The organism is Deltaproteobacteria bacterium (assembly GCA_019308905.1).
GTDB lineage: Bacteria > Desulfobacterota > BSN033 > WVXP01 > WVXP01 > JAFDHF01.
On the sequence record JAFDHF010000002.1, the window covers coordinates 57672 to 115342 of the forward strand.

The 57671-nt window shown below is 57.7% G+C and carries 44 protein-coding genes and 2 riboswitches (1 of these 46 only partly in view); of the genes, 15 read left to right on the top strand and 29 right to left on the bottom strand.

Going from position 1 to position 57671, the window contains the following annotated elements; translation table 11 throughout:
• The 12 genes from murB to mraZ all read right to left on the bottom strand — a co-directional run.
• Window positions 1-522, bottom strand: the 5' portion of a protein-coding gene (gene murB / locus JRJ26_01305) for a UDP-N-acetylmuramate dehydrogenase (GenBank protein MBW2056111.1). It extends 390 nt beyond the left edge of the window; only the first 522 of its 912 coding nucleotides appear in the window; the start codon lies at window positions 520-522; its stop codon lies beyond the left edge, outside the window.
• Window positions 519-1922: a UDP-N-acetylmuramate--L-alanine ligase gene (locus tag JRJ26_01310; protein MBW2056112.1), complete on the bottom strand. Its 1404-nt coding sequence runs from the start codon at window positions 1920-1922 to the stop codon at window positions 519-521. Before JRJ26_01310 ends, murB begins: the two co-directional genes overlap by 4 nt.
• 10 nt (window positions 1923-1932) lie before the next feature.
• On the bottom strand, window positions 1933-3012 hold the full coding sequence (murG, locus tag JRJ26_01315; protein ID MBW2056113.1) for an undecaprenyldiphospho-muramoylpentapeptide beta-N-acetylglucosaminyltransferase: 1080 nt from the start codon (window positions 3010-3012) through the stop codon (window positions 1933-1935).
• Between the two features lie 28 nt (window positions 3013-3040).
• Window positions 3041-4132: a putative lipid II flippase FtsW gene (ftsW, locus tag JRJ26_01320; GenBank protein MBW2056114.1), complete on the bottom strand. Its 1092-nt coding sequence runs from the start codon at window positions 4130-4132 to the stop codon at window positions 3041-3043.
• On the bottom strand, window positions 4129-5547 hold the full coding sequence (murD, locus tag JRJ26_01325; GenBank protein MBW2056115.1) for a UDP-N-acetylmuramoyl-L-alanine--D-glutamate ligase: 1419 nt from the start codon (window positions 5545-5547) through the stop codon (window positions 4129-4131). The genes ftsW and murD overlap by 4 nt, the downstream gene beginning before the upstream one ends.
• 113 nt (window positions 5548-5660) lie before the next feature.
• Complete coding sequence (locus JRJ26_01330) at window positions 5661-6737, bottom strand: phospho-N-acetylmuramoyl-pentapeptide-transferase (protein MBW2056116.1); 1077 nt, start codon at window positions 6735-6737, stop codon at window positions 5661-5663.
• The gene (locus JRJ26_01335) at window positions 6737-8158 is read right to left on the bottom strand and encodes a UDP-N-acetylmuramoyl-tripeptide--D-alanyl-D-alanine ligase (protein ID MBW2056117.1); all 1422 of its coding nucleotides are present in this window, start codon (window positions 8156-8158) and stop codon (window positions 6737-6739) included. Before JRJ26_01335 ends, JRJ26_01330 begins: the two co-directional genes overlap by 1 nt.
• Window positions 8151-9683 (bottom strand): UDP-N-acetylmuramoyl-L-alanyl-D-glutamate--2,6-diaminopimelate ligase, encoded by a 1533-nt coding sequence (locus JRJ26_01340; protein ID MBW2056118.1) that lies wholly within the window; start codon window positions 9681-9683, stop codon window positions 8151-8153. The genes JRJ26_01335 and JRJ26_01340 overlap by 8 nt, the downstream gene beginning before the upstream one ends.
• 92 nt (window positions 9684-9775) lie before the next feature.
• The gene (locus JRJ26_01345) at window positions 9776-11743 is read right to left on the bottom strand and encodes a transpeptidase family protein (GenBank protein MBW2056119.1); all 1968 of its coding nucleotides are present in this window, start codon (window positions 11741-11743) and stop codon (window positions 9776-9778) included.
• Window positions 11740-12087: a cell division protein FtsL gene (gene ftsL / locus JRJ26_01350; protein ID MBW2056120.1), complete on the bottom strand. Its 348-nt coding sequence runs from the start codon at window positions 12085-12087 to the stop codon at window positions 11740-11742. The genes JRJ26_01345 and ftsL overlap by 4 nt, the downstream gene beginning before the upstream one ends.
• Window positions 12088-12118: 31 nt before the next feature.
• On the bottom strand, window positions 12119-13051 hold the full coding sequence (gene rsmH, locus JRJ26_01355) for a 16S rRNA (cytosine(1402)-N(4))-methyltransferase RsmH (GenBank protein MBW2056121.1): 933 nt from the start codon (window positions 13049-13051) through the stop codon (window positions 12119-12121).
• Window positions 13052-13124: 73 nt separating this feature from the next.
• On the bottom strand, window positions 13125-13613 hold the full coding sequence (mraZ, locus tag JRJ26_01360; protein ID MBW2056122.1) for a division/cell wall cluster transcriptional repressor MraZ: 489 nt from the start codon (window positions 13611-13613) through the stop codon (window positions 13125-13127).
• A gap of 316 nt (window positions 13614-13929) precedes the next feature.
• On the opposite strand from mraZ, the gene ligA reads away from it, so the two are divergent.
• Window positions 13930-15969: an NAD-dependent DNA ligase LigA gene (ligA, locus tag JRJ26_01365; GenBank protein ID MBW2056123.1), complete on the top strand. Its 2040-nt coding sequence runs from the start codon at window positions 13930-13932 to the stop codon at window positions 15967-15969.
• A 202-nt stretch (window positions 15970-16171) separates the two neighbouring features.
• Here the strand turns inward: ligA and hcp are convergent, their stop codons facing one another.
• A complete protein-coding gene (gene hcp, locus JRJ26_01370) occupies window positions 16172-17818 on the bottom strand; it encodes a hydroxylamine reductase (protein ID MBW2056124.1) in 1647 nt (548 codons plus the stop codon).
• 609 nt (window positions 17819-18427) lie between these two features.
• Here hcp and JRJ26_01375 point away from each other — a divergent pair.
• From JRJ26_01375 to JRJ26_01430, 12 genes are all read left to right on the top strand, one after another.
• Window positions 18428-19132 carry a GntR family transcriptional regulator gene (locus tag JRJ26_01375; GenBank protein ID MBW2056125.1) on the top strand — a complete coding sequence of 235 codons (705 nt, stop codon included), beginning with the start codon at window positions 18428-18430 and terminating at the stop codon, window positions 19130-19132.
• Window positions 19133-19333: 201 nt separating this feature from the next.
• Window positions 19334-20857, top strand: a complete 1524-nt coding sequence (locus JRJ26_01380; protein MBW2056126.1) for a peptide ABC transporter substrate-binding protein — start codon at window positions 19334-19336, stop codon at window positions 20855-20857.
• Window positions 20858-21026: 169 nt separating this feature from the next.
• Window positions 21027-21971: an ABC transporter permease gene (locus JRJ26_01385; GenBank protein ID MBW2056127.1), complete on the top strand. Its 945-nt coding sequence runs from the start codon at window positions 21027-21029 to the stop codon at window positions 21969-21971.
• A gap of 8 nt (window positions 21972-21979) precedes the next feature.
• A complete protein-coding gene (locus tag JRJ26_01390; GenBank protein MBW2056128.1) occupies window positions 21980-22861 on the top strand; it encodes an ABC transporter permease in 882 nt (293 codons plus the stop codon).
• A 15-nt stretch (window positions 22862-22876) separates the two neighbouring features.
• A complete protein-coding gene (locus tag JRJ26_01395) occupies window positions 22877-23779 on the top strand; it encodes a xanthine dehydrogenase family protein subunit M (GenBank protein ID MBW2056129.1) in 903 nt (300 codons plus the stop codon).
• A complete protein-coding gene (locus tag JRJ26_01400; protein ID MBW2056130.1) occupies window positions 23776-24249 on the top strand; it encodes a (2Fe-2S)-binding protein in 474 nt (157 codons plus the stop codon). Before JRJ26_01395 ends, JRJ26_01400 begins: the two co-directional genes overlap by 4 nt.
• The gene (locus JRJ26_01405) at window positions 24246-26573 is read left to right on the top strand and encodes a molybdopterin-dependent oxidoreductase (protein ID MBW2056131.1); all 2328 of its coding nucleotides are present in this window, start codon (window positions 24246-24248) and stop codon (window positions 26571-26573) included. The genes JRJ26_01400 and JRJ26_01405 overlap by 4 nt, the downstream gene beginning before the upstream one ends.
• A 6-nt stretch (window positions 26574-26579) precedes the next feature.
• Window positions 26580-27311, top strand: a complete 732-nt coding sequence (locus JRJ26_01410) for a DUF169 domain-containing protein (protein MBW2056132.1) — start codon at window positions 26580-26582, stop codon at window positions 27309-27311.
• A gap of 149 nt (window positions 27312-27460) precedes the next feature.
• Complete coding sequence (locus JRJ26_01415) at window positions 27461-28441, top strand: ABC transporter ATP-binding protein (protein MBW2056133.1); 981 nt, start codon at window positions 27461-27463, stop codon at window positions 28439-28441.
• Window positions 28438-29418, top strand: coding sequence for a dipeptide ABC transporter ATP-binding protein (locus JRJ26_01420; protein MBW2056134.1), 981 nt, complete (start codon window positions 28438-28440; stop codon window positions 29416-29418). Before JRJ26_01415 ends, JRJ26_01420 begins: the two co-directional genes overlap by 4 nt.
• A 55-nt stretch (window positions 29419-29473) precedes the next feature.
• Window positions 29474-29676, top strand: a riboswitch (cobalamin riboswitch).
• A gap of 232 nt (window positions 29677-29908) precedes the next feature.
• Window positions 29909-32020, top strand: coding sequence for a TonB-dependent receptor (locus JRJ26_01425; GenBank protein ID MBW2056135.1), 2112 nt, complete (start codon window positions 29909-29911; stop codon window positions 32018-32020).
• A gap of 28 nt (window positions 32021-32048) precedes the next feature.
• On the top strand, window positions 32049-32372 hold the full coding sequence (locus tag JRJ26_01430; GenBank protein MBW2056136.1) for a hypothetical protein: 324 nt from the start codon (window positions 32049-32051) through the stop codon (window positions 32370-32372).
• An 8-nt stretch (window positions 32373-32380) separates the two neighbouring features.
• On the opposite strand, the gene cobS is transcribed toward JRJ26_01430, so the two are convergent.
• From cobS to JRJ26_01485, 11 genes are all read right to left on the bottom strand, one after another.
• On the bottom strand, window positions 32381-33121 hold the full coding sequence (cobS, locus tag JRJ26_01435) for an adenosylcobinamide-GDP ribazoletransferase (protein ID MBW2056137.1): 741 nt from the start codon (window positions 33119-33121) through the stop codon (window positions 32381-32383).
• The gene (gene cobU, locus JRJ26_01440) at window positions 33118-33657 is read right to left on the bottom strand and encodes a bifunctional adenosylcobinamide kinase/adenosylcobinamide-phosphate guanylyltransferase (GenBank protein MBW2056138.1); all 540 of its coding nucleotides are present in this window, start codon (window positions 33655-33657) and stop codon (window positions 33118-33120) included. The genes cobS and cobU overlap by 4 nt, the downstream gene beginning before the upstream one ends.
• Window positions 33658-33695: 38 nt before the next feature.
• The gene (locus JRJ26_01445; GenBank protein ID MBW2056139.1) at window positions 33696-34400 is read right to left on the bottom strand and encodes an adenosylcobinamide amidohydrolase; all 705 of its coding nucleotides are present in this window, start codon (window positions 34398-34400) and stop codon (window positions 33696-33698) included.
• 84 nt (window positions 34401-34484) lie between these two features.
• Complete coding sequence (gene cobD / locus JRJ26_01450; protein MBW2056140.1) at window positions 34485-35441, bottom strand: cobalamin biosynthesis protein CobD; 957 nt, start codon at window positions 35439-35441, stop codon at window positions 34485-34487.
• Window positions 35438-36487, bottom strand: coding sequence for a nicotinate-nucleotide--dimethylbenzimidazole phosphoribosyltransferase (gene cobT, locus JRJ26_01455; GenBank protein ID MBW2056141.1), 1050 nt, complete (start codon window positions 36485-36487; stop codon window positions 35438-35440). Before cobT ends, cobD begins: the two co-directional genes overlap by 4 nt.
• Window positions 36488-36623: 136 nt before the next feature.
• A riboswitch (cobalamin riboswitch) is annotated at window positions 36624-36815 on the bottom strand.
• Window positions 36816-36841: 26 nt separating this feature from the next.
• Window positions 36842-38335, bottom strand: a complete 1494-nt coding sequence (locus JRJ26_01460; GenBank protein ID MBW2056142.1) for an aldehyde dehydrogenase — start codon at window positions 38333-38335, stop codon at window positions 36842-36844.
• Window positions 38336-38346: 11 nt separating this feature from the next.
• Window positions 38347-40344 carry a choice-of-anchor D domain-containing protein gene (locus tag JRJ26_01465; protein MBW2056143.1) on the bottom strand — a complete coding sequence of 666 codons (1998 nt, stop codon included), beginning with the start codon at window positions 40342-40344 and terminating at the stop codon, window positions 38347-38349.
• A gap of 156 nt (window positions 40345-40500) precedes the next feature.
• Window positions 40501-41754 carry a hypothetical protein gene (locus JRJ26_01470; protein ID MBW2056144.1) on the bottom strand — a complete coding sequence of 418 codons (1254 nt, stop codon included), beginning with the start codon at window positions 41752-41754 and terminating at the stop codon, window positions 40501-40503.
• Between the two features lie 347 nt (window positions 41755-42101).
• Window positions 42102-43658 (bottom strand): long-chain-fatty-acid--CoA ligase, encoded by a 1557-nt coding sequence (locus JRJ26_01475; protein MBW2056145.1) that lies wholly within the window; start codon window positions 43656-43658, stop codon window positions 42102-42104.
• A 92-nt stretch (window positions 43659-43750) separates the two neighbouring features.
• Window positions 43751-45049, bottom strand: a complete 1299-nt coding sequence (gabT, locus tag JRJ26_01480; GenBank protein MBW2056146.1) for a 4-aminobutyrate--2-oxoglutarate transaminase — start codon at window positions 45047-45049, stop codon at window positions 43751-43753.
• Between the two features lie 80 nt (window positions 45050-45129).
• A complete protein-coding gene (locus tag JRJ26_01485; protein MBW2056147.1) occupies window positions 45130-46878 on the bottom strand; it encodes an aldehyde ferredoxin oxidoreductase family protein in 1749 nt (582 codons plus the stop codon).
• A gap of 658 nt (window positions 46879-47536) precedes the next feature.
• On the opposite strand from JRJ26_01485, the gene JRJ26_01490 reads away from it, so the two are divergent.
• The gene (locus tag JRJ26_01490; GenBank protein ID MBW2056148.1) at window positions 47537-48067 is read left to right on the top strand and encodes an Lrp/AsnC family transcriptional regulator; all 531 of its coding nucleotides are present in this window, start codon (window positions 47537-47539) and stop codon (window positions 48065-48067) included.
• Window positions 48068-48080: 13 nt separating this feature from the next.
• On the opposite strand, the gene JRJ26_01495 is transcribed toward JRJ26_01490, so the two are convergent.
• The 5 genes from JRJ26_01495 to JRJ26_01515 all read right to left on the bottom strand — a co-directional run bounded on the left by JRJ26_01495 (window position 48081) and on the right by JRJ26_01515 (window position 55707).
• Window positions 48081-50156: a hydantoinase/oxoprolinase family protein gene (locus tag JRJ26_01495; GenBank protein MBW2056149.1), complete on the bottom strand. Its 2076-nt coding sequence runs from the start codon at window positions 50154-50156 to the stop codon at window positions 48081-48083.
• 3 nt (window positions 50157-50159) lie between these two features.
• Window positions 50160-52043, bottom strand: coding sequence for a hydantoinase B/oxoprolinase family protein (locus JRJ26_01500; protein ID MBW2056150.1), 1884 nt, complete (start codon window positions 52041-52043; stop codon window positions 50160-50162).
• Between the two features lie 180 nt (window positions 52044-52223).
• Window positions 52224-53411 (bottom strand): saccharopine dehydrogenase NADP-binding domain-containing protein, encoded by a 1188-nt coding sequence (locus JRJ26_01505; protein ID MBW2056151.1) that lies wholly within the window; start codon window positions 53409-53411, stop codon window positions 52224-52226.
• Window positions 53412-53494: 83 nt separating this feature from the next.
• Window positions 53495-55363: an aldehyde ferredoxin oxidoreductase family protein gene (locus JRJ26_01510; protein MBW2056152.1), complete on the bottom strand. Its 1869-nt coding sequence runs from the start codon at window positions 55361-55363 to the stop codon at window positions 53495-53497.
• A gap of 20 nt (window positions 55364-55383) precedes the next feature.
• The gene (locus JRJ26_01515) at window positions 55384-55707 is read right to left on the bottom strand and encodes a hypothetical protein (GenBank protein ID MBW2056153.1); all 324 of its coding nucleotides are present in this window, start codon (window positions 55705-55707) and stop codon (window positions 55384-55386) included.
• A gap of 565 nt (window positions 55708-56272) precedes the next feature.
• Here JRJ26_01515 and JRJ26_01520 point away from each other — a divergent pair.
• Window positions 56273-57496 (top strand): ABC transporter substrate-binding protein, encoded by a 1224-nt coding sequence (locus JRJ26_01520; protein ID MBW2056154.1) that lies wholly within the window; start codon window positions 56273-56275, stop codon window positions 57494-57496.
• Window positions 57497-57671 lie beyond the last annotated feature (175 nt).

A 57671-nucleotide genomic window follows, 5' to 3' on the forward strand; every position in this document is an offset into this window, starting at 1 on the left:
GCTCAGATCCTTGTGCCGAACCACCCTGAAGCCGGCCTGCCCGTCCATGAGGGTGATCGACTCGATTCTCTTGCCGACCTCCACTCCCCAGGCTCCGGCGTTCATGGCAATCCCTCCCCCTACCGTACCAGGAATCCCGTAGAGAGGAGACAGGCCGGAGAGTTCTCTCTCCATGGCGAACCCGATCATCCGGCTCAGGGGTATCCCCGCCTCGACCCTGAGCCTTTCTCCTCTGGCCGAGATCCCCTGGAAGCCCGTAGAGAGATTGATGACCATCTGCCTCACCCCACGGTCCCGGACCAAGAGGTTCGTTCCTTTTCCCATTACCAGATAGGAGATTCCCCACTGGCGGGCCTTACCCACCAGTGTTTCAAGGTCCGCCTTGTCGAGGGGGAAGACAAGAGCATCCGCAGGCCCCCCGATACGGAGCGAGGTATGGCGGTTCATGGGCTCGTCGAAAAGGACCCTGCCCCGTACGGCTCGTCCCAACTCCTTCTTGAGAGATTCGCCCAACACGTTCATTCCTTTTGGCTCGCCGCCCTATCGCCCGATTCCTTGAGTTTCTGCACAAAGGCATCGCCGATCTGCCAGATGTTTCCAGCACCAAGGGTGAGCACCAGATCGTTGGCCTGAACGATCCTCAGGAGATGATCGACGATGGCCTCCTTGGGAGTTATATAGGTCACATCCCTGTGGCCGTGATCCCGGATTCCCTCGTAGAGCCTGGAGGCTTCCACTCCTTCGATTCTCTCCTCCCCGGCCCCGTAGATATCGGTGATGATCAGGACGTCTGCCTGGTAGAAGGCAGTCAGAAATTCGTCGAACAGACCCTGGGTCCGCGTGTACCGGTGCGGCTGGAAGATCGCAACGACACGCCTGTTCCAGCCCTTCTTGGCCGTCTCCAAGGTGGCTTTGATCTCAGCCGGGTGATGGGCGTAGTCGTCGACCACCAGGATTCCCGACACCTCTGCCTTGATCTGGAACCTTCGCTGGATGCCGGAGAATTCCGAAAGGGCCTCCTGGACCACGGGAAACCCTATGTCGAGCTCAAAGGCCGTCGCTATTGCAGCCATGGCGTTGTAAACGTTGTGGAGACCGGGGACGCGCATCCGCAGTCTGCCCAGGGGGCGGCCCTCGTGGATCAGATCAAAAGACGTATAGAGGCCCTCGCAGGTGATCCTGTCCGCACGGAAATCCGCTTGAGGCGTCCTCCCGTAGGTGACGAAACGTTTTCTCACCTCCGGGAGAATCATCTGGACGTTTTTCTGGTCCAGGCAGAGCACGGCCAGACCGTAGAAAGGTACCTTGTTGACGAACTCCAGGAAGGCCTCCCTCACGGCACCGACGTCGTGATAGTGGTCCACGTGCTCGAGGTCGATGGTCGTAATCACGGCTATGGTGGGAGAGAGCTTGAGAAAGGAACCGTCGCTCTCATCCGCCTCGGCCACCAGGAACTCTCCCTGGCCCAGCTTGGCGTTGCTGCCTATGCTGTTGAGCCTCCCGCCGATAACGACCGTCGGGTCGAGGCGCCCGTGGGCCAGGACCGTGGCGATCAGGGAAGTGGTGGTCGTCTTCCCGTGGGTACCGGCCACGGCGATTCCATACTTCATCCGCATCAGCTCGGCGAGCATCTCGGCCCTGGGAATGACCGGAATCAACCGTTCCTTTGCTTCCTGGATCTCCGGGTTCTCACCGTGGATGGCGGAGGAGACAACCACCACATGCGCGTCCCTGACATTTTCGCGTCGGTGTCCGTAGGCGACCGCGGCTCCCAGATCCCGGAGCCGACGGGTGGTCTCGGTCTCCCTAAGATCGGACCCGCTCACCCGGTAACCGAGATTGAGCAGCACCTCGGCGATGCCGCTCATCCCGATACCGCCGATCCCTACAAAGTGGATGTGCTGGATTCTCTTCCCGTACATGGATGCCTGCCTAGCTCCTCCCCTCCACAATCCGGTAGCACTCATCAACGATCCTCTTGGCAGCATCCGGTCTCCCGAGACTGGCCGAGGCTCTCTCCATGGCCTCGATCTGTTGTGGTGCCCGGAAAAGCGAACGGATCGCCTCTGCCATGGTCTCTCCTGAAAGGTCCCTGTCGAGGATCATCATAGCCGCTCCCCGCCTCACCAGATTCCTGGCATTGATCTCCTGGTGGTTGTTGGCTGCAAACGGGTAAGGGACGAGAATGGACGCCCTGCCGCAGGCCGCAAGCTCGGCTATGGTCGTGGCCCCGGCCCGGCAGACAACCAGACGGGACTGCCTGTAAGCTGCAGCCATGTCTTCTATAAAGGGTTCGACCCGAGCGGTAATACCCCTTCTTCTGTACGCCTCTGCTACTGCCCGTGCGTCCTCGGCTCCGGTCTGGTGGACCACTCTGAGGTTGGGTCTGAGGTCCTCAAGAGAGCCCAGGCTCTCCACCATGGCCTGATTGATCCGGTGGGCCCCTCTGCTTCCCCCGAACACCAACAGGCCGAACCCCTCTCTCTCGGTCTGTCCGCTACACAGGGCAAATTCCCTGCGGATAGGGTTCCCTGCCAGCACCGCCTTCTCAGGGGAAAAGTAACCCAGAGTCTCCTCGAAGGAGACAAAGACGCGGTGGGCCAAGGGGGCGGAAATCCTGTTGGTAGTCCCTGGTATCACGTTCTGCTCCTGGACGGCCCGTCTCGTTCCGGCCAGGAAGGCCGCCACGAGCATCGGTCCTGCCACATAAGCTCCAAGGCCGAGAACCAGGTCCGGACGGAACTCCCTGATTATGCCGAGGGCCTCCACAACCGCCCTGGGAATCCCCAGGACCGCCCCTGCCTTGCGGGAAATGGATTTCCCCTTGATTCCCCTGACCGTTATGGTGCGCAACGGGATTCCCCTTCCAGGGAGGACCCTGGCTTCCAGACCCGCCGATGTTCCCACAAAGAGAACCCTGTTGTTCCTGTCTCTCTCCATCAGCTCCTCGGCAACGGCAATCCCCGGAAAGAGATGCCCTCCGGTTCCGCCACCCGCGATAATAACCCTCATCCCGCCTGTGACTCCCTCCTCCTCTCCCTCAGTAACGGGTCTGGGACGAGATGTTGAGCAGGATTCCCACCGACACGAGACTCGTCACCAGGGATGTCCCCCCGTAACTTATGAGGGGAAGGGTCAATCCCTTTGTGGGAAGCAGGCCGAGAACAACGGCCATGTTGATAAGGGCCTGGAGCGAAATCAGCGAAGTGATCCCCAGTCCGAGAAAGGTCCCGAACTCGTCCGGTGCTGCCAGGGAGACCCTGACCCCCCTCACGGTAAGGACCAGATAGAGTCCGAGAACAATGAAAGCCCCGACAAGCCCCATCTCCTCCCCGATCACGGAAAAGATGAAATCCGTGTGCGGTGCCGGGAGAAAGAAGAGTTTCTGTTTCCCCTGGCCCAAACCGGCTCCGAAGAACCCGCCCGCCCCGAAGGCGACAAATGACTGAACGATCTGGAAACTGATACCCCTCGGATCGTTCCACGGGTTCAGGTAGCTCATGATTCGTTGAACCCGGTAAGGAACCTTCGCAATGAGGTAGTAGAGGGCCGGTATGGCCAGGAGTCCCAGAGAGAAGATATAGGAAAGCCTCGTTCCCGCCACAAAGAGCATGAGGATTACCATGATCCCCAGGAAGAGGGCAACCCCGAAATCCGGCTGGCTTATGATCAGGAGAATGGCCGTCCCGGATATAAGAACAGCGGGGAGGAAGCCGAATTGAAAGGACTTGATCTTCTCCCCCTTCTTAGCGAGAAAATGGGATAAAAAGACGACCAAACCCAACTTACACGGCTCCGAAGGCTGAAAGGAGAGAGATCCCAGGTAGAGCCACCGGGTCGATCCCCCTGCCCTTGTACCGACCACCAGGACCAACACGAGAAGGAGAAAACACGCGCCCAGAATCGGGTAGGCAAGTCTCTCCCAGAAGTGATAGTCTAGATGCATCACCACGACCATGAGGAAGAACCCCACCGTGGCAAACAGGGCCTGTTTCTTGAGAAAGTAGAAGCTGTCCCTGAATCGGTCGGCCGCCAGAATCGCGCTGGAACTGTACACCATGACGACACCCAGTCCCAGAAGGACCATGGTTACGAGCAGTATGGGAAAATCGAATGTGGTCCGATCTGTCATGTCGGAGATGTCTCTGCTCTTCTGTTCTTTTCCCGGGCAGCTCCGGAGCCTCCGGTCTTGGCTGGACCGCCCAGCCTTTTCACCAGGGCTTTGAAGACTTCTCCCCGCTCCTCGTAGTCCCGGAACATGTCATAGCTCGAACAGGCAGGTGAGAGCAGTACCGTATCTCCAGGCCGAGCCAGAAGATGCGCCTCTCCCACTGCCTCCTCCAGAGATTCAGCCCGGATGATCTTGGCCACGGCCCCGAGCTCCCGCTCCATCCTGTCGGCGGCCTCACCGATGAGGATCAGATGTTCGACCCTTTCCAGGATGGGACCTTTCAGGGGGGCATAGTCACCTCCCTTGTCCCTCCCCCCGGCGATGAGAATCACCGGACCGGAAAAAGCCTGCAGGGATTTGACTGCGGCTCCCACATTGGTTGCCTTGGAATCGTTGAAGTATCTGACCCCTCCTGTTTCCCTGACGAACTCAAGGCGGTGTGGCAGCCCCTCAAACTCCTCGAGAGCGGTTTGGACCGCATCTCTCGGACACCCATACAACCTGGCGCTCAGGATTGCCGCCATCATGTTCTCCCTGTTGTGGCCCCCCACCAGCCCGCTCCTGCCGGGATAGTAGACCTCTTCCCCTTCGATCCCTCTCACTACTATCCGTTCTCCGTCGAAGAAGGCCCCTTCCGACTCTCCGCCGGGAAGGTTGAAGAAGAGTTTCCTGGCTCTGCACGCCGATGCAGCCCTCTTTACCAGACGGTCCTCCCAATTGAGGATGGAGACATCTGTCTCCTCCTGATTGATGAAGAGTCTCGACTTGGCCTCCAGGTAGGAATCAAAGCTCGTATAGCGGTCGAGATGATCCTCCGTAATGTTTAGCAGAACGGCAAGGGCCGGCCTGAATCTACCGATCGTCTCCAACTGGAAGCTGCTCAGTTCCACCACGGCGATCTCTCTGTCCCCCTCGTCGCCGGCGAGATTGATCAGGGGATTTCCCACGTTGCCCCCCACGAAGATCCGCCGTCCGGCCCTCTTCAGCATCTCTCCTATCAGCAGTGTGGTGGTCGTCTTTCCGTTCGTCCCCGTGACGGCGACAATGGGTATCGTTATGAACCAGGAGGCCAGTTCGATTTCACCCACAACCGGTATTCCCCTCCGTCTTGCCTCGACAATAGGCCTGATAGAAGGGGGAACACCCGGGCTTAGGACGATCAGTTCAGCCCTTAGGAAACTCTCCTCTGCCTGTGACTCGCCCACCCGGAGTTCCACATCGAGATCCTTCAGCTCCGGGGACTCTCTTTCCAGATCCCCCCTGTTCCGGACGTCGGTCCCCACAACCCTGGCACCGCGCCTGGAGAGAAACCGGGCCGCGGCAGTACCCGTCCGAGCCAGACCGACTACCAGCACCTCCATGCCCTCCAGATTCATGACCTTGTCCGCCCTGCCCGGCCTATCCAGCACCTCGGACCCAGCCATCTCCAAAACCCATCCTCTGACCAGAATCTACCGAAATCCTATCAAACACCGAGATCATCCTCCCCCTATCTGAGCTTCAACGTGCTGATCGCGATCAGACCCAGGATGATGGCAATGATCCAGAACCGCACGATCACCTTGGGCTCGGGCCACCCCTTCAATTCGAAGTGATGATGAATCGGCGCCATGTTGAAGACCCTTTTCCTCCTTACCCTGAAAGAGGCGACCTGTAGGATGACCGAGACCGCCTCAAGCACGAAGATCCCTCCTACGATCACGAGCAAGAGCTCCTGCTTCGCGATCACGGCCACCAACCCGAGCGCCGCGCCCAGGGCAAGGGAACCTATATCCCCCATGAATACCTGTGCGGGATAGGTGTTGAACCAGAGAAAACCGAGACTCGCCCCTACCATTGCCCCGCAGAAAACGGTCAGTTCCCCGCTTCCCGCCACATAGGCGATCTGGAGATACTCGGCGAATCTGGAGTGACCTGCCAGGTAGCAGAAGAGGAGGAATGTTCCGCTCGACACCAGGATGGGGCCGATAGCGAGCCCATCCAGGCCGTCTGTAAGATTGACCGCGTTGGATGTACCCAGGATCACCAGGACCACGAAGGGGACGTAGAACCAGCCGAGATCAGGGGTGAAGCCCTTGAGAAAGGGGAAGTAGAGTCGCGTATCAAACCCCAGGGGACCCACAAGGATCCCGCTGACCGCCAGAGCGACCAGCCCCTGGAGCACGATCTTGTAACGGCCCTTCAGGCCTCTCCCCCTCCCCTGTTTCAGTTTGAGCAGATCGTCGGCGAATCCGATGAGGCCGAAAAGCAGGGTCGCGGCGAGGACCAACCAGATGAACGTGTTGGTCAGATCCGCCCACAACAGGGTAGGGATAACGAGGGCTATTAGAATCAGGATACCGCCCATGGTGGGAATCCCGGCTTTTGTGGAATGGGTGGTGGGGACATCCTCCCTGACCGAGGTGATCACCCCGGTGGAGTTGAGCTTTCTGATAATCCACGGTCCCAGGATGAAACTGATAAGGAGAGCGGTGATAGCCGCGTAGATGGTTCTGAAGGTGATGTAGCGGAACACATTCAGAACCGAGAAAACCGTATGGAGCGGATATAGAAGATGGTATAGCATTATGCCTCTTCGCCCAAGATCTCGATGACCCTTTCCATTCGCATTCCTCTGGATCCTTTTACCAGGACCCAATCTCCCGGCCTGGTCTCGCCCTTCAGGAGTCTCGCAATCTCAGCGTGGCTCTCCAGGATGCACACCCTTCGGCGATCCGTCCCAGCCTCGATCGCCCCCTCGGCGACCTCGGGGGCATACTCTCCCAGGAGGAAGACCCCTGCCAGATCAAGGCCCCCCAGGACTCGTCCCACTGCCCGATGGGCCTCCCTCGATATCTCCCCGAGCTCCAGCATATCCCCCAGGACCACGAAAGCCCTCGCCCCTCCGGAAACGTGGCAAAGAGCTCTCAGGGCCATCTCCACCGACGGGGGGTTCGCATTATAGGTGTCGTTGATGAAATTTACACCCTCGAGGCAGAGAGGCTCCATTCTCATGGGCAGAGGGCTGAATCGCTCCAGTCTCCTTCCTATCGCCTCAGGTTCTATCCCCAACAGGAAGGCCACGGCAGCGGCAGCGGCGGCGTTGTGGACGAACTGCTCCCCCAGGAGAGGAAAATCGACCGACACCCGTTTCCCTCCAACGGTCAATCGGAAACGGACCCCTCTGGTACCCCGCCATTGGAGACGGTCGACCACGACATCGGCTCGCCCTTCCACGGCGAACCCGATCTTTCTTGCCCGGCACTCTCCGGCGAGAGAGGAGACATGGGGATCGTTCCGGTTGACTATGACAACTCCCTCCTCCGGTATGCTGCGAAAGAGATCTCCTTTCTCACGGATGAGAGCCTCCAGAGATCCCATCCCCTCGAGATGGGCCTGGCCGATATTGGTGATGAGGCCGGTGGTGGGCCTGGCGATCTCCGCAAGCCTCCTTATCTCCCCAGGCACGTTTGTGCCTATCTCCACCACCGCCACCTGGTGCCGGGGCTGGAGCTCCAGGAGCGTGAGGGGAACACCCACGAGGTTGTTGAAGTTCCCCGGGTTCTTCAACACCGTGAAACTCTCTTCCAGAACAGAGGCGATCATCTCCTTGGTGCTCGTCTTGCCGTTGCTCCCGGTCAGGCAGACGACGGGCAGGGTAAACCGGTCTCTCCAAAACCTTGCAATGTCTCCCAGGGCCCTGAGGGTATCGGATACACCGATGACGGGGCTGGCCCCAACCCGTCCGAACACACCGCTCGGGAGGTCTCCCTCCTCCACGATGACCCCTGAGGCCCCCCTGCTCAGTGCCTCCTCGACAAAGGCGTGCCCGTCAAAGCGCTCTCCCTTCAGGGCAAGGAATACCTCGCCTCCCTTCAGGGTCCGCGAGTCGGTGGACAAGCCGGCAAAGGAGGCTTCCCGGTCACCCTGGACCAGGCGGCCTCCGGTTGCTTCCAGCACGGCCGAACAGGTCAGCCGAGGCCCTTTCCCGGTGCTCTGTTCAACCATTCGATGCTCTCTTGAGGAGAGCCGCCCTCGCCTCGACTCGGTCATCAAAAGGTAGTCTCCGGTCCCCGACAATCTGGTAGTTTTCGTGTCCCTTTCCGGCGATGAAAACGATATCGCCGGGACGGGCAGCCCTGACGGCAAGACCTATGGCAGCCCTTCGATCCTCCACCTTGAGGTATCCTCCGGTTTCCGCTGCCCCACCCAAAAGTTTGTCTCCATCGAACTCCCGTCGATTCTCCGAGACAAAGCCTCTCTCGATATCCCTGATGATCTCCTCTGGCCGCTCGCTCCTGGGATTGTCCGAGGTGATCACGGAAAAATCACTCAACCTGGCCACTACCCTCCCCATCAGGGGACGCTTGGAGCGATCCCTGTCCCCCCCACACCCGAAAACCACGATCAACCGCCCTCCTCTACGAAGCGGTCTGAGCACGGTGAGGGCCCTCTCAAGGGCGTCCGGAGTGTGAGCATAGTCCACGAAAACCTCCAACCGCCTGTCGTTCTCGATCCTTTCCATTCTTCCGGGTATGGAGGAAAGGGCGGAGATACCCTTCTGGATGGCCTCTTGCCCGACACCGAGAGCCGTGGCAGCCCCCATGGCGGCCATGATGTTGTAGATGTTGAACTCCCCCACGAGGGGAGACCGAATCCCCATGTCTCCCCCCGGTGTGTGGACCGTTGCCTCAATGCCTCTGAGAGTGCTGGTCACACCTTCGGCCCAGAAGGAGGCCTTCCTGCCAACGGCATAGCCCATTCTGGCATAATCGAGCTTCTTCCAAAGATCCTCTCCTGCGGGATCGTCCAGGTTGAGCACGGCTGTCCGGTCGGGCTTATCGCTCTCAGGTATGATCCCGGTAAACAGGTGCTCCTTGCAGCGGCGGTACTGATCGAGACTGGGGTGATAGTCGAGATGGTCCTGGGTGAGGTTGGTAAATACTCCCACATCGAAATGGCAGCCCTCCACACGCCGGAGGTCGAGAGCATGGGAAGAAACCTCCATGACCACATGGGTGATCCCGGAGTCCAGCATCTCTTTGAGCATTCTCTGGATATCAGGGGATTCCGGCGTCGTCATCGGGGCCGGGATGGTATTACCTCCATAACGGTAGTTGATGGTACCCAGAACACCGCAGGCCAGAGAGTCGCTTGCGAGCATGGACTCGATCAGAAAGGAAGTGGTGGTCTTCCCGTTCGTTCCCGTCACGCCCACCACCCGCATGTTCCTGGAAGGATGACCAAAGAAGGCGGCTGAGATACGGGCAAGAGCCCTCCGGCTGTCCGGTACCAGGACGACCGGAACGCCGTATGACTTCTCGTCCGCCCCTTCCAGAACCAGTGCTCCGGCACCCCTGTCAAGTGCCTCCGCGACAAAGAGACGGCCGTCGGTCCTGGTCCCGCGAATCGCCACGAAGAGGTCCCCCTTACTCACCTTCCCAGAATGGTAGGCCACACCATCGATCTCGACGTCCCTGTCTCCAAGGACCCTCTTCTCCTCGAGATCTTGGATCAGATCCGACAGTAGCATGACCTCCCTCTCATCACACGGGCAAGAGCTTCGATTCCGGTTCGAATTCCCAAGTCAAAAGGGATTATTCAAGCCTCTGCACTCCCAGGATTTCACGAGGGCGGTGCAAACTTCAGGTAACAGGTGCCACCCTCCTTCAACCTGGCACCAGGACGAGGATTCTGCTCGAAGAGCACCCCCTCGCCGCTCACCCGGATATCCAGGTTCCTCTCCACGAGCCCCCTCAGGGCAGCCCTCAAGGTAAGCCCCGAGAGATCGGGCATCAATCCCTCTGAGCCTCCGCGGACTACTTGCGGTTGGGTTTTCCGTTTCGTGGGTCTGGCCGGGTGTTTTCGTCTCTTCTCCTTCCGGGCGACAAGGGTGCCCCTGCTGGGAGGAACGTTCAGGTATTGAAGGGTCTGCTGGGCAATAGCCTTGAACACGGGGGCGGCCACGACCCCACCGTATGGGGTGCCCTTGGGTTCGTCGATGACAACCAGGATGGCCAGCCTGGGATCATCGGCCGGCACGAAACCCATGAAGGATCCGATATGCCTGTCATCGGCATACTTCCTGAGGAGCCGGTCGATCTTCTGGGCTGTCCCGGTCTTTCCAGCCACTTCGTATCCCGGGACCGCAGCAGCGGTTCCGGTTCCACCTGGTTCGACCACCTGTTTCATGATCCGTGTCACTTCCAGGCTCGTCTCCGGGGAGATGACCCTCCTCCTGGCCTGGGGATGGAAATACTTGATGACCCTGCCCCTCGGATCGACGATCCGATCGACTATGTAGGGGCGCATCAGGGTGCCTCCGTTGGCTATGGCGGAAAGTGCCGAGATCAGCTGGATCGCGGTCACTGAGATTCCCTGGCCGAATGAGCTGTTGGCAAGGCCCACCTTGCTCAGCCGTTCAGGACTCCGAACGATTCCCCGCACCTCCCCCGGCAGGTCCACCCCGGTGAGAGAACCGAACCCGAAACTCCTTATGTACCGGTCAAGCCGCCTCGCACCGACCCTGAGCCCGATTTGAGTGGCCCCGATGTTGCTCGAGAATTTTATGACCTTCTGAAGGGTCAGCCATCCGTATTTCTTGTGATCGTGGATGGTTTCCCTGCCGATTCGATAGACCCCGTTGTAACAGAAAAAGATGTCGTTCCTCTTGACCACCCTCTCTTGCAAGGCAGCAGCGAGGAGGAATACCTTGAAGATCGACCCCGGCTCAAAGATATCCGTGATCACTCGATTCCTTACCGAGTTCGGATCGTAGTTGCTCAGCAGATTGGGATTGAATGTGGGCCTGCTCGCCATGGCCAGGATCTCGCCTGTCCTGGGATCCATCACCACGGCCATACCGGAACGGGCTCTTGTCCTGCTGACCGCCTGAGAGAGGGCCCTCTTGACTATGTATTGTATGTCCCGGTCGATGGTCAGAACAAGGCTGCAGCTGGAAAGCTCGGCAGGGGAGACAGGATCCTGGATGACGATCTCTCTTCCACGGGCGTCAAGCTCGAGGACGACCAGGCGCGGGCTGCCTCTGAGGTACCGCTCGTACTGCAACTCGATCCCCTCCAACCCCTGGGAATCCATACCCACAAACCCCAGGACATTGGCGGCCAGAGCGAGGTTTGGGTAATAACGGCGACTCTCCTTCACGAAACCCACCCCTGGGAGCTCTAGTTTTCTGATCATCTCGGCCTTCTTGGGGGCGATCTTCCGCTGAAGCCAGACAAAGGACTGCCTGGACCTCAGTTTCTTCCGGATGGCGGATCTTCTCACGCCGAGAACCCGTGCGATTTGGCCCGCCGTCTCAGACAGATCCACTATCTGCCTGGGATGGGCGTAGAGGGATTCGATCTCCGTACTCTTGGCCAGAACCCCGAGATTCCGATCGTAGATCGTCCCTCTTCGGGGCACGAGTTCGATAACCCTCTGGTGCTGCCTCTCTGCCAACCGCTGGAGATCTTCCTTCTCCACGACCTGAAGCTGCACGACCCTCAAGAAGACCACAACAAATGAAAGAAGGAAAAGGAAAAAGACGGCAAAGATGCGGAGCCTCAACCAGTTGACGGAGTCTCTCTTCATGGAACAAACCGAATCTGCCTGTCTTCGGGTTCCCTCATACCCAACTTCTGTCGGGCATAGAAATCGATCCTCTCAGGGGAGATAAGGGTCGCACGTTCGATTCTCAGTCTCCTGTTGACCTCCAGGAGCTCCTTTTGTTCTCTGAGAGCTCGGGAAGTCCTGTAACCGAGATTGACGACCCAGACCCTCGAGGAGACGAAAAACAGGTACAGAACTATCACGGCGGCCAGAATGAGAAAGGCAAAGAACATGGTCCTGAAACCCTTCCTGATGGATCCATTCTTTGGGCGCTCCTGGTTCCAGTACCCTCTTTCAAGAAGAAAGCCGGAAACGACGCCACCCATGTGCACACCCTCCTGGTTCTGAATCTTTCCCTCAGATCCTTTCAGCCACGCGTAGCTTGCCGCTTCTTGCCCGCGGGTTTTGCCTGATCTCCCGGGGAGAGGGCGACACGGGCCTCGGCGTCACTATCCTGAGTATCTTCTCTCCGGGACAGATGCACCTGGGCCAGTGTGGGGGGCAGAGATCTCCCCTTTCCCCTGCCCGGAAAAACCGCTTTACAATCCGATCTTCCAAGGAATGAAAGGAGATGACACAGATTCTCCCACCCTTTCCCAGTACGGATATGGATTCTTCCAAGAGTGCCCTCAGATTATCCAGCTCTCGATTTACGGCGATACGGAGTGCCATGAAGGTCCTGGTAGCAGGATCTATCCTTCTCCGATGATACGACCGGGGGATGGCAGAATAGACTATGTCCCTCAACTCCTCGGTGGTTCTGATGGGACGAATCTTGCGGCGCCTCTCGACAAGGCGGCTGATCCTCCTGGCCCATCGCTCTTCTCCATACTCTCGCAGAAGCCTTTCAAGCTCCTTCACAGGCAGCCTGTTTACGAGATCGGAAGCGGTCTGACCGCCTCTGGAATCCATTCTCATGTCCAAAGGCCCCTCCATCCTGAAGCTGAAGCCCCGCTGTGGATCTTCCAACTGTAACGAGGAAACTCCAAGGTCTGCCAGGATACCGTCTACCGGTTCAAAGTCATGCTCCTTGACTATGGCACCGAGATTTGAAAAACTCTCCCGAACCACTACGACTCGCCCGCCATACGGTCTCAGCCTCTCACTAGCCAGGCGAATCGCCTTGCCATCCCATTCGATTCCGAGAAGTCTCCCGTCTGGAGCAGTCCTCTCCAGAATCAGGGCCGCGTGGCCACCCCCCCCCAAGGTACAGTCCACATACCTCTTTCCGGCCCCGCATCTCAGATAGGCGATCACCTCTTCGGCCAGAACCGGATGGTGGCAAACCATGGCCCCCTCGGTCCCCTTTTTTTCTTCTCCGCTGCCCACCCCCTTTACGCTCTACCAATATAGCCAAGAGAGACTAGAACCCGAATTCACCAAGGGGTGCGACGATATCTTCAAAGTTGTCCCGAACCAGATTCATCTCAGGGTCCAGTCTGTCTTTTGCCCATATCTCGAATCTATTGATCAGCCCCACCAGCACGATGTCCCTCTTGAGTCCGGCAAACTGCCTCAAGGATGGAGGAATAAGAATGCGGTGCTGTCTGTCGACTCCGCAGTCGACGGCGCTGCCGAGAAAGAAGCGCTTGAAACGGCGCACCTCCTGCTTCATACCGGGAAGGGCGTCGATCTTCTCTTCTACACGATTCCATTCTTCAAGGGGATATGCGGACAGACAGCCGTCGAGATTTGTGATAATCAGATTTTCATCGTACCTTTCCTGTAGCACATCCCAGAACCTGGAGGGGAGCTTGACCCTTCCCTTGGAATCGATGGTATGTTCGTATTTACCACGAAACATGTTCACGACCGAACAGGCTTTGTTGGCCCTGGGACGCTCGGCTGCCATCCACAACGCTCCACAAAGAGCCACTCTGGGCCACTCTTCTTTAGATAGCGGTTTTTCGCTCCATTGTCAAGCAGTTTTTTCCCTATTTCTGCGAATTTCCTGGAAGTTTTCCAAAGATCAATCTGTCTGAGAGAAAACTCCTATCAGAATAAAGGCTTATACCCTACAACTGAATGTTCTTTAGCAGTCTATATATATTAACATACCGATATATAAAGGTGTATACCCTGGCAACTTGAGCCGCGTCGCCTTGCTGCCGGACAGTGGGGCCAAGACCTCTTGTCTTGGATTGACAAAGATTTCCCTCCCATTTACAATGAGGCTGTTCAAAGAGGGAGGAAGGACCGTGGTCCCTGAGTCGGTTCGCCAAGAAGTCGAGGAACTCCGAAAGACCATCGCTCACCACAACTACCGTTACTATGTCTTGGACTCCCCTGAGATATCGGACGCCGAGTATGACCAGATGATGCGGCGCCTGGAGGAGCTTGAAAGGGAGTATCCCGAGCTCTACGATCCGAATTCTCCTACCCAGCGAGTCGGGGCACCACCCCTTGAGGTCTTCGAAACGGTAACCCACAGGCTTCCCATGCTGAGTCTCGCCAATGGGATGAACGAGGGGGAAGTCCGGGAGTTCGACGAACGCCTCAAGCGGCTTCTCGGAACCCAGGAAGAGATCGAGTATGTGGTCGAACCCAAGATCGACGGACTGGCCGTGGAACTCGTCTATGAGGCGGGGCGCCTCACAGTGGGTTCGACTCGGGGGGATGGGTATACCGGAGAGGACGTGACGCAAAACCTCCGAACAGTCAAGACAATCCCTCTGATTCTCCGGGAGGGAGACCTCCCCATTCCGGAACTCATCGAGATCAGAGGCGAGGTCTATATGGAGATAGAGGATTTCAAGGCGCTCAACAGGAAACGAGAGGAGAGTGGAGAGCCTACCTTTGCGAATCCCAGGAACGCTGCCGCCGGTTCCCTGCGGCAGTTGGATTCGAGGATCACAGCAGAGAGGCCTCTCAAGATGTTCTGTTACGGCATGGGGGTTGTCAGGGGTGTGGAGTTTGAAACCCACTGGGAGTTTCTCCACACGATTCCCGAGTGGGGCTTGCGGGTCAACATAGGCCGGATTGCCAGATGTATGGGGATCGACGAGGCTATAGATTTCTACAACCGTATCGCGGAAGAGAGGCCGACCATCCCCTATGAGATCGATGGTGTGGTGATCAAGGTCAACCGCCTCGATCTTCAGGCCGCCCTGGGCGAGGTCTCACGCAGTCCTCGCTGGGCTCTGGCTTACAAGTTCCCCGCTCACCAGGCAGTGACAAGAGTGCTCGACATCAGTCCCTCTGTAGGAAGAACCGGTGTCGTCACCCCCGTGGCCCGGCTGGAGCCGGTGTGGGTGGGGGGTGCCCAGATCAGCCACGCGACACTCCACAACCAGGACGAAATCGACCGCAAGGACGTCCGCATTGGAGACACCGTGGTGGTCCAGCGAGCCGGCGATGTGATCCCTGAAGTGGTGGAGGTGAAGAAGGACCGCCGTACGGGGAAAGAGGTCCCTTACAAGATACCCGACAAATGCCCGGTCTGCGGGGGGGATGTGGTTCGACTCCCGGGAGAAGCGGCTCACCGGTGTATAAGATTGTCCTGTCCAGCTCAGCTCAAGGGGAGTATCAAACACTTCGCCTCAAAGCGGGCCATGGATATAGACGGACTGGGGACCAAGCTTGTGGATCAGTTGGTCGACAGGGGGCTGGTAAAAGACATAGCCGACCTCTACAGCCTTACCCACGAGGACCTGGCATCCCTTGAGAGGATGGCCGACAAATCGGCACAGAATATCATGGACGCCCTGGAAAAGAGCAAGTCAAGGCCTCTGGCCAGGTTTCTTTACGGTCTCGGCATCCGCCATGTGGGAGAACACCTTGCAGAGGTTCTGGCCGAGGAGTTCGGATCCCTCGAGAGGCTCTCCAGGGCCACCGAAGAGGAGTTGCTGGCCATCAAAGAGATCGGCCCTGAAGTTGCCAGGAGCGTGGTGAGCTTCTTCCAGGACCCCAAGAACATGGAGGTTCTGAGACGACTGGACAGGGCAGGCCTGAAGATCGAGGAAGCGGCCAAGCCTGCCGGAGAGAAGCTGAAGGGCAAGACCTTTGTCATAACCGGAACCCTGGCCTCCATGGGACGAGAAGCGGCCAGGGAACTGATAGAATCCCTAGGAGGGAAGACGGCCTCCGCGGTGAGCAAGAAGGTGGACTATCTCATCGTGGGAGCCAACCCCGGGTCAAAGCTCGATCGGGCCCGGGAGCTCGGAATCCCCACCATCACAGAGGACGAATTCAAAGAGATGATCCGCTAGGTCGGCAAAATCGACCTGGATCCGCGAGGCGGAACGCAAACAGACCCTCTTGCGAGGCCGATCTCGAGAAGGCGTTTCGACCGGTGATACGAAACAGCCCCACTCCGACAGCCCGGGTCTACCCCACCCTGCATGCCGATTGTCATTAAGACTCAAGACGAGATTTGACCCGCCGGCCCCATTGTATCAACATCAAACCATGCTATTCTCCCTTCATCATTGCCTGGATGTCATCCTGCACGGTTCCAATGGGTTTGATGTTGAATTTCTCTACCAGCACCTTGGCCACGTTGGGAGACAGAAAAGCCGGCAGGGTCGGTCCAAGGCGAATACCCTTGACCCCAAGGGCGAGCAGGGCCAGCAACACGGCCACTGCTTTCTGTTCATACCAGGCAATGTCGTAGGAAATAGGGAGTTCATTGATCTCCCGAAGCCCGAATGCCTCCTGCAACTTCATGGCTATCACCGCCAGAGAATAGCTGTCGTTACACTGGCCGGCATCCAGCACGCGCGGAATGCCGTCGATCTCTCCCAGGGCCAGCTTGATGTAACGGTACTTCGCACATCCGGCGGTGAGAATCACCGTATCTCCGGGCAGGTTTTCGGCTATCTCTGTGTAGTAGCTCCGGGCCTTTTGGCGGCCGTCGCAACCGGCCATGACAACAAAGCGTTTGATGGCCCCTGACTTCACGGCTCCGATCACCTTGTCGGCCAGAGCCAAGACCTGGTTATGGGCAAAGCCACCCACGATCTTGCCGGATTCCATCTCTTCCGGAGATTTGCAGGTTCTTGCCAGCGCAACCACCGGAGAAAAGTCCTTTGCCCCGCCTTCCGGCCTGTCCGCGATGTGTTTGGCCCCGGGGTAGTTGACCACGCCTGTAGTAAACAGCCTGTCCAGATAGGTGTTTTCCTTCTTGATTGGAATCAGGCAGTTGGTGGTCAGGATGATGGGGCCGTTAAAGGATTCGAAATCCTTGTTCTGATGCCACCACGACCCGCCGTAGTTGCCCACGAAATGCTCATACCTTTTGAAGGCCGGATAGTAATTGGCCGGCAGCATTTCCCCGTGGGTGTAAACATCCACACCCGTTCCTTCGGTTTGCCTGAGCAATTCTTCCATGTCTTTCAGGTCGTGGCCTGAGATCAGGATGCCGGGGTTGGTTCTGGTGCCGATGTCGACCTCCGTGATCTCAGGGTCGCCGTAGGCAGTCGTATTGGCCTCATCCAGGAGGGCCATGGTACTTACAGCCACCTCTCCCGCCTTAAGGACCATGGCGATCATATCATCCGTTGAGAGGTCCCTGGTGGTGGATGCCAGAGCCTCCATGAGAAAGCCGTAAATATCATCCTTCTCGTGACCCAGAATGGCAGCATGATCGGCATAAGCTGCGATTCCTTTGCACCCGATGATGAGTAGTTCTCTGAGGGAGCGAACATCCTCGTTTTCGGCGGTGCTGATGCGGACTTCATCAGACAGAGCCTTGGCCAGGATGGCCTTTCTGTTCTCTACGAACCAGGTGGCGCAATCAGGAAGCGCTCCAGGCAATGCGTTTTTGACCTTTTCCTTGACAGCGTCCCGAACCTTAAGGCCTTCTTCGATCCTGTCGATGATCACATCATCGTCCCAAGCGGCGTTGGTGATGGTGGTAAAAAGCGCCCTGCACACGAAGCGGGCCGCCTTCTTGTCCACAGGACCCGCCTCCTTCAACTTTTCACCATAGACCGAGATTCCTTTGCACACGTAGATAAGCAGGTCCTGAAGATCGGCGGTCTCCTCCGGCTTGCCACATACGCCCTTAACGGTACACCCTCGATTCCCGGCTGTTTCCTGGCATTGAAAACAAAACACTTGAATCCTCCTTTCCATTTCGATACGACATGCTTGAAACCCACAACAACAGTAATACCATACCGTTATCCTGGGACAATTTTGGAGATTTCCCCCTACCCGGCTTTCGTTGCTACCATTAATTATAGCCTGCTTCCTGCAACAAAGCACCTTCAACCACCAGAATTTTGCTCTTTCCCAGCCCGGCCCCAGGCGGCGCCCCGTGAGTCCCCGATTTGAAAATCAGAAGCAGGATCCCTATGGCGCTTGGACTGGAAAACGACCTTGGCCCTCGCATGCCTCGAGGAAGACGCACTCCTGCGAAGTCAGGGAACGGCCACCTTTGCGATCCTCACCTACTTGCGGATCTCGAAAGGCCCCTCCGAACGACCGTCAAGAACCGGCCTGTGCAGTATGGCCGTGCCAATTCCTCCCCCGGGGAAAACGCTCCAAGCTCACCAAAAGACTCAAAACGAGACTTGACCCCTTCGTGGACCCCTTCGTGATGATATTTTTCTTGACATGATACATTAAACAGAATACACTCTGTACAATCATGGCTCCTGAGAGTTCTAGGTCGGGGCACATCCGAATCCTAATTCCAGAATTCTTACAGGGAGAGACATCAAGGTGTACTCTTACAGACAGATCTGGGAAACCATCGCCAGGGACGTTCAGGAAGATATCCTCAATGGTCGCTACAAACCGGGAGACCGGCTGAAGGAGAACGAACTGGCCACGAAATACTCGGTAAGCAACACCCCGGTCAGAGAGGCATTGAGGTACCTGGAGCGGATCGGCTTCGTCGAGATCATCCCCCGTACCATGGCCCGTGTGAGAAACATCAGCAAGAAAGAGCTTGAGAATCTGTTTACGATTCAGAGCGTCTTGGAAGAACTGGCGGTTCAGCAAGCGGTCCCGAACCTCAGGGAGAGCGACTATCGAGACCTTGAGCAGTGCTTGCGTCTCATCGCCAAGTTCTATCGTGAGGGGAACTACCCTGAATATGAGAAGGCCCATGTTCGCTTTCATTCCAGCATATGGAAGGCTTCCGACAACAAGGAGCTCGTCGAGCTTCTTCAAAACATCTACGATCGGGTCCGGAGGTTCAGGGCCGTGACACGCCGCCATCCCGACAGGTCGAAGGATGTGGCTGGACCTCACCGGGAGATATTGGACGCTGTTGTCCAGAGGGATAGCAAAAGGGCGGGAAAACTGGTCCGCGCCCATCTGGAGAGATTCGTCAAAGAGATCGTTGCCATCTTGGAAAAGGAAGAAGAACCATCCCGTCTTCAGACCGGGGAGAAAGACCGGGCTGCTTCCACGGGCAGATGACCCAGGCATAGCTTTCTGTTGTTGTAGGGCACAGGAGGAGAGTGTTTTGGTACACGACTCGAGAGAAAAGGGACCAACGGGCTCGATCTTGAAGTTGCCTTCCATGCCGGCCTGCCTTTCGCCAACGGCAGGCCGGCAGTACTCCGGCACGGCTTTACGCGGGGTTCAATCAAGAATATTGCGTAGAAAGGAGGACTCCAAATGAACAAGAAGGGCGTTCTAATAGTCTCTGTGCTTTTTCTCGCTCTCATGGTAGTACCGTTGAGCACTTCCGGTGCGAATCCGAGGTACGGGGGCACGCTCAGAGCCAGCGTCTACCATGAAATAGTCACCGGCGACCCTCACAGGTCGAGCAGCTACGTCGATCGCCAGCTCTTGCAAAACCTCTACAACACCCTTGTCACCTATGACAAAGACCTGAATATAGTCCCGGAGCTTGCCGAATCGTGGAAGACCCCTGATCCAAAGACCTATATATTCAAGCTCCGGAAAGGTATCAAATTCCACGATGGAACAGAGTTCAATGCGGAGGCCGTGAAGTTCAACCTGGAACGGGTGCTCGATCCCAAGACGAAGTCACGCGCCAGGGGCGAGATATCTGCAATCAAATCCGTTGAAGTACTGGATGCCTACACGGTCAAGCTTAACCTCGCGTATCCCTTCAGCCCCTTGCTTGCAGGATTGACCGACAGGGCGGGGTTCATGATCTCCCCGACCGCTTTCAAGAAGATGGGGCCCGACGAGTTCGGCCGGCATCCTGTGGGAACCGGTCCTTTTGAGTTCGCCGAATGGGTGAGGGATGACCATCTGACCCTGAAGAGGTTCGAAGGATACTGGGAGAAGGGACTCCCTTACCTGGACAGGGTCGTATTCAAGCCCATTCCGGACCAGGCAGTAAAGCTCACCAACTTGAAGAGCGGCGCTCTCGACGTAATCGACGATGTCCTACCCAAGGATGTGAAGGGGGTCAAGAGAAGCAAGGACCTGCTCTTGTATGAGGTCCCCAGCTTCGGTTTCAACGCGTTGCGCCTCAACTGCACAAAACCGCCCTTCAACAACAAGGCCCTCCGCCAGGCTGTCGCCTATGCCGTAGACAGGGAGGCGATCTGGGAGCACCTCTTCTACAAGACGGGCATCGTGGGACATGGCCCGATCGCCCCGGTTTCATGGGCCTACGACCCGAACGACTTCAGGTACACCTGCGACCTGAACAAGGCGAGGGAGAAACTGCGAGAGGGAGGGAAGCCAAAAGGGTTCAAGTTCACGATGTACACGAAGATCTCGCCTATCGATGTCCAGGTTGCTCAGGTCATGCAGGCGCAGCTCAAGAGGGTCGGGATCGAAACCAAGATCGTCCAGCTCGAAGGTGCCCTCCATCTGAAAGTGATGCTGGAGAAGACCTACGAGGGAAACTACGGCCTCTGGTCAGGCTATCCCGAGCCCGATACGAACCTGTACAGGCAGTTTCACCCCAAGGGTTCGGCCAATTGGACCGGCTATGCCGACCCGAGGGTGACGGAGCTTCTGGACAAGGCCAGGGAATCGCTGAACCACGCTGAACGCAAGAGGTATTACAGCGAAGCCCTGGACATCATTATCCGAGATGCGCCCCAGATATTCGTCTACTACTATCCTCGCCGGGCAGGCGTCAGCGCGAAGGTGCAGAACTTTGTCCTCTACCCGGATGGAAAGCTGCGGTTCAAGACGGTCTGGCTCAGCAGGTAAGGCCTGACATTCATGCACTCGGTCCAGAAAGGCGCAAGGGCCGTCAAGGACACCTATTGACGACGGCCCTTACCCATGTTCTCCCTTCCCCTCTCGCACCAGCCAGAAGGGGAGGGAGAACGGATGCCCGGTCGGAGACCGGCCCAAGGAGCCTGGAGAGTTCTATGCCATGCTGAATTACATCATCCGCCGCCTCTTTGTAGCAGTCCCGGTTCTGCTGCTCATCAGCATCATCGTCTTCCTGCTCGTCCACCTCCTCCCCGGTGACCCGGCCACGGTGATGCTGGGAGAGGAGAGCACCCCTGAGATGATCCAGGCCTTGAGGGCCGAACTAGGCCTCGACCAACCTCTCCACAAGCAGTACCTCCAATGGCTGACCCGATGTCTCTCCGGAGACTTCGGCCGTTCCATTCAGACCAGACAGCCCGTGAGCGAGGCATTGGTCCAGCGGCTCCCTGTAACGATCGAGCTGACCCTGCTCGGCTTCTGCGTCTCGATCATGATAGCTCTGCCCATTGCCGTTGCCAGCGCAGTGCGCCCCAATTCCTGGATAGATGTTATGGGCAGCGCGTTTGCCACAATCGGTATCTCAATGCCTTCCTTCTGGCTGGGAATCTTGCTGATCTATGCCTTTGCCGTCAGCCTCCATCTACTACCGGCATCGGGCTATGTTCCCCTCAGGGAGAGCGTGGTCCAGAATCTCCTGCACATGGTTCTGCCGGCTTTCACCCTCGGTATGTGGCTCAGTGCGTCGGCAATGCGCATGATCAGGGCCGGAATGATCGACGTGCTCGAACGCCCTTACATCCGCACGGCTAGAGCCAAGGGCCTTTCCGAGAGAAGGGTTCTATGGCATCACGCCCTCAAGAATGCGTTTATCCCTGTTGTCACTATTCTCGGCCTCCAGTTGGGGCGCCTGATGGGTGGCGCCGTGGTGACAGAAACGATCTTTGCCCAGCCGGGCGTCGGCCAATTGGCGGTCAAATCGATCTTCATGCGCGATTTCCCCCCGGTACAGGCGATCGTTCTGGTTATGGCGATCTCTATGCTTTTGAGTAGCCTGGTCGTCGATATCCTTTACTCGTTCTTGGATCCAAGGATAAGGCTCAGATAGGACCCGCGATGGAAGCAGTGACCATGATCACCGAGAGAGTCGGGAAGCTGTTCGGGTGGAGGACAAACGTTCTCCCCCTTTTCAGGCGTTTTCCCCTGCTGGTTTGCGGGATAGCGGTTCTTGTGGTGGTAACCGTCGCCGCCATCGCGGCACCCCTGCTCTCCCCTTACGATCCCCTCGGCGTCGATCTCTCTGCAATGCTGGAGCCCCCGAATACCCGCCATCTTTTGGGAACCGACGATCTCGGTCGAGACCTCCTGAGCCGGATCATCTACGGCGGGAGGATCTCGCTGAGCGTTTCGGTCGGGTCCGTATCGATCTCCCTCGGCGTGGGACTCCTGATCGGACTCATAACAGGTTACTGGGGCGGATGGATCGACACGGTACTGATGCGGCTGATGGACGCCATCCTGGCCTTTCCCTCCCTGGTACTAGCCCTCGCCATAGCCGCAGCTCTGGGGGCGAAACTCGTCAACACGGCCATCGCCATCGGAATCGTCTACATCCCTCAGTTCGCCCGATTGGCACGAGGACAGGTGCTGGCGGTCCGCGGGCTCGAGTACATCCAGGCTTCAAGGGGTCTCGGTGCTTCCAATACCAGGATCATCTTGAGTCATATTCTCCCTAACATCGCGATGCCTCTTATCGTCCAGGTAACGCTTTCTCTGGGATACGCCATCCTCGCCGAAGCCGCTCTCAGTTTCCTCGGTGTCGGGGTTCAGCCACCCCAGGCCGCATGGGGCACCATGCTCAGGATGGGCTATCCATACCTGGACACGGCACCCTGGCTCGCCATCGTGCCGGGAGCCGCGATATTCGTCGTCGTAATGGCCTTCACCTTCGTGGGAGATGGAATAGGCAATCTCCTTGGAGGCGGGTCAAGGAGATAAGGATACGAGGAGATTATGATGCTGAGACTGCCGAGGTTCGATTATGAGCGGCCGACGAGGTTGGACGACGCCATCGGATTGCTGGCCGACAGGGACGGAGATTCAAGGATTCTCGCTGGAGGAACCGACCTGATTGTGCAGATGAAGAAGGGCGTCTTGAACGCGGATCTCATCGTGGACATAAAGTCGATCCCTCAACTCGCGGAGATCTCTCTGGATCCGAAGGGAAACCTGGCCATAGGAGCCAACGTGACCCTTTCGGCACTCGAGGGTTGGATCACGACGGAAAGCAAATGGGCAGGCCTGCTGATGGCTGTGCGGACCATCGGTTCCGAGCAGGTGCGCAACCGTGCCACCGTTGCCGGGAACATCTGCAGGGCCTCTCCTTCTGGAGACATGGCTCCCATGCTGATGGTCATGGACGCGAAGGTGAAGATCAAGGGCCCCAATGGGTATCGAGCTCTTCCCCTGGATGGGTTTTTCGCGGGCCCCGGCCAAACCGTGCTCTCCCCCGGGGAGATCGTAACGTCCATCCTGGTCCCCAAGCCTTCAGGGCGTTTCTCGGCCGTGTATCTGAAGCATGGAACCCGCCGCGCCATGGATCTCGCCATAGTCGGCACAGCCGTGAGTATCAGCATGGATGATAGCGGGAAGAACGTCCTCCAGGCGAGGATTGCCCTGGGGGCCGTGGCTCCCACACCCATAAGGGTTCCGGACGGGGAGAGGCTCCTCGTTCAAGAGGGATTCTCGGAGAGTGTCGTCCGGGAGATTGCTTCGATGGCGGCAGACCGCTCCCGGCCGATTACCGATATGAGGTCCACGGACAGTTATAGGTACGAGATGGTGAAGGTCAATGTCAGAAGGGCGCTCGGGCAGGCTTGGGCCGGAGCAGCAAGCAGAGGGGAGAGGACTTCATGAAACCCATCGCTTTCCACTTGAACGGAGAGAAAGTCAGCATAGCCGTGGAACCCCATTGGACCCTCTTGCAGGTTCTAAGAGACGTCCTGCATCTGACCGGTACCCATCGGGGATGTGAAACAGGGGACTGCGGCGCATGCACGGTGATCCTGGACGGCCTGGCCGTAAACTCCTGTCTGATTCTCGCAGTCGAGGTCGAAGGTAGGTCTGTAGTGACAATCGAAGGCCTTGCGAGAGAGGGGGAGTTGGACCCGGTTCAAAAGGCATTCGTGGACAGGGGGGCCATCCAGTGTGGATTCTGCACCCCAGGGATGGTCATGGCTTCAAAGGCATTGCTCCAGAAAAACCCCTCGCCTACCAGGGAGGAAATCTCCTTCAGACTCGCGGGGAACATCTGTCGTTGCACGGGTTATACAAAAATCATCGAAGCCGTGATTGCGGCGTCCAAGACGGGGAATAGCCAGAAATGAAAGAGAATGTGACAGGGTATCACGTCGTCGGGAAGAGCGTGACGAGACTCGATGCTGTGGAAAAGGTGACCGGCCATGGAGAATACATCCCTGACCTCCATCGCCCAAACATGCTGCATGGTGCGATGCTGAGGAGCCCCATTCCCCACGGCAGGATCCTCGATGTCGACACGGCCCGGGCAAAACGCCTCCCCGGCGTGAAAGCCGTCATTACCGGGAGAGACATCCCGGACACCTTCCTGGGGTTCCAGATCGCGCAGGCGAACAAGCGGCCCCTGTGTCTGGACAAGGTCCGTTACGTGGGAGATGAGATAGCCGCCGTTGCCGCCGAAAGCGAAGAAACAGCCAGGGAGGCCTGTTCCCTGATCAGAGTTCAGTTCGAACCCCTTCCCGCTGTCTTCGATCCAGAATCCTCATTGGAACCCGAGGCGCCGCTCGTTCATGAGGACAAGCCAAGAAACATCTCCGGAGAGGTTCACAAGGTTTTCGGAGACGTCGAAGAGGGCTTTGCAAGGGCCTTCCGTGTTTTTGAGTCGACTTTCAGGACAACAGGTGTTGCCCACTGCTGTATGGAGACACGGGGCGCCTTGGCTGAGTTCGACATGCAAGGGCGGGTCACACTCTGGTCTACGACCCAGTTTCCCCATGTTCTCCGGGATATCATGTCTCGGGTGCTCGACATGCCTGTCGGAAAGATTCGCGTGCGCAAGGCTTTCATCGGCGGAGGATTCGGGAGCCGCCAGTCGATGGATTCGGTGGATCCGGTCTGTGTCTTGCTGGCCCAGAAAACCGGGAGACCCGTCAGGATCGTCAAGACCAGACCAGAGGAGCTGGTATCGGACCGGATCCGCTATCCAATGATAATCAAGCTCAAGACCGGCGTCAAAGAAACGGGAGAACTCCTGGCCAGAAAGGTGGAAATCCTTACGGACGGCGGCGCTTACAATGATCAGGGACTCGCCGTGACAACCAGCGCGGGCTCGAAGATCACCGGTCTCTATCGTGTCCCAAACGTGGAGATCGACGGCATGGTGGTGTTCACCAATAAGGTCTGGGGCGGGGCTTTCCGCGGTTACGGCAATCCCCAAATCACCTTTGCCATCGAATCGCAGATGGATGAAATCGCAGAAGAGCTGGGGATGGGGAAACTCGAGCTCCGGCTCCTCAACGCCAACAGGCAGGGTGATGTGACCGTTGCAGGAGCGAGATACGTGAGCTGCGGCTTTACCGAATGCCTCGAAAAGAGCACGGCCGCGGCAGGCTGGAAGGACGGGGAAAAAACAAAGCACGAAGTCGGGAAGGGCCCGAAGCTCCGCGGGATGGGAATGGCAGGGATGATCCATACAGGGGGCGGGGGTATCAGCGCCCACGGCGGCAATTTCTCGTCGGCCTTCATCAAGGTCGAGGAAGACGGGTCCGTGGATCTGCTGACCGGCGTTCCGGATGTCGGGCAGGGCTCTGACACTGTCCTCGCACAGATCGCCGCAGAGGAAATTGGCGTCTCCATGGAGGCCATGAGAATCCACGCAGGGGACACGGCCATCACCCCCTCGACCCAGGGCGTTCGGGGATCACGGGAGACATTCGTGGCCGGCAACGCCGTCAGAATCGCCGCGAGGAAGGCGAAAGACGAACTCCTGAAAAGGGGTTCTTCCATGCTGGGAGTGGGAAAAGAAGAACTCGAGGTGGCAGATGGGAGAATCTACGTGAGATCGAATCCCGGCAGATACGTCACCGTTGCCCAGGCCGCCGCGTTGCCCATGTTTGACCGGGCCTCCGCCTTTCCCATGGGGGTGCCCGTCGTAGCAAGCAGCTGCTATGTGGACCCGGTGAGCAAGCCCTCTGACCGTGAAACCGGGTACGGGAACATCTGCCCCACCTGGGTGTTCGGGGCCCAGGTAGCAGAGGTCGAAGTCGATCGTGAAACAGGACAGGTGACCGTCATACGGGTGATTGCGGCTCACGATGTGGGAAAAGCGATAAATCCCTGTGCCGTCGAGGGGCAGTTCGAAGGGGCGATCGTTCAGGGCATAGGAATGGCTCTCTCTGAGAGGATCATCTGGCAGGATGGAGCGGTGGCGAACCGGTACCTCGGGGACTACAAGCTCCCCACTACTATGGACACTCCTGGTATAGAGACCATTCTTGTCGAGACGAATGACCCTTACGGGCCGTTCGGGGCCAAGGGTGTGGGAGAGGCGGCCATAGTTCCCACGGCCGCTGCCATAGCGAACGCCGTTTACGACGCAACTGGTGTCAGGATCAGGGAACTGCCGATAACAGCCGAAAAAGTGCTAGCGGCTCTGAAGCAGAAAGGAGGCTGAGAGGCTGTGGAAGCACGTCTTTGTCGAAAATTGCAGGATACGCTCTGCCTTGAGAAAAAACCCGTGGTCGTTGCCCTCTCCGACCGCTCTCCCGAGGGGGTGGAAAGATTCAAAGGCGAGCAAAAGGCCTGCGAGTTTATCGATACGGTCCGTGAGGAGGATCGCCCCTTTTACACGACCCTGGAAAACCAGTCTTGCAGAAACGGCAACTACTATCTCGGGTTGGCTCCACCCTTCGAAGGGTTGATCACCGGTGAGCACAACGCCGGTGAAAACGGCCGCGGACTGGTCGGGTCCCCCGGAGCCTTCAGACGCCTCCTTTCGGGGTATGAGATCGTACCCACCGGTACTGTTTCCGTAATCACCTATGCTCCGTTGGATAGGGTTCCATTCTCGGACCGGTTCGGCGGGCAGGTGGTGGTCGTCAGCTGCCTGCCCAGACAGGCACTGCTGTTGTTGAGGGGTGCCAACTTCAGGACCGGCCACACCGTCCCCGGCTTGACGGGCCCATCCACGTGCTCCAGCGTCATTGCGGCCCCCTTGCTCCGCGGTCAGGTCCACTACTCCCTGGGATGCTTTGGACTCAGGCTCTTCACCAAGATTCGAGACGAAGAACTCGTTGTCGGCATCCCCCGGGAAGAGCTGGTGGAGGTGGTGGAAGGGTTGGAGCGGTTTCTCGAGGGGAGACCGGACTTGGGTGTCCAAGAAAAACAGAATAGGGAGACGGAACACGGCTGATTGGAAAACGATGCGGCAGGACCGGTGAAATTCCATCACTTGTGGTTTCATGCACGGGATTCCGGCGTCTTTCCTGCGATTCGCCCCAGGTTGCATTTCTGGCTCTGTCCCTTGCTCCGACCGGGGGCGGGGATTTCTACTCCTAAGTCATGGCCGAACTGCTAAGGATCAGCGAACTGAAAACCTATTTCTTCACGGACAAGGGTGTCATAAGGGCCGTGGACGGGGCGAGTCTCTCCCTCGACAAGGGAGATACCCTAGGTATTGTAGGTGAGTCCGGATGCGGGAAATCCGTGACTGCCCTGTCGGTCTTGAGACTGATTCCAAAGCCCGGGAGGCAGGTGGGGGGCACCATTGTTTTTGAAGGTGAGGATCTGGCGAAATTGGACGAATTGGAGATGCGCAGGATCAGGGGGAACAAGATATCCATGATCTTTCAGGAGCCCATGGCATCGCTCAATCCCGTCATCAAGGTGGGAGACCAAGTTGCCGAGGTGATCCAGCTCCACCAGCACCTATCCAAGAGGGACGCCCTCGAAAAAACCGTCCAGATGTTTCGCCTCGTGGGTATTCCGGCACCTGAAGCCCGATTGAAGAACTATCCCCACCAGATGAGCGGCGGGATGCAGCAGAGGGTCATGATCGCAATGGCCCTTTCGTGCAATCCCCACTTGATGATCGCCGACGAGCCCACGACGGCCTTGGATGTGACCATTCAGGCGCAGATTCTGGCCCTCATCAACACCCTCAAAGAACAGATCGGCATGTCTGTCATACTGATCACTCACGACTTGGGGATCGTGGCCGAAACGGCGCAGCACGTGGCGGTCATGTATGCGGGGAACGTGGTTGAGTACTGTGACGTCGTCTCCCTTTTCGAAGACCCATTGCACCCGTATACACGCGGTCTGCTGAACTCTATTCCCATGTCCACAAAGGGGCAGGGGCGCAAACAGAAACTCAGGGCGATTCCCGGTGTTGTACCGAACCTGCTGGAATTGCCGACCGGATGCAGGTTTCAGGATCGTTGCCTCTTGCGTTCAAGGCAGTGTCTTGAAAGCGAGCCGGAATTGGTCGAACACAAACCAGGGCATCTTGTCAGATGTTGGAGGGCATCGGCCGATCGATGAAGGAACGGGAAGAAACCAGCCTGGTAGTCTTGAGGGACCTGAGAAAGCATTACCCGGTCCAGCACGGCCTTTTTTCGAGGACCCGGGCCGCGGTCAAGGCCGTCGACGGGGTCTCCCTTTCAATAATGAGAGGCGAAACACTGGGGCTCGTCGGTGAAAGCGGATGCGGCAAATCCACCCTGGGGAGACTCATTCTGAGGTTTGAAGAACCTACAACAGGGAGTATCTACTTTGAAGGCCGGAACATCCTGGAGTTCGGCAGGAAGCAGATGAGGCATCTCAGGCGGGAAATGCAGATCATCTTTCAAGACCCCTTTTCATCCCTTGATCCGAGAAAGAAAGTCTCCAGTATACTGGCGGAGCCCTTCATTGTCCACAAGCTGGTCGCCAACAAAAGGGAGAGACAAGAGAAGGTTCTGAAACTGATGGAACTGGTGGGGCTGAGACCGGACCAGTCGAACCGCTATCCCCAGGAGTTCAGCGGCGGCCAGAGGCAGAGAATCGGAATAGCAAGGGCCCTGGCCCTGAATCCCAAACTGATAATCGCCGATGAACCCATCTCCTCACTCGATCTTTCTATCCAAGCACAAGTCGTCAATCTGCTTGTGGATCTTCAGTTGAGGCTCGGGCTGACATATCTCTTTATCTCCCATGACCTGAGAGTGGTCCACCACGTAAGCGACAGGGTTGCGGTGATGTACCTCGGCAAGATCGTTGAATTGGCCGATGGAGAGACCCTGTACAACGATCCTGTCCATCCATATTCGGAAGCACTCGTGGGATCCGCTCCTATTCCCAACCCGAAAGTGAAAAGGAAAAAGATCCTTCTTGAAGGAGACGTTCCGAGCCCGATCAACCCGCCTTCGGGATGCCGTTTCCACACGAGATGCCCCATACGAAAGGATCTCTGCTCAAGAGAGGACCCCCCCCTCGAACCGAGGGCAAACGGATCCATTGTGGCTTGCCATTTCAGATGACTTCACTGGGGCGTGCCTAGGGAATGTCCCCAAGAAAATTGTTGACAAGAGAGTCCGCCCAGTATATGATATGGGTGTGACAAGGTAAGCGGATGCTTTGGGTGTAGGGAAGACGGTTGGAAGCCGTCGCGGACCCGCCGCTGTGAGTGGGGACGAAAGCCACACAGAGTGCCACTGTTCCGCGTGAGCGGAGCGGGAAGGCGTGGTGAGTAGGACGATCCACGAGCCAGAAAACCTGCCCAAGGCGTTTCTCCATGAAGATTCCTCGAGGAGTGGGAAAATGGAGTGGGCCAACAGAGAAAGCCTGATCTTCGTCGGGGATCAGGCTTTCTTTTTCTGAAATCGCCGCCAACTCTCTCCTGTTGTCAAACTCCTCTGCCCGAATCTTCGACCGGTCGTACCCAGCCGGATGGTTCATCCGCCCTCAGTGGGAGGAATCTCTCCGGCTCCGTGCAGGACAGTGTAAAACTCGAAAAAGGAGGAACAGAACATGAAGCCATCGCACAACCCCACACGTCCGCCGAAATCGACGGCCCGACCCGCCCACCCTTCACGGCACGGCAGGAGTCCGAAATCCCTTGCAAGGGGCCTCCTGGCACTCGCCTGTGCAGGGAGCCTCGCGCTGGCCCTGGATTCCACACCCTCTCCGGCCCAGGAGCCCGATGAGAAGTCGGAGGTCCCCGTACTTCGCGAGGTTGTCGTAACGGCGACGAGACGGCAGGAAGAGATCCGGAAGGTCCCGGGCAACGTCACCGTCATCACCGAGAAGGACATAGAGAACTGGGAGACGATGACCGTGGCCGATCTGCTCCGGTCACAGGAAGGGATCGTGGTGAGAGATCTCCTGGGAAACGGAAAGGCCGCCCAGGTGGACCTCCGTGGATTCGGGGAGACAGCGCCCTTCAACACCCTCGTCCTGGTTGACGGGAGACGGGTCAACGAGATCGATCTGAGCGGTGTCGATTGGACCCAGATCCCTCTGGATCAGGTGGAGCGCTTGGAGATCGTCCGGGGCACCGGAAGCGTCCTGTACGGGGACAACGCGGTTGGTGGAGTGATCAATATCATCACCAAATCCCCTGAGGGAAAACCTTCGGCCATGATCGGCGGCGTCGGCGGAAGTTACGGGCGCAACGGGGCCAAAGCCTCTGTCGGCGGCGGGACCGAGAAAATCGCGGCCTCTTTGACCGGCAGCTATGACGCAACAAGCGGATACAGGGACAACGAAGACTTCCGGAGAGGGGATGTCGGAGGAAAGGTCATCTACGATGTGACCGACGCTATCAGCCTCAACCTTACCGGATCCTATCACCGTGACGAATACGGTCTGCCGGGCCCACTCACGGAAGCAGAAGTCGAGGTGGACAGGCGGTCCACCAGCAGGCCCCTCGACAATGCCAGAACCAGGGACGGGTACCTGAAGCTCGGCACGGATTGGGATCTGGGAGAGTACGGGCGAATCGTGGCGGACCTCTCGTACAGGGACCGGAACAACAGGGACGAGTTCGTCAGCTATTCGTCGGCTTCGGATCGGGATACCGCAACCTGGGCCTTCACCCCTCGATACATCTGGGACGGAGAGATCACGGACCGCCCAAACACCCTCACCGCAGGAATCGATATCTATGCATCCGACCTGGACGCGGATTTTTTCTTTGGAACGCCCCTTGCTCCCTCGGGCTTTTCCAGGATCGAAAAGGATTCCTACGGGTTTTATGCGAGCGATGAATTTTCCCTGTCCGACAACCTCATCCTTTCCCTGGGTGCCCGGCACGAAGAGGTCAAGTACGATCTCGAACAGGAGGATTTCCTCTTCGGCCTCGTCCCCCTGGATGAAACAGTGAAAGACTCTGCAAATGCATACACCGCAGGACTCACCCTCCTCTACGGCAAAGGATCCTCCGCCTTTGTCCGAGTCAACCAGAGTTTTCGATTTCCCCTCACGGATGAACTCGTCGTCTTTGATTTCGTGAATACGGGAAGCATTCGGATAAATTCCGACATCAAGCCTCAGATCGGCCATCACCTCGATATAGGGGTGAGACACTTCTTCACCCCCGACGTGCAAGCCAACGTCACCCTCTTCCACGCGGAGATCGAGGACGAGATCTTTTTCAATCCGCTGACCTACACCAACGAGAACTATCCGGAAACCCTGCACCAGGGCATCGAGGTCGGAGCGAGGGCGCAACTGCTCAAGAAGATTACGGTTTTCGGAAACTATACCTACGAGAAGGCGACCTTCGAGAAGGGTTCCTTCAGCGGCAACGACATACCCGCCGTACCGAGACACAAGGCAAACCTCGGACTCAAGATCAGTGATTTCGCCCCTGGACTTACCTTCGCTGCCGACTACAACTACGTGGGCTCGAGCTACCTCATCAGCGACGTCGCCAACGATTCGTCCAAGCTCGATGCTTATTTCACGGTCAATGCCAGGCTCACCTACAACTGGAAATGGCTCAGGGCCTATGCCGGCGTGAACAACGCGACAGACGAAAAGTACTCCGAATACGGCGTGGTCTCAGGTTTCTCTCAGACCTCTTACTTCTATCCCGCCCCTGGAAGGAACTGGGTGGCGGGCATCGAGGCCAGCTTTTAACACCTCCAGTCCATGAAAGGGAAAAAACATGCCTGACACAGATCGAGAGGGAATCGAGGAAGTATTCGTCATCAAGACCGAGGAGATCGATTTTTTCGGTGCCCTGGTCAGGGAGAAAGGAGGGAAGTCGGCTGTCAGCGGCAGGGTCTGGTTCCGTGGCGGCACCAGGTGGTACTTCGCTTCACGGGGGGGCGAGCGGGGCGATCTGAGAGAGAGGCTGGCAGGGCTGTCCGAGAACGTGGCATCCCTTTACGGCACGCACGTCTTCTGCCTGAAGTTCAGCCGGACCATGGACTACCGGGGATTCATCCGTCGATTGCGAGAAGCCAAACAGGCAATGGCCCGCGCATAGAAAAGGACTCACGGGTTCAAGGCAACCACAAGGCCGAGGGAAAGGACCTCGGACAGCTCATCCGCTGCTCCCAGGACGTCGCCCGTGATGCCTCCCAGTCTGTGGTGGAAGTAGAGACGAATCCCACGGCTCAACAGTACGTTGGCTGCCAGAACCGCCACTCCCTTAAGGCCGAACAGCCCCACCGCGGCTGCCAGGGCGGAAAAGGTGGAAACCACGATCTCTCTTCTGCCCACTCCCAGGGCAAAGGGGCGGGCGAGTCCTCCTTCTGGCCGAGCATAGGAGGAACCATGGATTACCTGGACCATGGACCACCGGCCGAGGGTGGCCATCAGGATCAAGGAGCGGTCCAGGATCGACCAGGGAGTCTCTGCAATAAGGGTGAGCTTGAGGAGGAGAATGCACACCAGGCCCACGGCTCCAAAGGCCCCTACCCGGCTGTCCCGCATGATCCTGAGTCTCTCTTGCCTGGTCCTGCCGCTTCTCAGACCGTCGATCGTGTCCGAGAGGCCGTCCAGATGCAGCGCCCCCGTGACCAGCACAAGAGCCACCACCAGGAGCACCGCCACGACCCTCTGGGGGAAGAAGAGAAGGAACAGGTGCCTGGAAGCGACCAAAATCAGCCCGATGCAAAAGCCCACAAGGGGATAGTAGGCCATGGACCGCGCCATCTCCAGGTCGGAGAAGCCGGTGCGTCCCGGAACGGGGATAACGGTAAGGAATCGGACTGCAGCCACGAATTCTCTCATCCCTTGTCCTTTACGACCAAGGGGATCCCTGCAACCATCAGGACAACCCTGTCGGCCGCTTGGGCGACTCTCTGATTGAGCCTCCCTGCCAAGTCCCTGAAAGAACGGGCCAGCGGATTCTCGGGTACGACTCCCCACCCCACCTCGTTGGAAACCAAAACTACGGGGATCTTTGTGGTCTTCAAAGACCCGACCAAGCCCTCGAGCCTCTCTTCCATGCCGTCCTTGTCCTCGCGGTAGGTCATCAGCAGGTTGGAAACCCATAGGGTGAGGCAGTCGATCAGGACCACGCTGTACCTGTCCTGAGCCTCGGAGAGGACCCTTGCGATCTCCAGCGGCTCTTCCCTGGTCTCCCACAGATCTCCACGCTCACGCCTGTGATTCTCGATTCTTTCTGCCATCTCACGGTCGAGGGCCTGGGCCGTGGCGACGAAGAGTCTCTTCCCCTGAAAGGCCTCTCCTATCTCCCGGGCATACAGGCTCTTGCCGCTCCGGGCGGCCCCCAGTACGAGAATGACCCGAGGGGTGCCTCCCATGGGGTCGCCTCCGGCTCTCCTGTCGTCTCCCATCTCCGCTACCTCTTCCACCCACCGAAGCGGGCCGCTCTCCCGCGGGAATCCCGGCCTCCCGGTGATTTATCTTCGCCCAGACGCGACCGAATCCCGCTGGTAACCGCCTGTCTTACCGCTTGACCGATCAACGAGCCTATGGGAGTATGTTTCCCCGCATATCTCTCACCCCTTCTCCTCCATGGAGAAGCCACTGCGATGCAGTCCGTACCCGTTCCCGTGGCGGGTCTTCCACTGACTCGACTCTTGAGGAGTGAATCCATGAAAGCGGCGGTTCGCGCCTCGGCCGCGAGGGAGACGACCTCAACCATGGCCCCCCTGGAGAGAGGCACGGAGACATGACACAAGAGATTGACGGTTCCGACTACCCCTCCTGTGCCGGGGGGATCCCCCACGGCAAGAGCGTTCGAGAGGCCAACCGTGGCGATACAGCCCACCGTCAGTGACCCGTCAGACCTTCTTACGTCCTGATATCCCTTCAGGTCGGTGCCGGTCATCATGCCCACGCCACAGGAAAGACGCGCCTCCTTGAGGCGCCTCCTCAGCAGACGAACCGGATCCACGTCCGGTCCCAGTTCCCCTTCTTTCACCTGCAGCCAGGCCAAGCTCCTGCTCTTTCTAAACCCGCCGCCCACGACGGCCCAGCTCAAGATCCGCATCTCCTCTCCGAACCGGACGACCAGGAACCGACCTCTTTTCTCGACAACCATAGAGCCGACCCCCTCTCGGCTTGACGATCCTGATCGGTCTGCCCCCGGGAACCGGAACAGGCCGGCAAGACCCTGGAGGATCCGTCAAGACAGAGCCGAAACCAACATAAGTGTCACCGCCACGGCCGCTACCATTGCCAGCGAAACACCGAACATGATTCCGATGCTTTCCCCGGCCCTCTGAACAGAGACGGGCTCAAAGGCCTTCCCGATGTAGGGTTTCTGAAGGACCTCCCCGAAATACACGGACGGCCCCCCGAGTCGAATCCCGAGTGCCCCTGCCACGGCTGCCTCGGGAAAGCCGGCGTTGGGACTCTCATGGTTCCTTCCTTCTCTCCAGGCGGTTTCCAGTGCCTTCTTCCAGTCTCTCCCGAGAACAAAGGAGACCCACACTATCAGAAGGGCCGTGATCCTGGAAGGCAGGAAGTTGGCCGCGTCGTCCAGCCTGGCCGAGGCCCATCCGAAATCGAGGTACCTGGAGTTGCGATACCCCACCATCGAATCGAGGGTGTTCACCGCCTTGTAGGCCAGGGCCAGAGCCGGCCCGCCTATTCCGAGGTAGAAAAGGGGAGCCACGATACCGTCGGAGGTATTCTCTGCAACCGTCTCCACAACCGCACGACAGATCTCCGAATCATCGAGATGCCGCGTGTCCCGGCTCACCAGCCCTGCCAGGCGCTTCCTGGCTCCCGTCGTGTCACCGGCCCCCAGGCGCTCGACCACACTCGAAGCCTCTCTGCCCAGGCTTCGCGTGGCGAGAGTAGTGTAAGCCAAAAAGATGGAGACCGCCACTCCCAATCTCCAGTCATAGCACCGTGCGAGCCTCAATGAACCTTCTGCAAGAACCCAGGTTCCACCCACGACCAGGCCTACCAGCACACAGCCCGCCCATTTCTTGCCTCTCTCGGTCAAACCCGGGCGCAAGAGCAGTCTCTCCGACAAAGCGATCCCCTTCCCCATCATCACGACCGGGTGGGGCAACCACCTGGGATCACCGAAGATCAGATCGGCGAGGTAGGCGATAATGATCTGGCCGGTCATCCCTTCTTCCCGCTCACGCCCGCCTCCTCGAAGGTGGCCATCTCGTTGTAAAGCCTCAGGGCCGCATCCACCAATTGGATGCCGAGAGCAGCCCCGGTTCCCTCGCCCAGCCGCATGGAGAGATCCAGCACCGGGCGGATGCCTATCCGGTCGAGCATGACCCTGTGGCCGATCTCGGCCGAACTGTGAGAAGCGAAAATGTAAGCCTTGATCCTGGGGTTCATCTCAGTGGCGATAAGAATCCCGGCCGTGGAGATCAGCCCGTCGGCGACGACCGGAATGCGATTGGCGGAAGCCCCGATGGCGACACCCGTGATACCCGCGATCTCGAATCCCCCCAGTTTGGCCAAGACATCCAGAGGATCCCGAGGATCAGGCCTGTTCACACTGAGAGCCCTCTCCACGACCTCGATCTTCTTCTCCAATCCTCGGTCGTCGACACCCGTACCCCTGCCCGTCACCTCTCTCGCGGGAAGACCGGCTACGGCGGCTATGATCGCACTGCTCGGCGTCGTATTGCCGATTCCCATATCGCCCACGCCGATGATGTCCACCCCTTCCCTTTTCACCTCTTCGACGATCTCGATTCCCGCCAGTACCGCCTCGAGGGCCTGCCTGGCTGTCATGGCCGGCCCCTTGGTGATGTTCGCCGTCCCCCTTGCCACCCTTCTTATGACCAGACCCTCGACAGGCTCGAAATCATGGTCTACACCCATATCAACCACGTAGAGACGGGCCCCGATGAATCGGGCCAGAACACTTATGGCCGCCCCCTTGTGGAGAAAATTACGAACCATCTGGGAGGTCACCTCCTTGGGATAGAGGCTCACCTCCTCCTCGGCCACCCCATGATCCCCCGCGAGGATGAGGATGGTCTTGCGGTTGATCGCAGGTCGAAGCTCCTGCTTGACGGCCACGTAGTGCCTCACGAATTCCTCCAGGCGGCCAAGGCTCCCCCGGGGTTTTGTGAGACTGTCCAGGCGCTTCTGTGCTTCTTCCAGGAATTCATCCTTCAGGGGCTCGACCCGTGCCAGATACTCTTCTATTTTTTCCCGCAGTTCCACTTCCTGCTCCTTTCCCCCGAAGAACTCCCAGGGAAGCGTCGCCTAACAGAGTGGACAAAAGATAAGGGCTTCGACGGACTATCAAGCATCCCCGTCGGAGCCCTTTGCCATCGAGTCCCGATCGACATCCCTCTGCAGCAGGTCTTCTGGCTCTCGGATCTTCCTTTGGGCTGCGGCCTTCCCGTCAGGGTGAACCCTGGCAGTGACGCGAGACGGGCGATCGCCCGGCAGCCTTCAGTCCCCGATCACAGCGGCGGGACCGCCGCGGATTTCCACCGCGTTCCGGGATGCTGCAAGGGAAATTCATCTTATGATGCTTTCCCGCTCCTTGTCAAGTCAAAGCACCTTCTCTATGTCGATGGCGCAGGTCTTGAGATGGGTCACGTCATCCAGGGTGTATCGGCCGCCGAGTCGCCCGTATCCGCTCTTTGTACCGCCCCCGCCGCCAAAAGGCTCATGGGCCTCCCAGTAGTCCGTGGTGTCGTTGAATACGATATTGCCCGTCCGGAGCCGCGAAGCGTAGAAGAAACACCTCTTGATCGAGGAGGTAAACACCGACATCTGCAACCCGTACCCGCTCTCATTGGCTATTTGCACGGCTTCCTCATCGTTCTGGAAGGTGATCACAGGTGCCACGGGGCCGAAGGTCTCCTCCTTGTTCAGAAGGCTGTCCCGAGAAACCCCGTCGATAACAGTGGCGGGAAAATAGAGATCAGTGCGCCATCCGCTTTGCACCCTGCCGCCGAGCAGAATCCTTGCCCCTTTTGCCACCGCGTCCTCCAGGTGCGTCTTGGTCTTTGCAACGGTAGGCTCGTTGTTGAGAGGCCCCATACAGGTCTCCTCCTCCATGGGATCCCCGAGTCTCCAGGTCTCTGCCTCCTTCACGAGCAGTCCAAGGAACTCATCGTGAACCTTCCTGTCAACCAGGATCCTCTCCGTGGCACAGCAGACCTGACCTGCATTGAAGAAGCACCCGAAGGCCGCAGCCCTTGCCGCCTCTTCTATGTTGGCGTCGGAACAGACGATCTGCGGACCGTTGCCTCCCAGTTCCATAAGGGTTCTCTTGATACCCGCCCGTGAACAGATCGAAGTTCCGGTGAGGGTTTCCCCTGTGAACCCGATCATGTCCACCCCGGGATGGCCGACCAGATAGTCTCCCACCTTTCCTCCGGGGCCTGTGATGAGATTGAAGACACCCTTCGGATATCCTAAATCGTCCAAAGCATCTTGGATGCAGCGGCCCACGAGTATCATGGAAAGAGGAGTATAGGAGGCGGGCTTCATTATGATAGTATTCCCCGCCGCAAGAGAGGGTCCGAGATACTCGGAAGGTATCACCGTGGGAAAGTTCCAGGGCGTGATCACCGCCATCGTACCGACAGCCTCACGAAAGGTGAAGACACGCTTGTTCGGGTCCTCCATGGGAATGACGGGCGTTTCCAGGCGAACGATATCCTCTGCGGCAATCTGGAAATTCCTGGCCGTCTCCCGGACCTCAGGAAGGGCTTCCCTGAAATAGGACTTCCCCTGCTCCATGGTGAGCACCCTGCCTATAATCTCCGCCCTGGCAGAAATCAGCTCCGAAATCCTTCGGACCAGAGCCGAACGCTCGAAAACCGGTGTGAGCCTGAACGGTTCCCAGGCCTTTCGGGCGGCTTCGACGGCTCTGTCCACATCACTCGGGTCGCACAGGGGCACCCTGCCGAGCACCTCACCGGTTACCGGGCTCTTCACCTCAAAGGTCTTCCCGGATCCGGCACCGCGCCAGACCCCGGCTACGAGATTGGTGTTCTCCTTCAGTTCTTCGGGCAGTTCGAATTTCTCAGCCATTTCATGCCTCCTTACCCGCATCCAAGATCTTCCATGAGGTCCTGGAGCATTTCCGCGAGTTCCCCCGCTGCTTCTCCCGTAACAAAGTCCGGGGGCCTGGGCTCGCCGTCGGTCTTCCTGTAAGCGTCTCGAAGCTGGCCGCACGCCTCTTCGATATCGCCCTCCTCTATCAGGTCGCCTGCCGACTCGATCATGTTCCTCAGGGCGCGGAGCCTCTTTTCAGCCGAATTACCCGGGCCACTTCCGATAAGCGTACCATTTTCGACCGACTCGTCGAAGAATTCAAGGATCTCGGCTACCTGTTCTCCAGGCGGTATCTCCGTCTCTAACCCGGTTCCGCTCAAGGTTACCACCACTGTCGGCTCGCCAGAATCATCGCTCTTGATCTCAAGGTGAGCAGACGAAGTCCCGAGGCTTGACGGCGTGTACATGACCTCCACGTAAAGGGTCTCACCGGGAGGCACTTCGGTCGGAGCACCCGGACCCGAGGCAATCGAGAAATCGCTGCTGCTGCCATCCTGAAAGGCGATACTGTCCACGGACAGCCCTATGCTTCCCAGATTCGAGATGCCGACCAGAACCGTAGCCGAGGAGCCCAGTTCTACATTACCAAAATCATAGCCGAGAGGTGAAACCTCGATGTGGGGGCCACAAACGACAGAAACCTCAGCAGAGGAGCCCCCTACTGCGATGAGGGGACTGAGAGGGGCGGCAGGTGAGCTGGCCCCTGGGGCAGTGGTCACTTGATCCACACCTGGTGTATCGAAAACCCGGGCCTCGCTCGTGCCCACAGCCTGGCAATAGGGGATCTCCCCATAGCTATCGAGTTTCATTACCAGGAGATCGCCGGCATACCCGGTACCGCCGCCCACAATGTATCCCCTGTCTGCGGTCTGTTCGACAGAACAACCCCTGCCGGAGCCGTACCCCACGTAGGCCTTCTGCCAGGATATGTTTCCGACTTTATCCAGCTTCAATATCAACCAGTGATAATCCCCGAAGGACCAAGTCTTACCTGCCACGATGTATCCGCCATCTTCGGTCTGGCAGATAGAGTGCGCCCTGTCGTCACCCTCTCCTCCACAGCTCTTCTGCCACATGATCCCCCCTGTTGGGTCGAGTTTCAGGACCCAAAAATCCGATTCCGGAGGGCCGCCTGCGCCAAAGGTGGTGGTCCCGCCGGCTACGATATACCCGCCATCCGTGGTCTGCCGTATAGACCTGGCATACTCGTAATTGTCCCCTCCGTAGCTCTTCTGCCACGCCACCGTTCCATCGGGGTTGAGCTTTATGACCCAGACCCCCTCGGCCCCCGGGCCAAAAGAGTTGGTCTCGCCGGCCACGACGTACCCGTCGGATGCTCCGGTACTGTCGAATGTCTCCCGAACACAAGAGGCATAGTCGTCCCTAGCCCCCCCAAAGGTCCTCTGCCAGACAATCTGCCCATCGGAGTCGAGCTTCAACACCCATGAGTCTGATCTTTCTGCTCCAAAAGAGAAAGTCAGCCCGCCCACCATGTATCCGCCGTCTGTCGTCTGTTGGATGGAAAATGCTTCGTCCGTATTCTCCCCTCCATAGGTTTTCTGCCAGACAACGTTTCCATCCAGATCGAGTCTCAGCACCCAGAGGTCGACCCCCGTCCCCTCCTCCGGCGACGATCCTCTTTGACCCGCGACAACGTATCCATTGGGGCTCCCACTCTCGTCAAAGGTCTCTTCCACGGAGTAGGCCATGTCATAATAGATGTCCCCGTATGTCTTCTGCCAGACGATCTCTCCCTCCTGGTCGAGTTTCAAGACCCAGACATCGGATGATCCGCTTGCCCCAAAAGAGAGTGTCTGCCCAGCCACGATGTATCCACCATCGGTCGTCTGGTGGATCGAATAGGCCTGATCATGTTGACTCCCACCATAGGTCTTGGCCCACTGAGCATAGGAGGGCGAAGGTACGTTGAACCCTACGGCAAGACAAACCAACACCAAAAGAACCGGAATCGACTTTTTTCCCATAGCCTCAATCCTCCTAAAGATGCCGAATACCTGCCGTTCAGCCTCCATTTTCCGGCAGCGACCGAATCTTCCATCTCCCTTGGATTGCCCACAGGGCGACCGTACAGAAACGGGCACGCCCCATCCCCCGAGTCTCTTTTCGAAAGGATCCGAGTCCTAGGGGCTCAAGCCGTCGAGGTTCAGCTCAACGCCGAGTTGGGCCAGGCCGAAGATGACCTCCTCGGGTGCAAACTCGCAATGCCCGTACTGGTTGAAAAGACTCGGGTAGGCCCTCAAAAACCGGGATCGACCCTTGAGTGCCACCCTGGCCATGTAAATCAACTCGTGCCTGTACGGAACGATCGGATCCTTCAGATTGTGGAGCGATACCACCGGGACCTCCAACTCGCCGGTCGGCCGGTAGAAATCCGCCACGTACCTCCTAGCCTCCGGGTCGGACGAGACCCTTTCAACACCGGCATTCAGCTCCTTGTCGTCCCACCAGGAGCCGGTGCCCCTATACCATCTGAACCGGTTCCCATAGGGCATTCCACCGGCCTTGTCTACCAGGTCGACGGACCCGCAGATGCTGTACTTCAGAATGCCGATTGCTGCCTCCACGTCCTGGTCTGGCCACATGCCCCGTGCTGCCCTGGTGACGTCGAAGAGATCATCGGTCTTCTCTCCGCCGCCCAGGAGAGCCGCGGTGATCCCTTCAACGAGGTAAGGGTCGAAATTGCCGCAGGCGGTGTTGTAAGCGTATTCGAATTCCCCTGGGCCGTATTTGTCGGGATCGACGTACAGGGGGGTGGCCGGATCGTCGGGATGCCGGAAAACGCCTGGGAAGAAATAGTCGAACACGACTCGGAAATCGGCGAGGTACCTGACCTGAAAGGGCATCCCTCCTATGGGCCCACACATGGTCAGTGCACCGCCGTTGAATACTTCCGGGTGTTTCTCCACCATCATCGTAGCGATCAGGCCTCCCTCCGAAGCCCCCACGACGAATACCTTGGAGGCGGAACCGGCCTGGTCTTCCACCTGATCCACCAAGTCGAGTATGTCTCCTTCTGCCTCTTCCACCGCGTCTCCCGCCGTGCTGTAACTAGTCGTGGCAAAGGCATAACCACTCGAGACAACGAGCTCGACCAGGTCCGGGAACCTCGAGAGTTCATCCCACGGCAGCACCGGATCCGGTGGGAACTGGTATCCGTGGGCATAGACGATCAGCTCCCCGTTCCAATCAGAGGGGACACAGATGAGTGTGTCGGCTTGGTCCGGCAAACCGTGTGAAATCCGACACCCTAGTGGAAGGGAAAAGGCGAATGGGCCCTCGGCAAAGGCCGGCCTCCCGGAGGCGAATGCACAGACAAGGAGACCGATTCCAAGAAGCGCCAGGACTCTGTTTGTTTTCTTGTCTCTTCTCCTCATGATTTCCTCCTTTCCTGGATACCATGTGTGAAAAACAGTACCGCTATTGGGAAGAAAACTTCACACAAGATATTGAAATTACAAGAGAAATCTACGGAGAATATAGCAGATTAAGAAGATATGTCAAGAAGAAAATCCCTTGAGTCTCCTCCCTTTCGGAGAAGACCCTTATGCCTGAGCGACATCAGGGAAGCGGTGGGGCGGGCTTGCAAGGGCCGGAAAAACTCCTCCACAGAGAAAAACGGCCGTTTCCCCGTGAAAGGAGCGCGGTGCGAGTGGTGGACATGAGGTCGGGCCCTGGACATCCAACCGAGCCTGAGTTGGAACCCGGGAAAGGGCCCGGCACCTCAATGGACCTTTTTTTCGTAACCCTCCCAATAAGCATCTCTGATAAGCTTTTTGTGGATCTTTCCAGAACCGGTCTTGGGAAGGGAATCGACCAAATCGACGGATTTCGGGCTCTTGTAGTGGGCGAGATTCTCCTTGCAAAAGGCCACTATCTCCCCCTCGGTGGCGGTTTGTCCTTCCTTGAGCACGACGACCGCCTTGACCGCCTCGCCCCACTTCTCGTCGGGAACCCCGACAACCGCCGCCTCCAAAACCGCAGGGTGCTGGTAGAGGACATGCTCCACCTCGGTTGAGTAGACGTTCTCTCCGCCCGTGACAATCATGTCTTTCTTACGATCCACGATCGTGACGTAGCCCTCCTCGTCGATCACGGCCATGTCCCCGGTGTAGAGCCACCCGTCCCGGATAGCCTTCCGGGTCTCTTCCGGTTGTTTCCAGTACCCGCAGGTGACTATCTCCCCCCGCACGATGATCTCCCCCACCTCTTTCTCATCGGGGTTTACCTCGGTGCCGTCCTCCCTCACCACCTTGAGCTCCACGCCGATAAATTCACGGCCGGTTTTGGACTTGTACTTCAACTGTTCCTCGTATGGGAGCCTCTTCAGGTGGTCCTTCAAGATCGAGAGGGTAAGATAGGGGCTGGTCTCCGTCATGCCGTAAGTCTGGATATAGTCGCACCCGAAGGTCTCTATGATCCTCCGAACCACATGCGGAGCGATCGGGGCGCCTCCGCTCAAAAGGACTCTCAAGCTACTGCAGTCGTACCGGCCCACGGAGGGATCGTTTATCAGGAGGTTGAGGGTGGTGGGTATCATATTGGTGATCGTGACCCTTTCCCTTTCGATGGTCTCGAGAACCCGCCTGGCCTCAAAATGGGGGATCATCACGTGGGTCGCCCCCACCCACGTGACCGCCCACGTGGCCCATGCATCGGCGAGATGAAACATGGGAGCCACGTGAATCCAGACATCACTGTCCGTGAGGTGAAGTTCCCCAATGGTCCCCAGGGCATGGCTCGCCACGTTCCTGTGGCTCAGCATCACCCCCTTGGGCCTGCCCGTGGTCCCGCTGGTGTAATAGATCTGTGCCAGATCGTCTCCTTCCAGAGAAACCGGAGGAGGCGGTTCTCCTCCGGAATCGGAAAGGAATTCCTCGTACGACCCCCCCGCTCCGCTGAAAAGAACCCTCCAGCCCCCAGGCCTTCCGGCCTGGACTTGCTCCACGATCTCGCCGAATTCGGGGGACGCGATGAGAAGCTGGCTCTCGGAGTCATCGAGTATGAACGCCACCTCCCTGGGAGAGAGACGATAGTTGACGGGGACCAGCACTGCTCCCGTAATCGCCGTGCCGAAATAGGACTCCAAGAAGACATGACAGTTGGGGTGGAGGATTGCGACCTTCCCCCCCTTGCCGATACCCAGACGGCCGAGACCGCCCGCGAAACGGTACACCCGGTCTATGAACTCGCCATAGGTAAACCGCTCTTCCCCACAGACGATCGCCTCCTTCCTGTGGAAGAGCCGCGCCGCCTTGGACAGGGGTTCTCTCAAAACCATGGACCTCTCCCCTTCAGGAACTCACTCCAGGCACGGTGCGCCTGCTCGGACTCCATGGAACACGGGAGACCGCCACAACCGCCGGGAAGCCGTCACCCGATCTCTCCGAGCGATTCCTCAAGGATTGCAAGTCCACGGTCGAGCTCGTCGTCGGAGATAACCAGGGGCATAAGGGCCCGCATTATGTTCCCGTGGGTTCCCGCGGAGATGGTAATCAATCCCTTCTCGTAACATTTCTTCACCAACTGGCCCGTCTCCTCCTTTGCCGGCTCCCTGGTGACCCGGTCCCTGACCAGTTCCATGGCCACCATCGCCCCCACCCCTCGGACATCCCCGATGAGCTCGTAAGTCTCCTCCATTTCCTTGAAACGATCCATCACCTTTCGGCCGACCGTCTCGGCCCGGCCGAGGAGGTCCTCAGCTTCAAAGGTCTCTATCACCGCAAGCCCGGCACGGCAGGCCAGGGGATTCCCCCCGAAGGTCCCCCCGAGGCCTCCGACATGGGGAGCCTCCATGATCTCGGCCCTCCCGGTGACCCCGGCGATGGGAAGCCCTCCCCCCAGGGATTTTGCCGTGGTTATGATATCGGGCTCCACCCCGAAATGCTCTATGGCAAACATCCTCGCGGTCCGGCCGAACCCTGTCTGGACCTCGTCGTCGATATAGAGGATCCCGTTCTGCTCGCAGATCTCCTTGACCTTTCGGTGCCATCCCGCTGGTGGGACCACGAACCCGCCTTCCCCGAGAACCGGCTCTGCCAGGACCGCGGCCACATTCTCGGCCGAGATATGGGTGTTGAAGACCTCTTTCAGATAGTCGGCGCACCGGAGCTCGCAGGAGGGATACTCGAGGCCGAAAGCGCACCTGTAGCAGTAGGCATAGGGAATCCGATAGACATCAGGCGCATATGGTCCGAACCCGAACTTGTACGGCTTGACCTTGCTCGTCAGGGTCATGGCCAGAAGGGTCCGGCCGTGGAAGGCGTCCTCAAAAACGACAATACCGGGCCGCCCGGTTGCATAACGGGCGATCTTGACCGCATTCTCCACCGCTTCGGCCCCGCTGTTGACAAACATCGTCTTCTTCGGAAACGCGCCGGGAGTGATCTGGTTCATCTTTCTGGCAAGTTCCACGTAGGACTCGTACATCACCACATGGAAGCAGGTATGGGTGAATTTCTCGGCTTGATCCTTGACCGCCTCTACCACCCGGGGAGCACAGTGGCCCACGTTCATCACCCCGATGCCACCTGCAAAATCGATGAATTCCCGACCCTCCACGTCCCTGATGGTCGCGCCCTTTGCCCCGGCCGCAAAGTAAGGCGTCACGTTGAATGGTCCCCGGGGAACATTCTCCTCCCGCGCTTTCAAGAGATCTTCCGTCTTTGACATGTCTTCCTCCTTCTGTTCATTTGTCGGGGCGGTGCTGTCTGGGGGGACAACCCCAAGAGACTCCTGATCATTCCAAAACCTCAAGGCGGCACTCCCTCTTCGTCCCAACCCCTCAGTTGATAGTACTCTGCCAGAAGCCGATCAAAATCCTCTCTCTTGAAAATCCTTCCCTCTTCGATGGGCTCCTCAAAGAAACGCCTCGGCAGGGTATCGTCCTCCCGGGTGAGTCCCTCCCGGATATTGAAAGCCCGCGTCGCGTCGGCGATGTTGCAGGCGATCCTGCGGAGCTCTTCCTCTTTGAGGTCGAGACCCGTGGTGGCCATGATCACCTCTCTGAGATCATCCCAAAGGTAGAGATCCCGGAAAAACCGGCAGAAGATCATGGTATCGAAGATATTGAGCCGGTCCTCGTAGTCGACAAAGATCCTTGCCTTGCCCTCCATCCGATCAGGGGGGCTGATTCCTGCCAGTTCCGGCTTGTAGAAAGTGGTGCGCAGGTGGCATGCGCCGCGGTCCGATGTTGCAAACGCAAGCCCCATACCCTTGAGAGATCGGGGATCGTATCCTGCCGGTTCCATCCCCTTTACATGAATCGCGAGATCCTCGAGTCCCCACTCTCGACTGGCAAAGCGGATTCCTTCGGCCAGAGCCGCGCCGATTCCATCCCGGTTCACAATTCCGTCGAGAAGCCGGGCCACGCCGTCAACATCGCCGTAATCGAGTCTGTCCGGAATCCTTCCCCTCAGCGAGGCCTCGATGGCAAAGGCCGCCAGATTTCCCGCGGTGATCGTATCCAGGCCGAGGTTGTCGCAGAGATCGTTGAGATAGGCGATCTCTTCGATACGATCGATCATGCAGAGTCCGCCGAAGGCATAGATGGTCTCGTATTCAGGCCCCTCGATCTTGAGTCCCTTGTGGCGCCCCTCCCGGACCTCAGAGAGCTTTCCGCAGGCCATAAAGCACTTGCTGCATGCCCTGGGCCTGGTGCTGAGTCTCTCCTTCATGGTCTCGGCGGCCAGTCTCTCCCAGTGCTCGCATCTGCCCTGGCTCCAGTACCGGGACGGAAAGGACGCCACAGGTGTGAGAAGGGCCACCATCATGGGAGTCCCCAGGTTCCTGTAGGCCGCAACACCCGGGTTGTCCTTTGCCTTGGCCAGTGTCTTCCTGCGGAACTCCTCCACGAGATCTCCATGGGCCAGCTCTCTCTTTGCCTCGCCGTAGAAGACGATCCCCTTAACCTTCTTGGATCCCATGACAGCCCCCACCCCTGTCCGACCGGCACACCGCCAGTGGTCGTTACCGATGAGGGCGAACCGCACGAGGCTCTCTCCTGCGGGTCCTATGACAACGGCCTTGGCTCCTCTGGCATCGACTGCCTTCAGGAGAGCATCCTCGGTCTCGTAGGTCCCCTTTCCCCAGAGACCCGAAGCATCGTGGAACCCCACACCCCTGTCGCTGATCTCCAAGAAGACCGGTTCGGTACTCTTCCCGTAAAGGACAATCGCATCGTAGCCCGCCCTGCTCATGGGCTCCGCCGTCTTCCCCCCTGAATAGGACTCCGAGTAGAACCCCGTCAGGGGCGACTTGGTAAATACACCGTACCTGCTCGAACCATGAACAGGGGTGTCTGTCACGGGTCCCAAGGCAAAGATCAGATTGTTCTCCTCAGAAAAGGGATCCACACCGGGCGGATTCCCCTCGAGGAGCAGGTGGGTGGCAAGCCCCTTGCCCCCCAGATAACGTGACAAGACCGAATCATCCACGGCATCAGACCTGTAGGTCCGCCGGGAGAGGTCGATATAGAGTATCCTGCCAAAAAAACCCTTCATCCCCGACACCTCCATCCTCGCTGCAATCGCCTCCACTTCAGAAACCGGGAACCCAGTCTATCACAGAGGCGGGTTCTTTTCCAGGTGGGGAGCGATCCAGCAGAGGTCTCTCCCCCTCCGGCTAGGCGCACGACTCCCCTCCCATGGAGCTACCGTACTTACGAACTGGACCATTCTTATCTCGCACAGGACATGAAGTCAACGGGAGAAAAGACGGATCTTCCCGGTTCCGGTCACTCCCAACGACTCCCAGTAGAATCCGCCGACTGATAGACCACCCGTTCAAATACGGGTTCAAAGCCCGACAATACCGGATTGGAACCACCCTCATGGGACGGGCTGAACATGCCTAATGACCTTCAGCCTCCTGTTTCCAAGACCGCCCACAAGGCAAACCATGATAAAGAAAGAGACAGCCGATTGCAATGGATTTCTGCTTGCAACCGAAGCGCCGGATATGGTAATTTGCTCTTTGTGACGGCCGCCTGTTCTCCTTGCACAGCACGTTTCGACTGTATCGTCTCCTGCACAGGGATCTTTTCCTTCAGAGACAACATGTATCGGATCCTATAAGGATACCCCAAGGCTAGGGGATTCTGCCTTCGAGGGCCGGAGAAATTGAAACGAAAACCGTGAGTGACTGTTACGAGATCCTGCCATGCGAAAGAAAACAGGAAAAAGACTCGACAAGATCGATTCCAAGATCATCGGTCTTTTACAGAAGAACGGGAGACTTCCGAATACACAGATCGCCAAGGAACTCGGCATATCCGAGACTACGGTCAGGAAGCGCCTGGACCGCCTGATCGAAGAGGAGTTCATACAGGTTGTCGCCGTAGGTAACCCTTTCAAACTGGGATTCGGAATCGTAGGAACGATCAAGATCAGCATAGACATCAAGGAAGTCGAGAACGTCATAAGAGAGTTACAAAAGCTGCACGAAGTGTGGTACATAGCTGTAACAACAGGGGCCACCGATATCGATATCGAATTCAACACCCGTTCTCTCGAGGATCTCCATGACCTGGTCTACGAAAAAATCAACAAGATTGACGGTATCATTCGGACAGAAACAATGTTGATCATAAGGTACGCCAAGAGGCGCTACGACTGGGGTACCGCCTTGGACTACCCGAGGTCTTCGCTATCGAACATGGAGGAAAAGCAAGGAGAGATCCAGATTCCTTGACCCGTCGAACCGCTCACCCGGGCTGGCCAACGGCTTCCATGACGTAGTACCCCTCTTCCTGGAGGGAAATCTCGAAGCGACCAGGAACGAGGATGGTCGTATCCGGCAGGACCAGTATCGCCGGTCCTGCAACCTTCATACCTGCCATAAGCTTATCGGCGTCATAACAGAGAGTCTCCACGAAATCCTCCTCTCCCTCAAAATAGGCCTGCTGCCTGCCGATCAAGGCGTCGGACGGAACGCCACCTCCACTGGACCGCCCCTGCAAGGCGATCCTCGGCGTGAGGCTTCTGGCCAGACTTCTCCACATGACAAACTCCACATTGGACTGCGGATCGGCCGTCTTGTATCTTGCCAGATGGGCCCTGTGGAAATCTTCGGCCAGGCGAGCCACGACCTCAGGTGTCGCCCTGCTACCCTCCAGGGCAACCTCGAGTTCGATGACCTGCATGGGATACCTGGCGGCCGAGTAATACTCGAAAACCCGGGTCTCAGGCGGCGCCCCGAGCCGGTCGAGGAACGCTCTTCCCTTCTCTTCGAGCTCTCCCAGGATTCTGTTAACCCCCTCGTAGTCGAAATCTCTGCTGGTGGTGTACCTGCTGGCGACGCTGCTCAAGGCTATATCCGCATTGAGTCCGCCAAAGGCACAGAGCACCGCTGTCTCCTTGGGGATGATAACCCGCTTGACCCCCATCTCCCTGGCAAGACCTGCAGCAAAAAGCCCTGTCGCGCCTCCACCTGAAACAATAACAAACTCCCTGGGATCGATACCTCGCCTTACCGTCATATCCAGAATGCCGCCCACCATCTTCTCTCTGGCCACCTGGTAGATGCCCATGGCCGCCTGCCTGACACTCAGACCGAGAGGTGAGGCTATTTTTTCTTCCACCGCCTTCTCTGCCGACTCGGGAGATATCGCCATCCTTCCGCCCAGGAAATAACCGGGAATGATGTACCCGAGGGCGACACAGGCATCGGTGACCGTGGGCTCCGTGCCCCCCCTCATGTAGCATGCAGGACCGGGCACCGCACCGGCGCTCTGCGGACCGACATTGAGTCTGCCTGCCGGGTCCACCCATGCAATACTTCCGCCTCCGGCCCCGAGGGTCAATATTTCCGTAGCGGATACACCTGTTGGGTAGTTGAGAATCCTTCCATCTCTCGTCGTTGTTATCCGCCCTTCGATCACCGTGCTCACATCGAAGCTTGTCCCCCCCATATCGATCACGAGGCAATTCTGTTCCTTGTTTTGTTCTGCAAAGTACAGCCCTGCCACAGGCCCCATGGAGGGCCCGGAAAAAAGCATGAACACGGGTTTTTCCATGATCTCTTCGATCGGCACCAGTCCCCCGCTCGACACAACGATCAGAGGATCCCCTCTGAAGCCCTTTTCGGATAAGGTATCCCGAAGCCTCTTCAAATACTCCGTGACGACGGGTTGAACCATACAGTTGAGAACAGTGCAGGACATGCGGTGGTATTCGCGGATAATCGGCTGGACCTCGCAGCTGAGGCTGTAGGACACGCTCGGCCACTCTTCCCGGATTATCTCACCGATCCGTCGTTCGTGCCGGGGATTGACTATGGACCACAACAGGCAGACTGCTATGGTTTTCACATCCCACTTCTTGAACTGAGCTACAGCCCGTCTGACCTCATCCTCACTAAGAGGAACGAGTACCTTCCCCTCTTTGTTCATCCTTTCGGTCACTTCCAGGCAGAGATACGGCCGGACCAGAGGCTCGGGAGGGGAAACCTTGTAATCGAATATGTTCAGGCGACGGCCCTCTCCACGCCAGAGAACGTATTTGGTTCCCCTACTACAGATGACCCCGCACTTGACGCCCTTCCTCTCGAGAATGGCATTGGTCGCCGTGGTGGAGCCGTGGATGAACACATCGGTTTTGCTTAGGAGACCTTCGAGGCCGACCCCCAACCCCTTGCCGGCCAGTGTCAAGCAGTCCAGGACTCCCCGGGTGAGATCCTCCGGAGTGGTCGGTGCCTTATGCCTTCCCAACAAGACCTCGTCATCCGCTACCGCGAGATCGGTGAAAGTCCCGCCCACATCCACACTGATTCTATATCCCACCTCTCATTTCCCCTCGGCTTCTCTCTTGGCCTGTTCCCGGAGTTTCTCGGTGGCCGCGTAGTCGACCTCGAACAACTCTGGCTCTGTATTGATGACCACCTTGTAGATGTCCCTCGCGGCCTCAAGGGAGACGAAGCCGTCTCTCACATCGGCCCGGACCGCCTCCGGGTCCCGCTCCGCGGGATCGCCGTAACCGCCCCCCCCGCTGGTCACGGCCACCCACTCCTCATCAGGGCCGACAGTCGCGTTGCCTGCGCTGGAAAGATGCCTCAACCTTTTCCCGGTGTGATGGTCGACGATCCAATGATCATCCGAAGAACCGGCAAGGCCCCCGTAAAGCCCGAAGGGCCTGTTCGTGTACCCGGTCGCGGCATATATGAGGAGCATCTCGTGGTTCACCGGTTGAATCCTCTGGCCCACAGACACCCCGCCCCTCCATTTGCCTGGGCCCCCGGAGTCCCTTGCGGCACTGATCTCCCAGACTATGTTCGGTACCGCCAGCTCAAAGGTCTCTATGAATTCATACCCCATATTGCCCATAATACACGGGGCAAACATGTGGGGCAGCCCGTCGAAGCCCTCTGTTGCCCCGCCCGCGGCAGCCGCCAGATAGTACTGATGTCCATAAGGCTCACCGGTCGACGGATCGACTCCAGAGGCATCGAGATTGGCGACGGAAAACTCGCCCATACCGGCAATGGCACGGTCCGGCAGGATCTTTGACCACGTCTTGAACACGAGATTCGTGATGGTGTCGCAAAAACCGGTGGTGGCTATACTGGTTGCGGCCGGCCATCGCGGTATCCCTGCTATCGAACCTTCTCTCAGCAGGACCTCTATGTGATCCATGACCCCGTCATTGAGGGGGAGGCTGGGATCGAGTACGGGAAGCGTACCTTGAATGGCCGAACACCTCGCCGTCGCATAGGTCAAGTTATAGGAACACTCAAGCTGATCGGGCATCTCTCTGTAGTCAAAAGTGATCACACCCCTGTCCGGGTCAATGGATAGTTTCATTCTAAGGTTGACCCCTTCCGGGCAGAACTCCTCGATTTTCTCACTGATCATCTCTTCTTCCACGGTCACCTTGGGAAATTTCCTGATTTCCTCCCTCATCTTCCTGTCGCCGTACCTCAGGGTCTCTTCGAAACACCCTTTCACGGTATCGTAGCCGAACCGGTCGCAGAGTTCTATGACCCTGTTCTCGGCGACCCACAGAGACCCGGTCTGGGCAAGGAAATCTCCGTACCACTGTCTTGAATACCGGAAGTTGTAACCGATAAAGCGAATCAGGTCCGGAATTATCTCATGGTTGCGGCACAGTCTCACACCAGGGAAATGCATCCCCTCTTGGTAGATCTCCTTGGCATAGACATCGCCTGTCGTGGGCAACGGGCACCCTATGTCGATCAGGTGGCACTTGTTGACCGCCCAGACAACGAATTTTCCCTTGTAGAAGATAGGAGCAAACATCGTCCAATCGCCGACGTGTGCATTGCCGGCAAAAGAGGCGTTATTGACGAAAACATCCCCCTCATGAATGTCGTCTCCAAAAGACCTTATGACCCATCTCAAGGCGGGACTCAGGGTTCCCACGTGCACGGGGAGGCAGTCGAACATGAACAGGACCTTTGCCCTTGCATTCAGTAAAGTGCACGTAAAATCCTTCGCGCCGTAGAGAATCGGATTCCGCGCAGTAGCGAGAATCGTCTCGGTCATCTCGCTCATGATCCCTTCGGCTCTTGCCACGACCACCGAAAAGGTGATCGGGTCGACCTCCGCATCTCCGGTCTCCAGCGCACCGGGTATGCCTTGTATCTCCCCTTCTTCGATCTCGCTGGTTATCTTTTCGACAGCATACGGCGGAAAATCTATGGTCTGTTGCATTCCCCCTGCCCCTATGAATCCAACGGAATCTCAGGCCTCCTCTGTCCGGTGCAAAGCTCGTCAGGATTACAGCTCTTCCTCCTGGCAAATCCTCCCGTCAGGTCGCAGAATTGAGCCACTCGATACGGAACTGCAACGGGAAAGCCGTATCGCGACGGCAATTGACCAGACTCCCGGTGACTAGGTGAGATCCTCCTTCTTGGTGGCCTGGACCTTCATCTCCCTCTTTGCCAGTTCTCGGAAAAAGTACTTTGGGTCGATTGCTCCTTCCGGGCCCCACACGCCCGGTCGGACCCTTCCTTCCGATTGCATCCGGGCCGTGATGGAAGGCGGTACACCCGTTGACACTTCTCCGCAAGAAAAACCCCATCGGCTGTGGGTTCTGATGATGCAGTCGATCACGTATTCCGTCCTTTTCCCGTCCTTGTTGCCGATCACCTGGGCCCGAAGACACTCCATATCGTTGAGTGCAAGCTCCACACCCGCCATCTTCTCTTTGACATGCCTGTCGACCACGGCAGCCAGCACCTCGATGGGAGTCACCTTGGCACCGCCCACCTCGACCGGCTCCTTGCTCGCGAAACCGAGGGAGGCCAGGAACTGGGCCTTCTGTTCGAATTCAGCCGGGAGGCTCAACCGCCAGGTAACCTCCTTGATCCCTTTGTCTCCAAATGAAGCGGGGATAGTGGCCGGCTCGGAGTGAAGGGTATGGATGCAGGTCCGCCGTCCGATGGGCTCCGGGAAGTCGATCTCCATGGCCCCGGACATGGGTGGAAGTGTCCTGTACTCCCCGTCGATGAACTCCACGCAGTCATCGGAGTACTCCTCCATGATCGTCCTGATCGAGTACGGCGGTACAAAGGCTTCCACTCCTTTGGTGTCGGTCATATCGATACTCGCGTCGCTCAGGCGGACGATTTCCACCGTATCGAGCTGGTCGTAGCCGTACCGGGCCAGAACGTTGGTGATCCCCGGAGCTCCTCCGATCCCCAGAACGGCCGTGAGCCCGGCCTTCTCGAAATCGTCGAAAAGCTCCAGCTGCCGCCGTGTTGTATGGAACATCCCTCCGAGATCGTTGTAATGGCAGCCACCCTTGAGGCAGGCCTTCATGACGTTCAGGTTGACATAGTACTGGGCTGCATTGATCACGGCGTCATATCCCTTGAGCAGTTCCGCCGTTTCGTCGACTCTGTACGCATCGACGAAGGCTCCCTTGATACGGGAATCCCCCATCGAGGCCGCTGCCTCTTCCGCCTTTTGACCCTGATAATCCGCAAGGAGAATCTCCTCTACCCCGGCATTCTCGCTCAGATCCCTCACTATGGTCCGTGCCATGGCTCCTGCCCCGCCAACGACTGCGACTCTCATCTTTCTCCTCCCATCGTCCATCCATCAGAACTGGGTGTTTGGAAACATACGACCCGTCCCGAGCCTCCACAACAAGCAGGGGACTATCTTACCGGCTTCCCGTGCTTCAGGTCCGGATATCCATGGATGTCCCTGACAATCTCCTCGAGCCCGAGAGATCTCAATTTATCCGGAACCGGCCTCCCTTCATCATCCCATTGCCTCAGCTCGTAGTACCGCTCGAGCATCTCTTGAAGCGGAACGACCTGGCCCCGACAGGGCCCATCGGGCAGAGGGGTTTTCAGGAATCGATCAGGGAGAGTATCGTCCTTGGACGTGATTCCCTCCCTGACATCGAAAGCCCGTTCGACGGCGACTATCCTCTCTCCGATCCTCAAGAGCTGGGGGAAGCTCATCCTCTTCCCGGTTACTGCATTCACCAGTTTCGTAAGGAATCGATCGTAGTAACCGCCTATGTCGCTGAGAAAATGACAGACACCAAGGCTGTCTTCGACCGCCCGCAACTCCTCCATGTATTTGACCAAATCGGCTTTGCCTTCCACCCTTGTCCTCTCTTCGATCCCGGCATAGGGTTCCATGTAGACACCCACCTTGTTATGGGCCCCTCCAACGGTTGAAACCGCCGTGCCGAGAGCCCATGCATTGAGGCCTCTCAACTCGACCATGACGAGTTCAAGACCCTTGACGTGCATTGCGAAATTCCTGGTCTCTTCGCCCCACTCCTCGGAGAGTCTCTTTGTCCCCCTTGATAGAAGATCGCCGATCCCTTGCCGGCGGGCGACTCTCCCTATCAGGGAAAGAACCGCCTCTTCGTCGCCCCAGGTCAGATCAATCTCCTCCACATCCTGCTTTTGGAGGATTCCTTTCTCGTGGCATTCCATGACAAAGGAGAGGGTGGCTCCGAGGGATATCTCATCGAGACCGTATCTGTTGCACTCCGTGTGAATCTTCAACATTGCTGCCGGGTCCGGAATGTCGAGACCGGATCCGAACTGACCGGTCACGGTGAGCTGAGGAGCCTCGCCGAAGGAGTTTCTGTACCTCCCTTTTCTGACCACGAAAGAATGGCTGCAGGCCGTCATGCAGGTGCCGCAGGCTTTGCTCTTGATCCAGTTCTGTCTTTCGAAGATCTCACCTCTCAATCTGTGGACCTTCCTGTATACTCCTGTTTGGAAATTCTTTGTCTCCAATACACCGGCCCTGCTGTAGTTCTCCGTCTCACCGATCGTCCCTTTTCTCAGGAGGCTCTCGAGGTAGTCGGTCCGTGAGAAAAGATTCTCCGCCCGCCGAACGAGGTCGAGAAGTCTGCCGTGATTCGCCACATGGACCGACCGTCCGCTTCGCACTGCAACGGCCTTCAACCCCTTGGAACCCATGACTGCTCCAAGGCCTCCACGACCGGCCGCCCTGTTCATGTCACCTATTATGTTGGCGTAGCTCACCAGATTCTCGCCCGCTTGGCCGATCGCCGCTATTCGAACATAGGGATCCCCCAATTCCGTCCGGATGATATTGTTCGTCTCCCATACGTCCTTTCCCCAAAGATGCCCCGCCTCCCTCAATTCGATACACCCGTCACTGATATGCAAATACACGGGTTCCTTCGAAGCGCCCTTGAGAACGAGTAGATCGACCCCGGCTCTTCGCAGCTCTATCCCAAAAAAGCCCTTTGCCGTCCCCAGGGCGATGATTCCGGTGAGGGGAGATTTCGATCCCACGTTCCAAACGCACGAACTCGGCACCAGGGTGCCGACAAGCGGGCCTACTCCGAAAGCGAGCACGTTGCCAGGCGCGAGGGGATCGATTTCGGGACCTACGAGGCGATAGAGGGTGTGGGAGATCAATCCACGACCCCCCAGGAATCTCTCCATTGAACCCTCGGGAAGGGATGTCCTGCTGATCTGTGAGGCCCCGAGATCGACTGTGACCTGAGTTCCCGTCCATCGGGCCATGATTGGATGTCTCTTTCCCGCTAGAGTTTTGTCTTTCCACCAACGAGAGGAGCCGTGATCACACCCAGCCCCCTCTCCTTTAGACACACCCCTGCCTCACCCACGTCCATGAACTCGATCGCACGGGCAGGACAGAGGCGAGTGCATTCGCCGCAGGCATTGCAGCCGACCTTGATCACCGGTATGTTGACGTCGAGCTTTTCGTCACTGAGAATGAGTATGAATGCATCCTCTCTTTCGAGATTTTTCACGGCAGAGCAAACGATCTCGCAGACCCGGCACCCACTGCATCGATCCAAGTGGACCAAAAGCGTCTTGTCCTGGATGAGTACATTCCTGTTCATGACTTCAATTCGTACAAATAGGTAGGCTCTGTACTGATTTTCGTCATTCTAGGACGGAATTCGCCGAATGTCAATATTTTATATCGCGCATTTTTCACAGTCCGAAGGCCAACCGGGGAATCATGCGTCCCTGTATCTGCGGGCCTGCCCCGACCCGGTTCCGCTCCTGAAAGGGGTGAAGCCACCCTCAAGCGCACCGTATCGGAGTGCTCAACCAGCCAGATGGGAAAGCCATGCGGGCAAACCTCTCAGAACTCGGTCTTGTTGGAAGTAGAGCTTCCTAGGTTCAAGAATTTCTTATGTTTTCCTACCGATACGGAGCGGGGCACCTGAGGCTGCGAGCCCGGCGAAGCGTATCGGGGCTTTTGCCCAATTGCAGCAGTTTTTCGTCGCAATTGGCCTTAAAGTTCGTAACTTTCGTCGTATTCAGGCCCAAATATTCTGTTTGTCGAATTTCGTGCTTGACATCCGAGCAGGATGAATGTATCTTGGTCTTTTGATCATCGGGCTGGGTGGCTGCCCGTGCATTTTGCCTGGTGAAAGACCAGAAAGGAGGGGCGAGACGATGAGGAAGGGAATCTGCCTTATCACAGGATTGGTTTGGTGCCTTGGGACCGTTCTCATGGGGAATGTACCTCTCGGTGCGGCAGAGGTGATCAAAGTGGGGGCTCTTGTTCCTTACACCGGCGCTTACTCGAGCGATGGTGACGATATGCTGAAGGGTATCACCATGGGGGTTGACGAGATCAACGCCAGGGGAGGGATCCTGGGAAAGAAGATCAAGATCATCATCGGCGACACAGGGGAACTCGAACCGGACAAGATCGTTACAGCGGTGGAAAAGCTCGTGAACCGCGACAAGGTGAACGCCATATTCACGGGTTACGCGGACACCGGATCGGACGTTACGGCTGTCGGAAAGTACGATATCCCCTATTTTCATGCCGACACAACCCACATTTCCCTGGATCTCGTGAAGGAGAATATCGACAAGTACTGGAATGTCTTCATGGTGGACGATGACGAAGGCATCTACGGCCCCTGGGTCTATGAGGCGGTCACCAAGACACTGGGAATCGAGTTCCGAAACAAGAAAGTGGCAATAATCACCAACGACTACTCGTTCACCAAGTGGATTTCAGATGACTTCAGAAAAGCCCTGAAAGGAGGCGGATGGGAGATCGTTGTCGACGAGTTCGTCCCCTTTGGGACGAGTGAGTGGGGATCCACTCTCGGGAAGATAAGGTCCAAAGATCCGTCCTGGATTCTTTTCATCGATATGATGCCTGCCGAAGAGGCGAGCTTTATCCGGCAATTCACAGAGAAACCAATCAACGCTCACGTCTACATGATGTACGGTCCTTCGATTCCGGAATTCTTGGAGCTAGCCGGGGAAGCGGCAAACGGGATTTTCTGGTGTACCCAGATAGCACCTCTTGTCCACACGGAAAAGGGTAAGAACTGGGCCAAGAGGTTTGAGAAAAAGTACGGCCGCTCTCCCGGATTCAGCACCTCTGCATTCACCTACGACGAGGTCTACATCTGGGCGCAAGCAGTCCAAAAGGTCGGAAACGAGAAGGACTACAGGGCTGTATGCAAAGCCGTTCTGGACGCCCCTTACGAGGGTATATGTGGAAAATATGTCTTTGATCCCAAGGACCAGCACGCCATGATTGCCGACGACAAGATTCCGGTCCATCTCTATCAGGTCCGGAACAGGCACCATGTGTTGACCGTCCTGGGTGATAGGGTGATGTCGCCCTACGTGACACCTCCTTGGTTCAAGTGAGTTTCTGCCAAGCAGCAGGAGACGAGATTCTTCTTTGGGATCGGTTGTTGGCTGTTTTGCCCCGCCGGCGCTTGCTGCGCCGGCGGGGCAAAAAAACCACCCGGAAAGGATGAAATCCTGTTCTTCGTGACAGGGGCTCCGCTTCGGAAGATCCGAAGACACGGCCCACATAACC

Bases quoted from the DNA above. Each gene is read 5' to 3' on its own strand.
- JRJ26_01310 (MBW2056112.1), bottom strand. From the start codon at position 1,922: ATGTACGGGAAGAGAATCCAGCACATCCACTTTGTAGGGATCGGCGGT.
- murG (MBW2056113.1), bottom strand. From the start codon at position 3,012: ATGAGGGTTATTATCGCGGGTGGCGGAACCGGAGGGCATCTCTTTCCG.
- ftsW (MBW2056114.1), bottom strand. From the start codon at position 4,132: ATGACAGATCGGACCACATTCGATTTTCCCATACTGCTCGTAACCATG.
- murD (MBW2056115.1), bottom strand. From the start codon at position 5,547: ATGAATCTGGAGGGCATGGAGGTGCTGGTAGTCGGTCTGGCTCGGACG.
- JRJ26_01330 (MBW2056116.1), bottom strand. From the start codon at position 6,737: ATGCTATACCATCTTCTATATCCGCTCCATACGGTTTTCTCGGTTCTG.
- JRJ26_01335 (MBW2056117.1), bottom strand. From the start codon at position 8,158: ATGGTTGAACAGAGCACCGGGAAAGGGCCTCGGCTGACCTGTTCGGCC.
- JRJ26_01340 (MBW2056118.1), bottom strand. From the start codon at position 9,683: ATGCTACTGTCGGATCTGATCCAAGATCTCGAGGAGAAGAGGGTCCTT.
- JRJ26_01345 (MBW2056119.1), bottom strand. From the start codon at position 11,743: ATGAAGAGAGACTCCGTCAACTGGTTGAGGCTCCGCATCTTTGCCGTC.
- ftsL (MBW2056120.1), bottom strand. From the start codon at position 12,087: ATGGGTGGCGTCGTTTCCGGCTTTCTTCTTGAAAGAGGGTACTGGAAC.
- rsmH (MBW2056121.1), bottom strand. From the start codon at position 13,051: ATGGTTTGCCACCATCCGGTTCTGGCCGAAGAGGTGATCGCCTATCTG.
- mraZ (MBW2056122.1), bottom strand. From the start codon at position 13,613: ATGGCAGCCGAGCGTCCCAGGGCCAACAAAGCCTGTTCGGTCGTGAAC.
- ligA (MBW2056123.1), top strand. From the start codon at position 13,930: ATGAGGCTGTTCAAAGAGGGAGGAAGGACCGTGGTCCCTGAGTCGGTT.
- JRJ26_01380 (MBW2056126.1), top strand. From the start codon at position 19,334: ATGAACAAGAAGGGCGTTCTAATAGTCTCTGTGCTTTTTCTCGCTCTC.
- JRJ26_01385 (MBW2056127.1), top strand. From the start codon at position 21,027: ATGCTGAATTACATCATCCGCCGCCTCTTTGTAGCAGTCCCGGTTCTG.
- JRJ26_01390 (MBW2056128.1), top strand. From the start codon at position 21,980: ATGGAAGCAGTGACCATGATCACCGAGAGAGTCGGGAAGCTGTTCGGG.
- JRJ26_01395 (MBW2056129.1), top strand. From the start codon at position 22,877: ATGATGCTGAGACTGCCGAGGTTCGATTATGAGCGGCCGACGAGGTTG.
- JRJ26_01400 (MBW2056130.1), top strand. From the start codon at position 23,776: ATGAAACCCATCGCTTTCCACTTGAACGGAGAGAAAGTCAGCATAGCC.
- JRJ26_01405 (MBW2056131.1), top strand. From the start codon at position 24,246: ATGAAAGAGAATGTGACAGGGTATCACGTCGTCGGGAAGAGCGTGACG.
- JRJ26_01415 (MBW2056133.1), top strand. From the start codon at position 27,461: ATGGCCGAACTGCTAAGGATCAGCGAACTGAAAACCTATTTCTTCACG.
- JRJ26_01420 (MBW2056134.1), top strand. From the start codon at position 28,438: ATGAAGGAACGGGAAGAAACCAGCCTGGTAGTCTTGAGGGACCTGAGA.
- JRJ26_01425 (MBW2056135.1), top strand. From the start codon at position 29,909: ATGAAGCCATCGCACAACCCCACACGTCCGCCGAAATCGACGGCCCGA.
- JRJ26_01430 (MBW2056136.1), top strand. From the start codon at position 32,049: ATGCCTGACACAGATCGAGAGGGAATCGAGGAAGTATTCGTCATCAAG.
- cobS (MBW2056137.1), bottom strand. From the start codon at position 33,121: ATGAGAGAATTCGTGGCTGCAGTCCGATTCCTTACCGTTATCCCCGTT.
- cobU (MBW2056138.1), bottom strand. From the start codon at position 33,657: ATGGGAGGCACCCCTCGGGTCATTCTCGTACTGGGGGCCGCCCGGAGC.
- JRJ26_01445 (MBW2056139.1), bottom strand. From the start codon at position 34,400: ATGGTTGTCGAGAAAAGAGGTCGGTTCCTGGTCGTCCGGTTCGGAGAG.
- cobD (MBW2056140.1), bottom strand. From the start codon at position 35,441: ATGACCGGCCAGATCATTATCGCCTACCTCGCCGATCTGATCTTCGGT.
- JRJ26_01460 (MBW2056142.1), bottom strand. From the start codon at position 38,335: ATGGCTGAGAAATTCGAACTGCCCGAAGAACTGAAGGAGAACACCAAT.
- JRJ26_01465 (MBW2056143.1), bottom strand. From the start codon at position 40,344: ATGGGAAAAAAGTCGATTCCGGTTCTTTTGGTGTTGGTTTGTCTTGCC.
- JRJ26_01470 (MBW2056144.1), bottom strand. From the start codon at position 41,754: ATGAGGAGAAGAGACAAGAAAACAAACAGAGTCCTGGCGCTTCTTGGA.
- JRJ26_01475 (MBW2056145.1), bottom strand. From the start codon at position 43,658: ATGGTTTTGAGAGAACCCCTGTCCAAGGCGGCGCGGCTCTTCCACAGG.
- gabT (MBW2056146.1), bottom strand. From the start codon at position 45,049: ATGTCAAAGACGGAAGATCTCTTGAAAGCGCGGGAGGAGAATGTTCCC.
- JRJ26_01485 (MBW2056147.1), bottom strand. From the start codon at position 46,878: ATGAAGGGTTTTTTTGGCAGGATACTCTATATCGACCTCTCCCGGCGG.
- JRJ26_01490 (MBW2056148.1), top strand. From the start codon at position 47,537: ATGCGAAAGAAAACAGGAAAAAGACTCGACAAGATCGATTCCAAGATC.
- JRJ26_01500 (MBW2056150.1), bottom strand. From the start codon at position 52,043: ATGCAACAGACCATAGATTTTCCGCCGTATGCTGTCGAAAAGATAACC.
- JRJ26_01505 (MBW2056151.1), bottom strand. From the start codon at position 53,411: ATGAGAGTCGCAGTCGTTGGCGGGGCAGGAGCCATGGCACGGACCATA.
- JRJ26_01510 (MBW2056152.1), bottom strand. From the start codon at position 55,363: ATGGCCCGATGGACGGGAACTCAGGTCACAGTCGATCTCGGGGCCTCA.
- JRJ26_01515 (MBW2056153.1), bottom strand. From the start codon at position 55,707: ATGAACAGGAATGTACTCATCCAGGACAAGACGCTTTTGGTCCACTTG.
- JRJ26_01520 (MBW2056154.1), top strand. From the start codon at position 56,273: ATGAGGAAGGGAATCTGCCTTATCACAGGATTGGTTTGGTGCCTTGGG.